This window comes from Bacillus chungangensis (assembly GCF_030812995.1).
Classification (GTDB): domain Bacteria; phylum Bacillota; class Bacilli; order Bacillales; family Bacillaceae_C; genus Bacillus_CF; species Bacillus_CF chungangensis.
The window spans coordinates 1-52782 of sequence record NZ_JAUSTT010000030.1; the positions used below are offsets into that span (position 1 = coordinate 1).

General features: G+C 37.5%; 50 protein-coding genes and 3 pseudogenes. 20 read left to right on the top strand and 33 right to left on the bottom strand.

Annotated elements, in window-relative coordinates; all coding sequences use genetic code 11:
- Positions 1–492: 492 nt before the first annotated feature.
- From J2S08_RS18935 to J2S08_RS18955, 5 genes are all read left to right on the top strand, one after another.
- Positions 493–1749, top strand: coding sequence for a M20/M25/M40 family metallo-hydrolase (locus tag J2S08_RS18935; protein ID WP_307232345.1), 1257 nt, complete (start codon positions 493–495; stop codon positions 1747–1749).
- A 27-nt stretch (positions 1750–1776) separates the two neighbouring features.
- On the top strand, positions 1777–2568 hold the full coding sequence (locus J2S08_RS18940) for a DUF3100 domain-containing protein (protein WP_307232347.1): 792 nt from the start codon (positions 1777–1779) through the stop codon (positions 2566–2568).
- Positions 2565–3050 carry a hypothetical protein gene (locus J2S08_RS18945; RefSeq protein WP_307232349.1) on the top strand — a complete coding sequence of 162 codons (486 nt, stop codon included), beginning with the start codon at positions 2565–2567 and terminating at the stop codon, positions 3048–3050. The genes J2S08_RS18940 and J2S08_RS18945 overlap by 4 nt, the downstream gene beginning before the upstream one ends.
- A 258-nt stretch (positions 3051–3308) precedes the next feature.
- The gene (locus tag J2S08_RS18950) at positions 3309–4154 is read left to right on the top strand and encodes a MerR family transcriptional regulator (protein ID WP_307232351.1); all 846 of its coding nucleotides are present in this window, start codon (positions 3309–3311) and stop codon (positions 4152–4154) included.
- 94 nt (positions 4155–4248) lie between these two features.
- The gene (locus tag J2S08_RS18955; RefSeq protein WP_307232353.1) at positions 4249–5283 is read left to right on the top strand and encodes an NAD(P)H-dependent amine dehydrogenase family protein; all 1035 of its coding nucleotides are present in this window, start codon (positions 4249–4251) and stop codon (positions 5281–5283) included.
- 310 nt (positions 5284–5593) lie between these two features.
- Here the strand turns inward: J2S08_RS18955 and tnpB are convergent, their stop codons facing one another.
- Entirely contained in the window at positions 5594–6697 is a 1104-nt protein-coding gene (tnpB, locus tag J2S08_RS18960) for an IS200/IS605 family element RNA-guided endonuclease TnpB (RefSeq protein ID WP_307232355.1), read from the bottom strand.
- A gap of 6 nt (positions 6698–6703) precedes the next feature.
- Positions 6704–7104 (bottom strand): annotated as a pseudogene (gene tnpA / locus J2S08_RS18965) (IS200/IS605 family transposase).
- A 288-nt stretch (positions 7105–7392) separates the two neighbouring features.
- Between tnpA and J2S08_RS18970 the strand changes: the two are divergent.
- Positions 7393–7476, top strand: a complete 84-nt coding sequence (locus J2S08_RS18970) for a putative holin-like toxin (RefSeq protein ID WP_307232439.1) — start codon at positions 7393–7395, stop codon at positions 7474–7476.
- A gap of 746 nt (positions 7477–8222) precedes the next feature.
- Here the strand turns inward: J2S08_RS18970 and J2S08_RS18975 are convergent.
- From J2S08_RS18975 to J2S08_RS19025, 11 genes are all read right to left on the bottom strand, one after another.
- Positions 8223–8864, bottom strand: a complete 642-nt coding sequence (locus J2S08_RS18975) for a Bax inhibitor-1/YccA family protein (protein WP_307232357.1) — start codon at positions 8862–8864, stop codon at positions 8223–8225.
- A gap of 215 nt (positions 8865–9079) precedes the next feature.
- A complete protein-coding gene (locus J2S08_RS18980) occupies positions 9080–10081 on the bottom strand; it encodes a DUF4003 family protein (protein ID WP_307232359.1) in 1002 nt (333 codons plus the stop codon).
- A 100-nt stretch (positions 10082–10181) separates the two neighbouring features.
- Positions 10182–11348 carry a GNAT family N-acetyltransferase gene (locus J2S08_RS18985; RefSeq protein WP_307232361.1) on the bottom strand — a complete coding sequence of 389 codons (1167 nt, stop codon included), beginning with the start codon at positions 11346–11348 and terminating at the stop codon, positions 10182–10184.
- Positions 11349–11525: 177 nt separating this feature from the next.
- Positions 11526–12158: a YczE/YyaS/YitT family protein gene (locus tag J2S08_RS18990; protein WP_307232363.1), complete on the bottom strand. Its 633-nt coding sequence runs from the start codon at positions 12156–12158 to the stop codon at positions 11526–11528.
- Between the two features lie 170 nt (positions 12159–12328).
- Entirely contained in the window at positions 12329–12967 is a 639-nt protein-coding gene (locus tag J2S08_RS18995) for a copper homeostasis protein CutC (RefSeq protein ID WP_307232365.1), read from the bottom strand.
- 71 nt (positions 12968–13038) lie between these two features.
- The gene (locus tag J2S08_RS19000) at positions 13039–13743 is read right to left on the bottom strand and encodes an SIS domain-containing protein (RefSeq protein WP_307232367.1); all 705 of its coding nucleotides are present in this window, start codon (positions 13741–13743) and stop codon (positions 13039–13041) included.
- A 22-nt stretch (positions 13744–13765) separates the two neighbouring features.
- Positions 13766–14581, bottom strand: coding sequence for a PTS system mannose/fructose/sorbose family transporter subunit IID (locus J2S08_RS19005; RefSeq protein ID WP_307232369.1), 816 nt, complete (start codon positions 14579–14581; stop codon positions 13766–13768).
- On the bottom strand, positions 14556–15359 hold the full coding sequence (locus tag J2S08_RS19010) for a PTS mannose/fructose/sorbose/N-acetylgalactosamine transporter subunit IIC (protein ID WP_307232371.1): 804 nt from the start codon (positions 15357–15359) through the stop codon (positions 14556–14558). Before J2S08_RS19010 ends, J2S08_RS19005 begins: the two co-directional genes overlap by 26 nt.
- 21 nt (positions 15360–15380) lie before the next feature.
- Complete coding sequence (locus J2S08_RS19015; RefSeq protein WP_307232373.1) at positions 15381–15869, bottom strand: PTS system mannose/fructose/N-acetylgalactosamine-transporter subunit IIB; 489 nt, start codon at positions 15867–15869, stop codon at positions 15381–15383.
- Complete coding sequence (locus J2S08_RS19020; RefSeq protein ID WP_307232375.1) at positions 15866–16273, bottom strand: PTS sugar transporter subunit IIA; 408 nt, start codon at positions 16271–16273, stop codon at positions 15866–15868. The genes J2S08_RS19015 and J2S08_RS19020 overlap by 4 nt, the downstream gene beginning before the upstream one ends.
- 80 nt (positions 16274–16353) lie before the next feature.
- Positions 16354–17097 (bottom strand): GntR family transcriptional regulator, encoded by a 744-nt coding sequence (locus tag J2S08_RS19025; RefSeq protein ID WP_307232376.1) that lies wholly within the window; start codon positions 17095–17097, stop codon positions 16354–16356.
- A 136-nt stretch (positions 17098–17233) separates the two neighbouring features.
- Here J2S08_RS19025 and J2S08_RS19030 point away from each other — a divergent pair, with 136 nt between their 5' ends.
- A complete protein-coding gene (locus J2S08_RS19030) occupies positions 17234–18394 on the top strand; it encodes a MalY/PatB family protein (protein ID WP_307232378.1) in 1161 nt (386 codons plus the stop codon).
- 225 nt (positions 18395–18619) lie between these two features.
- Here J2S08_RS19030 and J2S08_RS19035 read toward each other — a convergent pair whose 3' ends face one another.
- A complete protein-coding gene (locus J2S08_RS19035) occupies positions 18620–19345 on the bottom strand; it encodes an MOSC domain-containing protein (protein WP_307232380.1) in 726 nt (241 codons plus the stop codon).
- A 214-nt stretch (positions 19346–19559) separates the two neighbouring features.
- Between J2S08_RS19035 and J2S08_RS19040 the strand changes: the two genes are divergently transcribed.
- The 5 genes and pseudogenes from J2S08_RS19040 to J2S08_RS19060 all read left to right on the top strand — a co-directional run.
- Positions 19560–20453, top strand: a complete 894-nt coding sequence (locus tag J2S08_RS19040) for an Rpn family recombination-promoting nuclease/putative transposase (RefSeq protein WP_307232382.1) — start codon at positions 19560–19562, stop codon at positions 20451–20453.
- A 227-nt stretch (positions 20454–20680) separates the two neighbouring features.
- Complete coding sequence (locus J2S08_RS19045; protein ID WP_307232384.1) at positions 20681–21433, top strand: ABC transporter ATP-binding protein; 753 nt, start codon at positions 20681–20683, stop codon at positions 21431–21433.
- Positions 21430–23400, top strand: coding sequence for an ABC transporter permease (locus tag J2S08_RS19050; protein WP_307232386.1), 1971 nt, complete (start codon positions 21430–21432; stop codon positions 23398–23400). The genes J2S08_RS19045 and J2S08_RS19050 overlap by 4 nt, the downstream gene beginning before the upstream one ends.
- Before the next feature lie 151 nt (positions 23401–23551).
- Positions 23552–24016 (top strand): aminoacyl-tRNA deacylase, encoded by a 465-nt coding sequence (locus J2S08_RS19055; protein WP_307232388.1) that lies wholly within the window; start codon positions 23552–23554, stop codon positions 24014–24016.
- Positions 24017–24395: 379 nt separating this feature from the next.
- Positions 24396–24518 (top strand): annotated as a pseudogene (locus tag J2S08_RS19060) (sigma 54-interacting transcriptional regulator); the annotation flags it as partial.
- A gap of 20 nt (positions 24519–24538) precedes the next feature.
- Here J2S08_RS19060 and J2S08_RS19065 read toward each other — a convergent pair.
- The 5 genes from J2S08_RS19065 to J2S08_RS19085 all read right to left on the bottom strand — a co-directional run bounded on the left by J2S08_RS19065 (position 24539) and on the right by J2S08_RS19085 (position 27458).
- Positions 24539–25060 carry an undecaprenyl-diphosphatase gene (locus J2S08_RS19065; protein WP_307232390.1) on the bottom strand — a complete coding sequence of 174 codons (522 nt, stop codon included), beginning with the start codon at positions 25058–25060 and terminating at the stop codon, positions 24539–24541.
- Between the two features lie 145 nt (positions 25061–25205).
- The gene (locus J2S08_RS19070) at positions 25206–25568 is read right to left on the bottom strand and encodes a DMT family transporter (protein WP_307232392.1); all 363 of its coding nucleotides are present in this window, start codon (positions 25566–25568) and stop codon (positions 25206–25208) included.
- An 18-nt stretch (positions 25569–25586) separates the two neighbouring features.
- Positions 25587–25904 carry a DMT family transporter gene (locus J2S08_RS19075; RefSeq protein ID WP_307232394.1) on the bottom strand — a complete coding sequence of 106 codons (318 nt, stop codon included), beginning with the start codon at positions 25902–25904 and terminating at the stop codon, positions 25587–25589.
- A 217-nt stretch (positions 25905–26121) separates the two neighbouring features.
- Positions 26122–26871: a CPBP family intramembrane glutamic endopeptidase gene (locus tag J2S08_RS19080; RefSeq protein ID WP_307232396.1), complete on the bottom strand. Its 750-nt coding sequence runs from the start codon at positions 26869–26871 to the stop codon at positions 26122–26124.
- An 11-nt stretch (positions 26872–26882) separates the two neighbouring features.
- A complete protein-coding gene (locus J2S08_RS19085) occupies positions 26883–27458 on the bottom strand; it encodes a TetR/AcrR family transcriptional regulator (RefSeq protein WP_307232398.1) in 576 nt (191 codons plus the stop codon).
- Positions 27459–27733: 275 nt separating this feature from the next.
- On the opposite strand from J2S08_RS19085, the gene J2S08_RS19090 reads away from it, so the two are divergent.
- Positions 27734–28285: a GrpB family protein gene (locus J2S08_RS19090; protein WP_307232400.1), complete on the top strand. Its 552-nt coding sequence runs from the start codon at positions 27734–27736 to the stop codon at positions 28283–28285.
- A 374-nt stretch (positions 28286–28659) separates the two neighbouring features.
- Positions 28660–29523 carry an AraC family transcriptional regulator gene (locus J2S08_RS19095; RefSeq protein ID WP_307232402.1) on the top strand — a complete coding sequence of 288 codons (864 nt, stop codon included), beginning with the start codon at positions 28660–28662 and terminating at the stop codon, positions 29521–29523.
- 241 nt (positions 29524–29764) lie between these two features.
- Here J2S08_RS19095 and J2S08_RS19100 read toward each other — a convergent pair whose 3' ends face one another.
- The 6 genes from J2S08_RS19100 to rbsK all read right to left on the bottom strand — a co-directional run bounded on the left by J2S08_RS19100 (position 29765) and on the right by rbsK (position 35520).
- On the bottom strand, positions 29765–30781 hold the full coding sequence (locus J2S08_RS19100) for a LacI family DNA-binding transcriptional regulator (protein ID WP_307232404.1): 1017 nt from the start codon (positions 30779–30781) through the stop codon (positions 29765–29767).
- 95 nt (positions 30782–30876) lie between these two features.
- Complete coding sequence (rbsB, locus tag J2S08_RS19105) at positions 30877–31794, bottom strand: ribose ABC transporter substrate-binding protein RbsB (RefSeq protein ID WP_307232406.1); 918 nt, start codon at positions 31792–31794, stop codon at positions 30877–30879.
- A 15-nt stretch (positions 31795–31809) separates the two neighbouring features.
- On the bottom strand, positions 31810–32751 hold the full coding sequence (gene rbsC, locus J2S08_RS19110) for a ribose ABC transporter permease (RefSeq protein ID WP_307232408.1): 942 nt from the start codon (positions 32749–32751) through the stop codon (positions 31810–31812).
- Entirely contained in the window at positions 32738–34234 is a 1497-nt protein-coding gene (locus J2S08_RS19115) for a sugar ABC transporter ATP-binding protein (protein ID WP_307232410.1), read from the bottom strand. The genes rbsC and J2S08_RS19115 overlap by 14 nt, the downstream gene beginning before the upstream one ends.
- A gap of 15 nt (positions 34235–34249) precedes the next feature.
- Positions 34250–34639 (bottom strand): D-ribose pyranase, encoded by a 390-nt coding sequence (gene rbsD, locus J2S08_RS19120; protein WP_307232412.1) that lies wholly within the window; start codon positions 34637–34639, stop codon positions 34250–34252.
- Positions 34639–35520 carry a ribokinase gene (rbsK, locus tag J2S08_RS19125; protein ID WP_307232414.1) on the bottom strand — a complete coding sequence of 294 codons (882 nt, stop codon included), beginning with the start codon at positions 35518–35520 and terminating at the stop codon, positions 34639–34641. Before rbsK ends, rbsD begins: the two co-directional genes overlap by 1 nt.
- 1269 nt (positions 35521–36789) lie before the next feature.
- Here rbsK and J2S08_RS19130 point away from each other — a divergent pair.
- Both J2S08_RS19130 and J2S08_RS19135 read left to right on the top strand, forming a co-directional pair.
- Positions 36790–37185, top strand: coding sequence for a RidA family protein (locus J2S08_RS19130; RefSeq protein ID WP_307232416.1), 396 nt, complete (start codon positions 36790–36792; stop codon positions 37183–37185).
- Positions 37186–37679: 494 nt separating this feature from the next.
- Positions 37680–39092, top strand: a complete 1413-nt coding sequence (locus J2S08_RS19135) for an alanine/glycine:cation symporter family protein (RefSeq protein ID WP_307232418.1) — start codon at positions 37680–37682, stop codon at positions 39090–39092.
- A 128-nt stretch (positions 39093–39220) separates the two neighbouring features.
- Here J2S08_RS19135 and J2S08_RS19140 read toward each other — a convergent pair whose 3' ends face one another.
- Both J2S08_RS19140 and rnhA read right to left on the bottom strand, forming a co-directional pair.
- Positions 39221–39949, bottom strand: a complete 729-nt coding sequence (locus tag J2S08_RS19140) for a DsbA family oxidoreductase (protein ID WP_307232420.1) — start codon at positions 39947–39949, stop codon at positions 39221–39223.
- Between the two features lie 105 nt (positions 39950–40054).
- A complete protein-coding gene (gene rnhA / locus J2S08_RS19145; protein ID WP_307232422.1) occupies positions 40055–40702 on the bottom strand; it encodes a ribonuclease H in 648 nt (215 codons plus the stop codon).
- Between the two features lie 407 nt (positions 40703–41109).
- On the opposite strand from rnhA, the gene J2S08_RS19150 reads away from it, so the two are divergent.
- The 4 genes from J2S08_RS19150 to J2S08_RS19165 all read left to right on the top strand — a co-directional run bounded on the left by J2S08_RS19150 (position 41110) and on the right by J2S08_RS19165 (position 46241).
- Positions 41110–41961 carry a PRD domain-containing protein gene (locus tag J2S08_RS19150; protein ID WP_307232424.1) on the top strand — a complete coding sequence of 284 codons (852 nt, stop codon included), beginning with the start codon at positions 41110–41112 and terminating at the stop codon, positions 41959–41961.
- 118 nt (positions 41962–42079) lie between these two features.
- Positions 42080–43957 (top strand): beta-glucoside-specific PTS transporter subunit IIABC, encoded by a 1878-nt coding sequence (locus tag J2S08_RS19155; protein WP_307232426.1) that lies wholly within the window; start codon positions 42080–42082, stop codon positions 43955–43957.
- Positions 43958–44039: 82 nt separating this feature from the next.
- Positions 44040–44747, top strand: a complete 708-nt coding sequence (locus tag J2S08_RS19160; protein WP_307232428.1) for a glucosamine-6-phosphate deaminase — start codon at positions 44040–44042, stop codon at positions 44745–44747.
- Between the two features lie 228 nt (positions 44748–44975).
- Entirely contained in the window at positions 44976–46241 is a 1266-nt protein-coding gene (locus J2S08_RS19165; RefSeq protein WP_307232440.1) for a peptidase, read from the top strand.
- Positions 46242–46280: 39 nt separating this feature from the next.
- On the opposite strand, the pseudogene J2S08_RS19170 reads toward J2S08_RS19165, so the two are convergent.
- The 6 genes and pseudogenes from J2S08_RS19170 to J2S08_RS19195 form a co-directional block, all read right to left on the bottom strand.
- Positions 46281–46505: pseudogene (locus J2S08_RS19170) on the bottom strand (GNAT family N-acetyltransferase); the annotation flags it as partial.
- Between the two features lie 529 nt (positions 46506–47034).
- Entirely contained in the window at positions 47035–47343 is a 309-nt protein-coding gene (locus tag J2S08_RS19175; protein ID WP_307232430.1) for a hypothetical protein, read from the bottom strand.
- Between the two features lie 361 nt (positions 47344–47704).
- Positions 47705–48031: an antibiotic biosynthesis monooxygenase family protein gene (locus J2S08_RS19180; protein ID WP_307232432.1), complete on the bottom strand. Its 327-nt coding sequence runs from the start codon at positions 48029–48031 to the stop codon at positions 47705–47707.
- A gap of 466 nt (positions 48032–48497) precedes the next feature.
- On the bottom strand, positions 48498–49130 hold the full coding sequence (locus J2S08_RS19185; protein WP_307232434.1) for a type 1 glutamine amidotransferase family protein: 633 nt from the start codon (positions 49128–49130) through the stop codon (positions 48498–48500).
- A gap of 302 nt (positions 49131–49432) precedes the next feature.
- Positions 49433–51187, bottom strand: a complete 1755-nt coding sequence (locus J2S08_RS19190) for a DUF2207 domain-containing protein (RefSeq protein ID WP_307232435.1) — start codon at positions 51185–51187, stop codon at positions 49433–49435.
- A gap of 81 nt (positions 51188–51268) precedes the next feature.
- The gene (locus tag J2S08_RS19195; protein ID WP_307232437.1) at positions 51269–52240 is read right to left on the bottom strand and encodes a bile acid:sodium symporter family protein; all 972 of its coding nucleotides are present in this window, start codon (positions 52238–52240) and stop codon (positions 51269–51271) included.
- Positions 52241–52782: the final 542 nt, after the last annotated feature.

Consider the following 52782-nt stretch of genomic DNA (forward strand, 5'->3'; position numbering starts at 1 on the left):
CCATGTAGTTGGTATTTTCTCTAGGGGTAGGGACTACCCTTATAGCTTGGTAAATATAGATAGCTAACAAAAGTATCTAGTTCCCAAGAAGCTCCTACTTCAATCAGACGGCAAGGTCGATAAGTGGTGAGTAGTTCACACTGCCTCTTAACTATATTGTAAAAGAGTGTCGTTCAAACTGCCATCGTTTTACCTTTCATTTAGCTTACAGTATTGTAATAAAAGAGTATTTGTAATTATTTTTCATTAGCATACTTCATCATCTGTTTGGTATATTAAGCTAAAGAATTTAGCATTTTTATTAAAAATATTCGAATATTCATTGACTACTTAAAATCATTAAGATAATATAGCGAAAAAATGACTTTTTTAGTGTATACTAAGAAAGTCATTTTAGATATATACTTTTAAAGCTTCGAATTATCAGAGTAATCGATGTTTTTTTCCAGAAATACATATGTCCATTTTAAACATCAAGAAGGAGAGAAAAACATGTTATTTAAGCAACAATACGAGGAGATCAAAGCCCTCGGAAAAACGATTTTTGACAATCCAGAATTAGGCTATAAAGAATTTAAGACGAAACAAACGGTTGTCAATATGTTGAAAAAAGTAAATCCAGATATTAAGTTAGAGGAATTTAGCAGGACGGGTTTAAAAACTTCTCTAGGGGAAGGAAAAGCCTATACGGTTGCATTTATTGCCGAACTAGATGCAGTTTATGCTCCTACACACTGGTGCGCTGATAAAGATACAGGTGCTGCTCACAATTGCGGCCATTATACACAAGTCGCTATTGCATTAGCATTGTATAAGTACTTATTTGAATCAAAGGCGTATCAATCCTTCGACTATAATCTTACTTTTATTTTTATACCAGCTGAAGAATATTTAGATTTGGCATTTCGTGACGAATTAATCGCAAATAAAGAAATCTCTTACTATGGCGGCAAGCCAGAAGCGATGAAGTTAGGCATTTTTGATGATATTGATATCGGTATTTGCGTTCATGCTATCGGGGGAGAATTTGCCGAAAGAACGATCGAAGTCAATTGCGACCTTGCTGGATTCTTGTATAAAAAGTATACTTTCAAAGGCAAAGCGACACACGCTGGCTTTGACCCATTTTCTTCAAAAAATGCCTATAATATGTCTACACTGTTTAATGTTGCATTAGGCTTAAGTCGACAACAATTAAAAGACGTAGAAAAAGTGAGAATCAATCCGATCGTCATGAATTCTGATATGTCTACTAATGTCATCCCCAACCATATCACTGTTGGTTCAGATTTACGAACATTGACAGTTGATTATATGAAAGAAGTAGCGAAGAAAATGGACGATGCTGCGAAAGGAAGTGCCTACGCCCTACAAGGCGACGTGTCGATTCATACGCAAATGGGCTACTTGCCATTTGTACAAGATCGCTACTTATCCGAATTTGTCGTTCAAGCGTTTAACAAAAACGAAGAAATCCCTGTTATTTCAAATGGCAATGTCATTAGTGCAGCTGGTGACATCGGTGATCTAGCTTATATTTTACCGTGTATTCAGATTGGCTATAGTGGATTTACAGGTACGATCCACGGAGATGACTTTGTCGATATTGATCCTGCATTTATTTATGAAATTTTTCCAAGGTTTTTAGCACAAGTCTTTGAGGAAATGAATGGAAACATCGACAAAGCAAAATTATATAGAAGATCATACGAAGAATATGAAAAGCTAGTTTTATCCATCACAGAATAACATCTAGATTAGATAGGAGAAAATCGAATGAAGTTTCAATTCTTATATTTACTTGTCTTTTCACTAATTGTGATTACGATATCTGAATTAATTGGCTTCCAGAGCATTGCTTTAGGGGCCGTAAAGATTAGTATACTGCCATTAGTGTTTGCTATTATGATTACCATGATTTTAGGACTAACTATTTTTCGAAAAGGAATTCTAAAGAAAGTATACAGCAAAAGTAATATCCAGTTTTCAAACAAATATTTGCTTTTTATCATGCTGCCTTTAATGGCGAGATATGGCGCTGACGTTGCACCACATATTCGCGAAATATTAAGCATTGGCTGGGTCTTTTTAATCCAAGAAATTGGAAACTTAGGAACTGTATTAATAGGATTGCCAGCTGCGATTCTAATCGGATTAAGACGAGAAGCAATTGGAGCTACTTTAGGAATTGGGCGTGAAGGAGAATTAGCATATATATCGGAAAAATATACCCTTGATTCAGATGAAGGGCGTGGAGTGCTTTCATTATATATTATCGGAACATTATTCGGTGCTATTTTCTTTAGTATATTCGCTCCTTTATTACTAGATGTCGGCTTTCGCGTCGAGGCGTTGGCAATGGCTTCAGGCGTTGGGTCAGCAAGTATGATGACAGCTGCATCGTCGACTTTAGTGGCTAGAGTGCCGGAGCTTGAGAGCACCATTTTAGCTTACGCTTCTGCAAGCCAATTATTAACGAGCTTTTTAGGAACATTTACGATGGTATTTTTAGCAGTACCTTTACAGCGATTCATGTACAATCTATTGGTCAGAGGTGATAAACAATGAATCAAGGCTTAAATAAATATGTTAAATATAGCTTAGTTTTATTGCTAAGTATTAGCTTGATTTTATTTACACAAGAGATAAAGCTTATAAAAAACCCGGATTCAACACCTATCACTTTGACGACCATTTATGGATTGCTCATCTTGTGGCTCTTTTCGTTCATCGGCATTTTAATTTCAGATATCATGAAAAAAGTACCGATTAAAATCATTCAAAGCTTTCCAATCCTAGGCTGGGTTTCCGTAACCTCGCTTATATTCTGTCTTATTTCTGATACGTTTGTCCAAGCAATTCAAGCAGTAGATTTTCTATCAATCACGACTCCTATACTTACGTTTGCAGGAATTTCGGTTGCAGACCAACTTGTAGACCTAAGAAAAACTTCTTGGAAAATCGCGATTGTTGCCGTGTTCGTTTTTATGGGCACGTATTTAGGAAGTGCGATTCTTTCACAGATTGGGTTGTCTATCACTGGAAACTAAAGCAGCTCCCCTTTCTGTGGTCTAAAAATAACTTATTTAGCCTGAGTCGATATGATATGGACTCAGGCTTTTTTGTTGAATGGTTGCGTATAAAGATTACTCCTATTATATGTCTACTCAGATTATCTGTTTAATTCCACTTTTATTGGAAAGGTTTGCTGATTGAAAATACAAAGAAATCAATGTACAAAAAGTAAGAGACAATATTAAAATAAATGTACTGAGACTCGTAAACGAAATCAAAAGGAGAGGAATGGCTTGGAAAGAATTCCAGTTGGAAAAATGGCTGAATTAAATCAGATTTCTGTTCAGACACTGCGTTTCTATGAGAAAATCGGGCTCATTACTCCTGACTATATTGATCCTGATTCAAAATATCGCTACTATACGATCAAACAATGCGCCCGCCTTGATTTAATTAAATATTTGAAGTTTATGGGCTTTTCTTTAGATGAAATTAAAGCGTTTTTTTATCAGGAAGATATTCATGCAATTCCAAGTGTACTTCAGGAGCAAATTGACTTAATAGAGGAAAAAGTGAAAGAGCTCTCCCACATGAAAAGGACGCTTCAGGTTGCAAAATATAATTATGAAACATGTTTAAATATTCCTCAGCTTGGTAAAATTCAACTCGAACATATGAAAGAAAGGAAAATTTTTTGCTATGATGGCGAACGTGATATTTATGAAGATGATTTAGTAACATATGAATATATACTACGTAAGCTTCGCAAGCAAATGTTTGCCAATCAGTTCCCTCATTTCCATTATTGTAATGTTGGAACCATTACACGCCTTGAAACGATTCTTCAACAAGAGTTTACATCAACAGAGCTTTTTATTCTTATAGATCCTGGTTACGAAGGGACTGAAGGGATAGAAATACTTCCAGAGGAACAATATTTAACGATTTATTGTGACCAATTTTCTAACGAAAAAGCATATGCTTTTAAACTTTTAGAATATGCTGAACGCAATAACCTCACTATTATCGGCGATTATATTTGTGAAGTGCTTGTCGACCTCCCCCTTTTCAACGATCAAGAACGGAGAATGATGATGAGGCTGCAAATTCCAGTGAAAAAAAGTGAAAAGCACCCTTGACTCTATTGTTACTATAGACTTTATACTTTGTGTATAGAGCTCTATATGTTGGGGAAATACTATGTGAAATACTGAACAATGTGGAGGGATAAAGATGCTTGAAAAAATTCGTGTAATCCAATACGGTTGTGGAAAAATGGGAGAAGTCAGTCTACGCTACCTTTATGAAAAAGGCGCTGAAATTGTTGGGGCTATTGACTCTAACCCAGAAGTTGTCGGAAAAGACATTGGAGAAGTCGCTGGCTTAGGCGTTAAATTAAATATACCTGTTCGCTCAGACGCTGAAAAAGTGTTTCAAGAAACAGATGCACATGTTTGTCTTTTAATGACAAGAAGTCTAATGTCTGAAACAATGGAAGCTTTTGAACTTGCAGCCCGTTATGGAGTAAACGTACTTAGCACCTGTGAAGAAGCTTTTTACCCTTGGAATACATCCCCTGCGATTACAAATCGTCTTGACAAACTGGCTAAAGAAAATAACTGTACATTAGCCGGTACTGGATACCAAGACGTTTACTGGGGCAATTTAATTACAACGATTGCTGGTTCTACTCATAATATCGAACGTATCGAAGGAAAATCAAGCTATAATGTTGAACATTATGGAATCGCACTAGCAGAAGTACACGGTGCAGGTTTATCATTAGAGGAATTTGAAGAAAAAATTGCGAAAAACGATGACTTGCCATCCTTCATGACAAATGCAAATGAGTGGATGTGTTCACAATTTGGCTGGACAATTAAATCTCAAGGCCAAAAACTGATTCCGATGACACATGATAAAGACTTGTACTCAGAAACATTAGGAAAAACAATCCCTGCTGGCCATGCAACTGGAATGACAGCTGTTGTCACAACTGTTACGCAACAAGGACCAGTTATCGTTAGTGAATGTATCGGAAAAGTGTATGCTGAGGGCGAAGTGGACCGCAATGACTGGATCATCCGCGGTGAACCTGAAACAGTCGTAAACATTGCAAATCCTGCTACTGTTGAACTAACATGTGCTACTACAGTAAATCGTATCCCTGATGTCATAAACGCACCAGCAGGATACTATACAACTGAAAAAATGCCAACATCACGCTATCGAACATACCCACTTCATTTTTATGTAGATAAAAAATAAAGATAGATGGAGCCGCTGCCTTTGCAAAAGCAGTGCTCTTATAGCAGTAGAGTTTCTATTCTACTGATTATAACCTCCTTGAATACCTTTAAGACAAGCCCGAGCCATTCGGGCTTTTTTTTATGAATGAAGATTTTTCTTACACATAATTATTATCAAATCACGATGTTCGATTATGAGATAGTGGTATGTTTATCTGAACGTAGTGGGATTTGAACCTCTCACGACTAAAGTCATGAGATTCCTACGCTGAACGCTCTATCGAGCGAAGATAAGTAGGCTATCCCCGTAGTTCCTACGGTTAGTGCAATTATGCAGATAGTAGTCTTTTGCCTTCGGCAAGAATATTCCGACTTGCGTTTACATCTCTATCGTGATGTGTTCCACATTCTTGACAATCCCATTCTCGTAATTTGAGAAGCTTGACTTCCTTATTTTTGTATCCACAACTTGAGCAAAGTTGAGAAGAAGCGAATGTTTTTCCAACGACAATGACAGTACGACCATACCATTTAGCTTTATATTCAAGCATCGTCCTGAATTGATACCATGAAACTTCACTGATCGCTTTGGAAAGTTTATGATTTTGCATCATGTTGGATACCTGCAAGTCTTCAACTGCAATTATGTCGTGGTTTTTAACAATATGCGTTGAAATCTTTTGCAAATAGTCCGTTCGTGCATTTGTTATTTGTTCATGGATTCGAGCAACCTTAATACGTTGCTTTTCCCAATTGGAAGATCCTTTTATCTTTCTTGACAATGTTTGTTGTTCTCTTATCAGTTTACTCTCTAGTGAGCGCAAAAACTTTGGATTTTCAAACACTTCACCATTGGAGAGAACGGCAAAATCTTTGAGTCCAAGATCAATGCCTACTGATTCGTCTGTCTTCGGAAGTAGTTGTATCTCTACTTCTGCTAGTACAGAAACAAAGTATTTTCCAGAAGAATTACGTCTTACTGTGGCATTGATAATACGACCTTCTATTTCACGGCTTTTAGCAAAACGAACGAGTCCAAGCTTGGGAAGTTTGATTTCATTGTCTACAATGGCAATATTTCCATTTGTATGCTTTGTTGTATAAGATTGAACTTTGTTCTTCTTGCTTTTGAATCGTGGTGCATCATTTTGTTTTTTGAAGAATCGTGAGTACGCATCGGCAAGATTCTTTACTGACGACTGAATAGCGATACTATCTACTTCTTTTAACCATATATTTTCTTCTTTTAAAGATGGCAGTTTAGATGAGCATTCTTTATATGACAACCCTTTGCCTGTTTCTCCATATGTATCGTTCCACTTCGCCAAGAAGTGGTTAAATACGAATCGACTACAACCAATTGTTTTATTGATAAGTATTGCCTGTTCTCTAGTTGGATAGATACGGAACTTATAGGCTTTATTAGCTAGCATTGATTTTCACCTCACTTTTTGATTTTGAATGTATTGTCGTATCTGTGCTTCTGTTTGTTCGCTAACAGTTTCTACAAAGAAAGAAGGATCCAAAGATGCCCTCCCCATAGTTTCTTTTTTAACTGGGGAAACTCATTGAAAAGTAATCTGGCTGAAACACCTTTTAATGCTTTGATGATGCTTGAGATTGAATGCTGTGGCGTGCAATCAATTAAGAGAGGGAGAGGGTCACAATCACTTTCGATTTCCGAAATTGTAATACCGTTATCCATAGCAATTTGATGTAGCAATTCTCTTAATCGTGTATCTATGTTACCAATTAGCACTTTATGACGATACTTCACACACCATACAATATGATATTGAATGGAGTACACATATCCTCTACCATGTTTAACTTCTGACATGTCATCCACCTTAAATGTAGGATAACATATGTTGTAACGCTTCAAATGTCTCATACTTATGTAGATAATACTTTTCACACTTCAATGTTCCCTATATGGCGACAGCCTGCTTGAAAAAAAGGGGGAAACGTAAGGAAAAGTACAGTGTCTCTATTGTATGATTAAAACTAATATTCTGATTCGTTACAGTGTCCATAAAAATGCTATAATTGAACAACAATAGCATAATGGTTAGCTCAAGGGTGACGGCATCATCCCCATTTCTGATAGAGAGGGGGTGGTGCTATGATGACGGTGTACGAAAGCTTATCGCTTATGATTGCTTTTGGAGTGTTTGTTATAGCGCTGCTGTCATTTAATCAAAAAAAATAATCCACCCTTGAGTTAGCGGCTCAGGTGGATTATTTTCATCGAAGATGCCAGATCCCTTGAAGGGAACCAAGCTATTGTGATGACCATAGGTGTAGGATACCTATGGTCTTTTTTATATTTAGTATTTCTTATTTATATTATACTCTTTTTGCAGTGAAAAGAAAACATTCTTCATTTTTGGTATGCGTCAAGTTTTTCCCGTCATGGTGATAAAGCCAATACTTTCAGTATTCTATTTGGCGCAAAATCCATTACCGTGCTATCGCTTGGTGACCTCCGTTTTTTAGTATGGCTCTAAAGAGCCTAAAAAACGGAGGAAGATCGGGGGCTCTTAACCAATAGACCCATGGTAGTCGAATAGGCTTGATACAAGGAGATTGCACCTTGTGTTACAAAGAATATTGTCCAGATAAATAATCTTGTACAGCAGCTTACTTGAGTTCTTTAGAATATGGTTTCCGTGGCTGCTTCTTCAAGACCAGCTTCTCCATCTGCTTCGTATTTATATTTCCAACCTTTCATAGTTTCATGATGAATCTGAAACATAGAGGCCATTCATACATGGAATAATGCCCATCATGATAAAGCGTAAGAATCGCTAATTTTTCTTCTGCTGAATATTTACTTTGAGCCATAAAAATACTCCCCTTAGATAAAACAGATTTTTATCTGTCTACCTAATGGGGAGCATATCAGATATACCTCTCAATGGTTTTTATCATTTTAATAGCTATCCCTCACTTATCTTAATCTCTGCTTAGAATACCAATCATGCGCAGTAAGTTGATAAAGAGGTTTAGAAAATCAAGGTAAAGTGATAATGCTAGCATCGGAATCATATTTTCTGTAATTCCACGGTGTTTCATTTGGTTAAAATCATAAACAATGTACAAAGAAAAGACAATCGTCCCGATGACTGAAAAAGCAAGTAACCCGCTAGAATTTAGTGGGCTAAATAAGCTAAAGAGACTAACAAAGATTAAAGCCAATAGTGAAACAAATAGGATCGTACTTAAAAAGGATAGGTCTTTTTTTGTTTTAGACCCAACAAACCCCAGTACGACAAAGATTCCTAATGTAGAAGCAAAAGCCATGAGCACTACTTGTGCCCCAAACTGAGAAGCATAATTATTAACGATTGGATATGTTGTAATACCTGTGATAAAAGTAAAAGCATATACAAATGAATAGCCAACTGCTTTCTTCCTTCTTAACCAGAAAGCAGCAATAAGCATTCCTAATTCAAGGACAATGAGTGGGAGCATCATGACGGGGGGAATATATTGGCCGACATACAATCCTACTGTCGCTATGAATAATGATAGGATGAAAACTTGCAATACTTTCTGGAATAAAGTACGTTGATCGGTATGCATAACAACTTCCATAAAAAATACCTCCTTTGGTTAAATTAACAATATATCATAATTTACTGTTTTCTTCAAAATATATGCAATTTTTTTGATGGACATAACCATTTATCCTAAACTAGGGTTTAATCATCATAATATCGCTTCCAAAAATTGCAAAACTATGATCAGCCGCTGCCTCCATTTATTAGAAAAAGGAGGCAGTAGCGGAGGTAACATTTCTTTCCTTTCGACTATGAACTACTACTGCTAGAAGTATTAGCAGCTGCAACAGCTGATCCAGTGGCAACAATCATTGCTGTACGCTGTGCTTGTAGGATTACTTCAATCGCTGTCGTCAATCCAGTAGCTGCAATGGCAGGATCATGCAGTTTCTCTTGGACAATGAGCGGGATTGCAACAACCAAGTTCATTTCTTTATACCACTTAAATTGTTTGGAAGCATTTAATGCATCATACATGGCAGTAACATCAGAAATGAGATGATCCGGTGATTCGATCAAAGCCAAGATGCCAAGCGCTGCATAATGCAAGCCTCTTATTTTGATATCTTGAGAACGAAGTGCATCATGCCATTGCATCGTCCGATTGACAAGCAATTCCCTATTGTTTATTCCGCCACACGTTAAAATATGAGATAAAAGCTGCAAGTTATTCCCTTTTCGGAATACATGACTGCTAAGTTTTTTATAATAATATGCTATCTCATCCATGATTGCATCTACATCTCGATCAGATTGTGCCAGCATAACAGCAAGTGGATAATCATCATATGATGTGACGAAGAAGTGTTTTCTTCTCATTTCGTCGTAAATGGTTTTAGCACGCCTTGCTTGTTTCTTTACATCTGTGCCGTTCGTCCAGTTGGATAGCACGGAAGCTGCAGCAAAATACGTAAAAATACTACGGCTAAACCCAGCTTCCAATAAATCTTGATAGCTCGCTATTAGCTTGTCAAACATTTTTAGCGGATCCTCGTCATGATTTGTAAGCAAAGACAAAGCGATTGTATACCTTAATGAAGATCGCAAGTTAGAAAAAAAGCCAGAACGGCGCTTGATTTCTTCCGCAAGCTCCACCAATTGATGTACATCTAATTGCCGATCCGCAGTTGTTAATTGGGAGGCCATCAGCATCAACGTCCGCTTATCTACCTTCCATTTCAATTGTTGTTGAAGTGCTTCATAATAACGCAAGAACAGTTCTTTCTTTTTCTCATATTCGGTAGAAAGCATGGTGAAAAACTCCCTTCTATTGATTGAGAAATAATGTACTTCTTTTTACGGATCAGCATGTAAAAAAGTTTCATTCTTACATAATAGTGACGGCAATCTATTAGAAAAAATCTATTAAATAGGTTCCTTTTTGCAAGGAATCTGGCAGCAACTGCTGCAACAACTCAAGGTGAGCTTCATTTCCTTCTATTTTTCCTACTTCGTAAAGAAAAGCAGGCGTCTGATAGCCAATGAGCAGCGCCGTAAGCGTCTGAATCGACAAGCTCAGACCTTCTCCTTCACCAAGAGATGCTCCCTCTTTGAAAGTCGTTTTTCCATTTGCAATCGTCAATACTCCTTGATTCCATGAAGCTGTCTCATCACATATGTGTATATGTAATGCTTGTTCCTTAGCAGCAAATGGATAGTCGGCTGCGAACAGAGCAACATCGACAATTCTTCCCATGCCAAATACATTTTCCTCTTGTTTCATTTCAGGGTAGTGAGAAAGAAACGGAAGTTGATCAGATTGCTGTTGATGATAAATGATCACTTTTTTTATCATCGAATCATGCTGACAAATGAAATTCCATAGCCCTTTTCTCGCTTCGTAGTCAAGAACAATCCACTCATCTACACACATTTCCTTCTTTTCTACTTTATAAATCATGTAACCCCTTGGAGATCCTTGTTCATTATAGTAAAGCGCAGCCTGATATCCTTTCCCAACCGTCTTCTCCCAGCGATCCTTTGACCGTTTCAACATGCCATTCGACGCTGTTCCAAATTGCTCATAAATCTCTTGAATATCTTCTATAAACGTTTCCTTTTGCAGCCTCTTGACATGTCCATTCGTCTCTTTCAAAAAAGTCAATTGATGATGTTCGATTTCATATTTTTTTAGCGTATTCATTACTTCCCAGCCAAACTTGCGATAAAAAGATACTTTAAAAGGATGCAAAAAACTAATTGATTCACCATTTGAACGCATTTCTTCCAATGCTTTTGTAAGCAGACTTTTTACACTGCCGCCTCTTCTTTCCTCTGGCCATGTGGCAACGCCAGCAATGCCTCCCATTTTCCACTGCCTGCCAGCTATCCATACGTTAAAATGCAGGATATTCAGCTTTGAAAGCAGGCGTTCTCCAGCAAATATTCCCCATACATCTGCGTTATCAAAATTTTTTTTAGCATTTTTCAACTCTTCCTCTGATAACGTATACTGAAACGCATATTGCGATAATTCCACACTTTTCAGAAAATCGTCTGTCGTTAATTTTCGCAGCATAATAGTCTCCTTTTCAACGTTTTTTATATCATCTATTCTATTAGATATTCTCCTACACGTATAGACAAAAGAAAAAAGCTTTAAGAAAAGCTATGAATCTACATGTTGTAAATCCACTACTTTTCTTTAAACTTCTTTGAAAATTACATTGTGTTGTGTGATCATTCTTACATGATACTATACGTTTAAAAAATAATTTTTTAAAAGCGGCTCGACAACTAGGTTGCGGGAAAAGTGTACTAGAGGTCCCGTGCATAGAGCCATTGCAAGTGTCCCAATTCCAATCGTCCCTCCAAAAATAAAAGCAACTAAAAGGCAACATAAATCGGTTGCAATTCTTGCTAATTTAAATGAAATCTTATGATTCGTTTGTTCCTCGATGATAAAACTAATGACATCATAAGGAGCCATACCTAGATCAGCTTCTAAATATAATGAAATGGCTAGACCGATTAGAACAATCGCTGCACTTAATAATATGAATCGTACACTACCATTGAGTTGTATGAGATTCATTCGATCAAACACTTCTATAAAAAAATCAGATAAGAATCCGACACACGTCATATTTACTACAGTTCCTATCCCAATGGCTGATCGCATATATGTAAAAACAAAAGGAAACATCATCACGTTAACAATTAAAAGGAATAACCCAAAAGAAATACCTAATGTTTCGCTTAAAGCTAAATTCATGCATGTAAAAGGATCTGTACCTAATAAGGATAATCTTAACAAACTGACACTAAATCCTAATATTCCAATCCCAACGATCATTACAACTAGTCTCTTTATAAATTGTGGTTTCATATCATTCTCTATGTTCTTTCATTAAAATTTTCTTCCATTACTTCTTTATACTAAATCGACATAAACGAGATCCAAGGATATAAAAGAAGAAATAAACTTTTCGGAGAGGCGTTTATTTCTTCTTTAGTCTTTATTCATCTGTAACCAAATTCAGTAACCTTTATTGCATCTTACCAATCAATGACTCTTGTACCATGCACTTCTTTGGCACCTGTTTGCTTTACAATGTAGTCAAGATTATTTGCCGTAATTCCTCCACCCGGCAATATGATAATTTTATTAGCTGCATACTCAATATATTCTCTCCACTGCCAAAGAACCTCTTCAACAGTTTGTCTACCATGACCACCATGTGTTAAAATACGTGTTACTCCTTTTTTTGCCAACCAATCTATTGCATCGAAACGCTCCGAAACTAATAGTTCATCAAATGCCATATGAAAAGTTACTTCCAACCCTTCTGCTACATCTAATAATCTACTAATCGTGACTTTATCCAGTTTTCTCTCTTTTGTTATGCATCCAAAGACGACACCATCAACACCTAACTTACGGAACATATAGATATCATCCAACATGATCGTTACTTCCTCGTCGTTGTAGCAAAAGTCTCCCTTCCGAGGTCGCACCATTGCCATCACTTTCATTTGCGTCCCTTTACAAAGCGCCATCACATGTTTTGCCACTCCGTAACTTACTGTTGTACCGCCTTCGGCAAGATTATCACATAATTCGATCCTCTTGACACCATGCTTGATTAACTTAGACACATCTGATGCATTCTCCACACAAACCTCTTTTAAAACCATTTACTTAAGTTCCTCCTTTAAACAAGAAGCTCCCAAATACCTTACGATTCAAGAGAGATGACGCGAATAACCTACATATGGAAAATACGATCTGCGAATTTATTTTCAATTTCTACATTGTACTCCATACCGCCGTCAATATTTGCACTACGATACACAGGAGGTGTATACCCTTTCTCAACCATAATAGAAACAGCTTCAAATATTGTCTGTTGCAGCAAACATACAGCCGCTAAAGATGAAGTGCCGCATACTTTTGTTTCAAGGTTAGGAACAGACAAGGCAGCATCACCAAATACCGAATGATTATCGAGCACTACATCCGCATATTCATACAATAATTTCCCTGATGAGTGCCTAGAAGAAGAAGCTTTTGAAGCATCTAAAGCTGTCACCACAATCAATTTATTCCCATGAGCTTTTACCCATTCTGCAAGTTCAATTCCCATCGGATTTCGACCTGAATTAGAGATAATAAAGAAAACATCATTTTCCTTAATTTGTAATTTATGAGTCAAAATTGTTCCTACACCTTCAAGTGATTCATATATACCGCCTGCTGGATCTAAGATAACCTTTGAAGGAATTAATCCTCCCGCACGGCCACTAATTTCAATCGCAGCCGCATAGGAATGCCCACTACCGAATGCCTGTGTTATTCCACCATTCATGATGCCTTCAGCAACTATTTCGGCTGCCTTTCTAATATTAGTTGCTTCTTCTTTCTCAATAATGTCGATTAATTCCTTTGCTTTATCAATAAATGCTAATCCCATCTTAAAACGCCTCCTCGTATTTTTAACCTAATATTTTGAGATTGTAGAAAACAATTCCTAATACCATTACAAATAAAATTGCCTTTGTTGAAGTCATTTTTTTATGCCCAAGTAGTCCATAAACTAAAGCTACTAATAATACAGGAATTAACGATGGCATAATTTGATCTATCATTTCTTGCATTTTCAATGTGACTTCCCCTGATTTATAGACATATGCCACTTTTGCATTAACCACCGTTGGTATTAGTGCTCCTACAACGGTTATCCCAAGCAAGACAGCAGCATCGGTTAACGCGTTAAGTCTGTCGGCAAATTCTGTTACTAATTTAGCTCCCTGCTTATATCCAAGTGGCAACAAAGTGAAACGCAAGCCAATAATTAAAAGGTTAACCAACATCCACATCATTACGCCCGTAGGATTTCCTTTTAATGCCATGTATGAAGCGATCGAACCAAAAACAGTCGGAACAATAACCCCAAAAATAGTATCCCCTACTCCAGCAAAAGGCCCCATTAATCCTGTTTTTAAGCCTGTTATTACTTCTTTTGCTTCCTTTTTTTCTCTTTCTTCAATAGCCATATCCATGCCTAGGATTAAGCCACCCACCATTGGATTGGTATTGAAAAACTGATTATGCACACCCATCATTTCTTTTAGGTCATTGCCTTTATACAACTTCTGTAGCGTTGGTAAAATACTATACAAATAACCTGTCGACATCATCCGTTCATAATTCCAACAAATCTGACTGCATAACAACCAGCGAATATTCGCAGCCATTAAATCACGCTTATTAATCATATTAGCTTCAGTCTTCATATTCGCCATCTTCATTCTCTCCTCCATCCATCGTTATATTGCTTCCCGCCATTACAGGTACAGCTTTTATACTCTGTTTAAAATAGATAATAGCAAGTGCCACACCTATTAAAGCAACACCTAGCATTGGAACATTTAGATAAGCTGCTGCTACAAATCCAATAATTAAATATGCAACAAATTTGTTAGTAGGAAGGTAGCGAAGTAGAATAGCAATCCCGACTACTGGCAAAATGCCACCAGCAACTTTAAGACCGCCCATTAACCAATCAGGCATTTCATTTACAATAAAATTAACCACACTTTTCCCAAAAATCAACATAATAAAGACTGGAATAGCACGAGATAGCCCCCAAGGCAAAGCACCTAGTAAAATGTTGCGTTTTACACCGCGAATATTTCCCATTTCAATATTTTTATCTACTCGATGTAAGAAGAATGTATTTGTAAATCTTGCAAGAACATCGAGCTGTACCATCAATAAGCCCACCGGAACAGCAATTCCAATCGCAAACTCTGCATTTTGATTTGATATTGCCGCAAATGCAGTTCCTACAATCGCCCCTGTGGTAAAATCTGGTATGGAAGCCCCTCCATAAGTACCTACTCCTAATACCATTAGTTGTAATGTAGCTCCAATCGCTAAACCGAGTGTAACATCTCCCATAATGGCTCCAGTTACTGTCCCAATAATGACTGGATATTGACAACCAATATTCAATGATAGCGAGTCAATAATCGAATAGAAAGCTAATAAAACCAACAATACAATTTGCCAGACAGCTAAATCCATCGTGCTCCCTCCTTATTATTCTTATATTTCAATCAATTTCGAAAAATCAACAATATCATCGCTCGGGACCATTTGCGCATTAAGCTTCACACCGTTGTTTTTTAAGAAAAGGAAGTCCTCCACATCTTTCTCTGTTACACCAATAGATTTTCTAATTTGCTTCGAACCCTGCTTCGCGGACATATTCCCGACATTCACTGAATCGATTTCTACACCGTTCTTCACTAAGCCAACTAACGCAGAAGGAGATTTTACAATTAGAAATACTCGTTGATCTTGATATTTACCGTTTAGAATGTTTTTAGCGGCACCTTCTACTGTTAAAATACTTAATTTCATCCCTGCTGGTACAGCTGTTTTTAATGCCATCTTTTCAAGATCACTTTTAACTACAGCATTATCAACAATCATAATACGGCTTGCTTTCACTGTATTTACCCACATCGTTGCTACTTGGCCGTGAATTAACCGTTCATCTATTCTAATGTGTTTAATTCCATATGCCTTCATTCTTCTTCCTCCCCTTCTTCACTAAGTTCCACGTCACTCCATTTTGGCGCTTGAACTAGCTGAACTGCATTTTTTGATTCTAGGATGATCGAATCTATATTCTCCCCTAAACTAGCCATTATTAGCATGCTTAACGACAGCCCTGCAATAACTTGGATATCTTCCGTTTGCGCTAAGATTAACGCGGCGTTGCAAGGTGTCCCTCCAACAATATCAACCATAATGATTATGTTCTCTTCTTCACAATCTTCTATAGCTGATTTGTATGCAGAGACAACATCTTCAATCCCCATTTCTTCTGTAAAAGCAATCGCAGTGATATGTTCGGTTTGTCCAGTGATCATTTGGCAACTTTTCTTAGCCTCTATAGCATAGTTTCCATGGGCAGCAATGATATATCTCATAATTGGCCTCCAATCGTCATGATAAAAATGAGAAATAATAATGGCTGTTTAGGGCATCCCCCCTTTCAAAGAGACTTTCGTTATTGTTTCTTTTTCTCAATCTCAATAAAGTAGCGATCATGGCAAATAAAACTCTCGATATATTCATAAGGCTTGTCTTCCGGTACAAAAGTGATTCTTTCAATTTTATACACTGGCTTTGATGCGTCTATTTGCAACAATTCAATGATTTCTTCGTCTTTAACTGGGAACTCGATTTTAATTCTTTCTTTCATTGCCTCATCCAATATATTGATCCCGTATAATTCTTTGATTGCATGAGATAGAGAAGCAAAAAATTCTTTGTTCGAGAAATCTACATTCATCAAATTGCTTTTTGCAATATAGTTGTTTTGGATTGCCCAAGGAATATCGTCGATCAAACGCAATCTTTTGAAATGAACAATACGATTTTTTGGCTTTAACTTCAATTTCTTCGCAATACGAGCATCTTCTATTTCCTGGATAGAAATGACTTTCGTTAATTCATTGCTAATGTCTCTTAAATTATTGAACTTTTTTTCCCGAGGAATATTGGAAAATTCATTAAAAATGACTTCTTTATTCATGATTGATTTACTGACATATGTTCCTTTTCCCTGATACCTTGTTAATACTCCTTCCCGAACCAATTCGTGCAAAGCTCTAACAACAGTTGTATTGCTGACATTATATTTTTCCTTTAGCTCCCCTTCTGAATATATTTTTTCTCCTGGCTTAAAATAGCCCGCATTTATCAATGCTTTTAAATCATCGATAATTTGCTTATATTTTGGTACTGCCATCTTTACACTCCTAATTAGGTTTATTTCAAAAAATATGATATATTATTACAAGATAACTGGTTAACGCGTTAAGTTACAATTTGATAATACCATCGTGTCATTCATATTGCAAGTGTTTTCAAAGGAGGAATTTTAAATGTTAAATTTTGACGATATTCCACATCGTAACAATACTTTTTCTGAAAAATGGGATTTACGGAAAGAAGTTTTTGGCACTGAAGAAGTAGTACCGTTGTGGGTAGCGGATATGGATTTTCGTTGCGCAGATGAAATCTTAGCTGCTATCACCGAAAGAACAAAACAAGGAGTGTTAGGTTATACTTACCCTCCAGCTGAGTTATTTCATGCTATCCAATACTGGCAAGAAACTAGAAATCAGTGGCAAATAGAAAAAGAAAACTTGATCGTAAATAATACCGTTATTTCATCACTTAATGCCCTATTAAGAGTCCTGTCTCAAAAAGAAGATTATATTATGATGTGCACACCTGTGTATTTTCCTTTTTTCCACACTGTAAATAAACTGAACCGAAAAAATCTTTTTTCAAAACTAGTATTATCCAATAACAACTATACTATGGACTGGGAAGATATTGAACAGAAAATGCAGCAGTATCAGCCAAAAGTATTTTTGTTGTGTAATCCACATAATCCTAGTGGCCGTGTTTGGAAAAAAGAGGAGTTAGCAAAACTTGCCCAACTATGTCAACAATACAATGTAGATATCATTTCTGATGATATTCATAGCGATATTCTCTTTCAAAAAGGAAGCTATACCCCAGCAGCAGTAGCCTATCCGGAATATCGCAATCATATTCATACTCTTTCAGCTCCAACAAAAGCATTTAACTTTGCAGGTTTAAAGTCTTCTTTTGCAATTATTTTCAATGAAAAAATAAGACAAGATTTTCAACTGAAGCAACAAGAGTTAGGCTATCATAAACTTAATATTTTTGCCATTGAAGCAACGATTGCAGCTTATCAGCATTGTGAATATTGGCTTGATCGTTTAAATCTTTATTTAAAAGATCATTATGCATGGGTTATGTCCGAGATGAAAGGCACCAGCTTAGAATTGATTCAATCCGATAGTACATTTTTAATATGGGTCAAATATGCAAACTCTGCATGTTCTGAACAAGATATTTTCAACAACTTCATTAAACATGGACTAGGTGTACAAATGGGATCACAATTTGGACCAGGCGGCGAAGGATTCTTTCGTGTCAATATTGGAACTGGCAGACCGTTATTAAAACAACCTATCCAAACTTTAAAGAAACTTTTCTCTTATTGACACGTAAACACATGAAAACCTGGTACTAATGTTTGATTTAGCAGCTAATATTAGTACTAGGTTTTCAAACATTTTTACCTTGTCAGTTTGAATAGATGATCTGATAACCTTTTGCAGCCCTCCCATTGAACCTTTTTTGCGTTATCAAAATGGTTTTCAACTCTTCCTCTGATAACATATACTGAAACGCATATTGCGATACTATCGTTCATTTTTTTTAATCATCTATTCTATTAAATACACCTTATCCCCTGCTCGTATCGTTCCTGTTTTAACAACGGAGGCATAGACGCCAAAATGGTTTTTTCTTTCCTGAACAACCGTTTTTAATAAGGCGGGATCACGTTTTGCATCTTCTGGATCTACTGTAATAATCATGCAGCGCTCACAGTGTCTTTTGACGTAAAGTTCTACCTCTTCGCCGATTTTCAGTCGTTTCCCAAACCATGTTTCCTCTATAAAAGGGATTTTTTCATTTAACGAAAAAAGCAAATTTGGCCGGAAGCGACGATAATCAACGTCGTTGCCCCACAATTCCTTTAACTTTTGAATAGAAGCATCTGTGACAAATTGAATATGCTCCTCCTCGATAGCACCTAATGGAACTGCTGTTGGCGTATATTGCGTACGCGATACTTTCCGTTTTGCTAGTTGTTCCATCTCACGAATCAATGCTTCATCATCCCAATTAAGCAGTTTTCCGTCTGGTGTCATTACCTCTACTTTCGGATATGCTGCTAATGATTCTATCCCGTTAAACCTTGCTTTGTAACGTACCATCTCTGGGGCCTGTGTAATCGTTAAAAACTTTCCCCGCCTTTTTTCATCTAAAAACGCATGACTGCGGTCGCCATATAGACCGTAGCTCATGACAGTTGTTTCCTGCACCTTTTCCCCTGAAAATGATTTGACAGGATGACGAGTAATTTCTTCCAAATATCCAACGAACATTGAAACTTCCTCCTTCTCATTTATTTTACTATATTTAGTCATTTAGTAGATGGATTTATTGCTCCATATTTTTGAATTTGTCAACAATTCAATCGCTAACAGGGATGCATCTAACTTGATTGAACTAAACTCCATGTTATAATAGAGTTAATGTTCTGTTATTTTAGTTAACTTTTTATGTAAATTCAATAAAATGAAAAGGAGATAGTACTCATTGACAAAACACCCTCAACGATCCCACGACTCTTTGTTTAAAGAATTGATTTCATCTTTTTTAGAAGAGTTTGTCCTCGCTTTTTTCCCAGAAGTGTATGAAGAAATTGACTTCCGCAAAACAACTTTGCTCCCGACCGAGCATATTACGGATATGATCGATGGAAATGTATATCGGGTTGACCTTCTCTTTAAGACCACTTTAAAATATGAAGACGCCTTCATCATTATCCACATTGAGCCTCAATCATCCTATAAAAAAGGATTCCAAGAAAGAATGTTCCGGTATTTTAGCCTGCTTTATGAAAAACATCGAAAACACGTGATTCCAATTGCCATTTTCAGTTATAATAAGATGAAAAAAGAAGAAACAACATTCTCCATCAAATTCCCGTTTCTATCCGTCTTACATTTTGAATTTTTAGCTTTACAATTACGCAGAGAAAATTGGCGCAGCTACCTCAAACAACCAAACCCAGTTACAGCAGCACTTCTTTCAAAAATGGGCTACAAGCATAAAGAAAAAGTCGAAGTAAAAAAAGGATTTTTGCGAATGTTGGTTAAACTACAAATAACAGAAGCACAAACAAGGCTCGTCACCCGTTTCTTTGAATCTTATTTAATTTTAAACAGTGAAGAAGAAAAAAAATTACTAAAGGAAATTCCTTTATTAGAAAAAAAGGAGGCAAAAAAAATCATGGAGTTAACTACTTCTTGGGAACGGAAAGGAATGGAAAAAGGCAAGTTGCAAGGAAAAATGGAAGGGAGACTAGAGGGCAAGTTAGAAGAGAAAAGAAACTTGGCCAAAAAACTATTAATTGATGGTTTTCCTCTTACTAAAGTTGCTGAACTGACGGAATTATCTGAAGAACAAATGACCGAAATCACAAAATAGACCCCCTACTTTCGTTGAACTTCAAACATATCATTAGCTAAAAATGATATTGACTCACATCATTTTACATTTTCCTGGTAAAAGCCGCTCTTAATATTTAATGGAGCGGCTTTTATCGTTGCCACCTTCCCCTTTCATCACTTTTTAATATTTTTCCAAAAAACTGTAGGGGGTTGTTGTTGGCCTTCGTCTATTTATGTAGAACGACATTTATAGGGAGGATACATATGACTACTGTTATGTTAGATGTAAAAGAAGTCGATAAAATATATGGTGAAAAGGTAACGTTTCATGCGTTAAAGAAAGTATCTTTTCAAGTGAATAAAGGTGAATTTGTTGGTATCATGGGGCCATCAGGAAGCGGGAAAACGACGTTGCTCAATACAATTTCAACTATTGATTCCCCGACTAGCGGCACAGTGACAATAAATGGCAGCAATCCATATCATTTAAAAAAGGACGGTTTGGCTCATTTTCGCCGCAGAGAGCTAGGGTTTGTTTTTCAAGATTTTAATTTGCTAGATACGTTGACTGTGAGGCAAAATATTTTGTTGCCGCTCACGTTGGATGGCCGCAGTAGGAAAGAGATGGAAAAGCGTCTGCAGGATATTGCCCATCATTTAGGGATTGAGGGAATTTTGCAGAAAAGAACTTTTGAGATTTCGGGTGGTCAAGCACAGCGGACAGCCATTGCTCGCGCCGTTATTCACGATCCAAGTATTGTCTTAGCAGATGAGCCGACAGGAAATTTAGATTCTAATGCGAGTGAAGATGTATTATCCATTCTACGGCAATTAAATAAACAAGGGGCAACGATGATCATGGTCACGCATGATGCGTATGCTGCAAGTTTTTGTGATCGGATTTTATTTATTAAAGATGGTAAGCTGCGGGCAGAAATCAAGAGATCAGCAACACAGGAACTATTCCAGAAAGAGATTTCCGCAACACTTTCTTCATTAAGGGGGAGTGAGGCATGAGCATGAAAGACCTTGCGCTTAGCAATGTAAAGAATCGCAAGCGTTCCTATGGCGCTCATTTTTTTAGCAGCTCGTTTGCGGTGATGATCTTTTTTATTTATGCGATTCTTATTTACCATCCGCAATTAAAAGATGGCATTCAGGCAACAAGTCCAAGTATGGCAAAGTTTGCGACGATGGGCATGCAAGTATCACAATACGTGATTGTGATCTTTTCCTTCTTTTTTATCATGTATTCTGTTAGTGCGTTTTTACAAACACGCAAAAAAGAATTTGGTCTCATGATGATGCTAGGAATGACTAATCGCCAATTAAATCGCTTGCTTTTTATCGAAAATATGATTATCGGCTGCTTGTCGATCGTGACTGGTATTGCAGCTGGTTTGCTGTTTTCCAAAGTGTTTTTATTCGGAGCGGAGAAACTGCTTATGCTTGATAAAGGATTGAAATTTTTTATTCCTTGGAAAGGCGTCGGTTTAACATTCGGTATCTTCTTTCTCGTGTTTATGATTATTTCTTTATTTACCTCGCGTTTTGTCCGTGTAAATGAAATGATAGAATTGCTGAAAGGCGATCGCAAGCCGAAAAAAGAACCGAAACCATCGATTTTCCTTTCATTTTTAGCACTGCTTTTTATCGGGGCTAGTTATATACTTGTGTATCTGTTTGCGACAGAACCCTCGTTTGCAGAATTGCATATTTTATTGGCTGTCGTGTTATTTGCCATTATCGGAACATACTTTTTGTTTAGCCAGCTTAATGTTTTCGTCATGAAAAAACTACAGAAAAATGAAGCTTTGCTCTTTAGAAGAACAAATATGCTGACGATTCCAGAATTGACTTACAGAATGCGTGATAATTCGAATATGTTCTTTATGATTGCGATTGTTTCTGCAGTCGCGTTTACAGCAGTCGGGACTATCGCTGCTGCCGGCAATCAAGTGAATCTAGTGAAAACTGGAAATCCATATGCTGTGTACTATCATTCCTACGGCAATAATGAACAAGAAAATGAGCATGTGGCCCTGATTGAAAAAGAAATGTCGAATGCTGGTTTCGCTAACAAAAAAGCCCATTTGGCTATCAAGCCACTGCTACATGTAGAAGGTCAAAATTATATGGAAGTCATGTCGGCCTCTACTTTTAATAAAGCCTCGCAGCTTTTTAATGGCCAACAAATATCGCTATCAGAAAATGAAGCTGTCCTCATTCCAGGAACCATCATGAATGATGTAGATTTTAAAACTACAGCAGATGGAATGGATACACTTCTTATCGGAGAGCTGAACGAAGAACTCCAAGTATCTGATATGATCAATGAACTTATCGTTCCACAATACCAGTTTTCAAACATCATTGCGGTTATTCCAGACGACATATATGACCGCATCCCTACTTTTACACAAGAAGAGGATGATTTTAGAAGCGAGCAACAATTAATCGGCTATGTAGTAGATGATATTTTAACAACAACAAATGTGTCACAAACCATTTTTGATAAAATTTATCAATCTGAAGATGTGATGTATAACGGGTCATTCTCTTTTCATTCGTTAGCGCAAGATTACATCATGTCTAAGCAAATGAATGGCATTTTACTCATTGTTGGTTTACTCGTAGGTATTGTGTTCTTTGTCAGTGCTAGTAGTTTCATATACTTCCGCCTTTACTCAGACGTAGACCGCGACCGTAGACAATATCGAATGATTTCGAAACTAGGATTAACACGCAAAGAATTGAGTAAAGTGTTGACAACGCAGCTCTTTATTTTATTTTTTGCCCCTATCATCGTCGCTTGCATCCATAGCGGAATGGCATTTTTCGCATTGCAGCAATTGTTGAAGGATATGTGGTCCATTGCCGGCACTACTTTGATCGTTTTAGCCTTCTTCCTTGCGCTGCAAATCGTTTATTATCTCATCATCCGTTGGCGCTATGTGAAGATGATGCAGCGGGAGCTTGTCTAAATCAGTTAATCACATTGTATGGAGTCTTCCTCTCATCATCAGCTTTGGTATGAGGAAGTACTCCTTTTTCACTTTTATCATCTTTACTTTACCTAGCAACGATAATAGAATAGAGGGAAAAAACGACTGTTTATTGGAGAGGGAGAAATGAATGGATCAATACGATTTAAAAATAAAAGAATATATGAAGAAAACGAATATGGATGCAGAACATCTTGTCTTAAATAAATCATGTCACACTGTAGCGGAAGCTGCCGAAGCAGTCAATGCATCTATTCATCAATTTGTTAAAAACATTTGTATGATAGATCAGGATGGAAATTTGATCGTTGCCATTGTAAAGGGGGAAGATCGGGCTAGTACTTCACGAGTAAGTAAAGCAATGAATATAGAAAGGCCACGGTTAGCTGACGAAAATGAGGTACTAGAAGGTACAGGCTATCCAGCAGGCGGTGTTCCCTCTTTGGGCTATGATGCAATCTTTTTAATTGATCCGAACGTAGCGGAACTGGAGGAAATATACACAGGCGGCGGCTCCACTCATTCTTTAGTAAAAATAAAGGTAGAACATCTACTAAAAATAAACAAAGGCAAAATCGTTCGTGTACGGAAGTAAAAAACACAAATCTGCATTTTACAAAATAAGTACTTAAACAGGTAGAGAAAAATTTCTCCACCTGTTTTTGGTATGTCCTCGGGCGATAAACAGCGTAATTTCCGCTTATAAACCGGTGAAATTGCCTTATAAAATAATACATTTAGTTGGTAACTAACCCACTCCCATTGGCTAATTCTTCCCGATTGTCATCGCCGCTTCTACTTTTCCAATCTCCGCTTTTGGGCTTCCTTTCATTACCGAATAAAGATAACCGCTTATGCCGCCGACAAACATTGGAATAAGCCAGGCAACTCCCTGTTCGTATAATGGCAGAAAACCGCTGTCGTTAATCCTGTTAATAGAATAACAATGCCATTCCTGTTGAAGCGAGAATTATGCAGCTACAAATAAAATTCTTAAGGAAATGGTCGAGAGAAAAACTTTTCGCGAGGATTTATATTATCGTTTAAATGTTCTCTCCCTCTCCATTCCGCCCCTTAGAGAGCGAAGCGAGGATGTTTTTGCCTTTTGGGAACGTAGTCATTCGCTCTTCGCTCCTTTGCATGCCTCAGCAAGTTTGGAATAGTAGTCCACAAAGATACTTGTTATGCTGCCTATAAGAGCACTCCCAATAATATCTGACGGATAATGATGTCCAACCCAGATGCGTGAAAGTCCTGTCAACATCGACAATCCCCACATGATCATGCCGAGAAATCGGTCGCGAAGAAAGATAGATGTAGAGATAGCAAACACAAGTAACGTATGTTTGCTCGGAAAGGAAGAATTCGTTTTTGCAGGAATAAGAATCCCTACGCAGCGATTGATAAACGGACGAGGCCTAAAATACATTATTTTCATTACTATGTGAATGATCATCGTCACAATTGCAGATGTTATTGCATTTGTAGTCACTTTTTGCGAGCATTTTCGGAACCACATAAAAATCAACACAATCATAAATACAAACCGAATTTTATTTGAAATCAATATCATCAGCATATCCAATGGTGTACAACGGCCTGCCAGTCCATTGATCGCCCGAAACATTTTGTCGTCCATTACTTGCAGCTCCTTTTTATTCGATATGCTTATTGTTGCCTTTGCTAAGTAAAAACATGTAGGAACTTTATTGGTAGAAACTTATCTTGTCCATATATGAAAAAACCGATTTTTTCTATAGTTAGAAAAAATCGGCTGTCTTGTTTTAATGAATCGTATCTTGTCCTTCTAAAATTTTGGCTGTCTTTTCACCTTTAGATTTGTTAATAAGGACGATCCCAAAGATTACTAAAAACAGAGCGAAAATTTTAAAAAAGCTCAAATTCTCTCCGAATAATATAACACCAATAATAGCCGTTAATGCAGTTCCAACGCCAGACCAAGTCGCATAGGCAACAGACAATGCCATACTTTTAAGTGCTAAACTCAAGAAAAAGAAAGATGCTAAGAATCCAATGATTACACCTATGCTAGGTCCTAATCGGGAAAAACCATTTGATAATTTTAGCATTGATGATCCGAATAACTCACATGTGATAGCAAACGCTAAATAAAGAACACCTTTCATCAGACTTCTCCCTTGTCTTTAATTCGTTAAATTTAATAAAGCGAGACCAACGACTAAGATAATGATCCCTGCAACACCTTGCTTGCTTATTTTTTCTTGAAAGAAAAGAACGCCTATTAGCGCGGTTAAGATAGTCCCTAAACCACTCCACGCAGCATAAACAAAACCTAAAGGAAGAGTTTCCAGTGTTATGCCAAGTAAATAAAGGGCTAATCCATATCCCGCTAGTACACCCAACACAGGAAAAAAACGTGCAAAGCCGTTTGACAACTTCAGCATCGTTGATCCGAAAACTTCTGATACAATGGAGATTCCTAAAAGCAAGTAGGCGATCATTGTTGTTCATCCTCCTCTACTCTTTTCAAAGAGGTACCGAAAATGTATTATTTTTGTTGATTAATCTTAACACGCAATAAAACCGTCTTGACTAGACGGCATAGCTGCATTATATGATAAAGTAAATAAACGATCAACAGAAAAAAATCCCATTACGTAAACATTTTTTAACACCATTTTACTTTGCACTAAAATAGATTCATCATGTACGCGCATATCAAACATCATATCGGTCAGGCTCATCTAATCTCGTGCTTCTTTCCTTTTTCATCATCAAAAAAAGGTAAATAGTATATATAATGGAGAGCGCCAAAACAATCAATAAAAGTGTAAAATATTGGGTGGCACTCTCGGATTTATTACTAATAGAATTGAAAAAGTTATTAACAAAATGCCAGATCATGCCTGGAATAATACTGTTGGTAATAAGATACAGCTGCGCAAGTAAAATACCGATTAAAATAGCAAAGACGACTTGAACGATTGTATCTATCATTGACTTTCCACCTATGATATTAACGCTATGTAATAGTCCAAATATAACTGAAGAAACAATGATTGCAAAATGAATTCCCTTCGGTTTCAATGCATTTATTAAGAAACCTCTAAATAATAGTTCTTCTATAAAAGCAATAAAAATCATCATCATCGCATACATAAATATGTCCAACAGCGACAATTCTTTATTCAAACCTTCAAACAATACGAAGCAAGGAATGATAAATATAGGGATAAAATAGAGTACCTTTTTTGCCTGCAAGCGGCTAATAGCTTGAAAACCATAATAAGAAAAGGCGTTTTTCTTTGTATATAAATATAATATGAGCACCATTGTCAACGCGAAAGAAGCTATACACTGCCCCCTACTCGGTTCGTACTCTAATATCGAAGCAATGGCTGCTCCGCCGGAAATGATGACAAGATATAGTAGGACCCACATAAGCGCCTGATAAAAGGAAGGTTTCATATACGAATCTCCTATTCCGTTATTTCTACATGAGAAAAAGCTTCAAAAGCTTGATTCAAATGTGTAATGATTTCCTCGTTTGACAATTTAATGTTGTTCGTTGCAATCATTGTGGCAATCCCATGAGTAAAGAGCCATATTTTCATAAAAATATCTTTTTGATCGCCTAATGATTTATCTTCGCTATCCCCGCTATTTGGAATCATCTCTAAAATAAAAAAATGCTCTTTGTTATTTACCAAATCGTATATACTATTCATTTGCAGATTGTTAGACAGAAACAACATATGAAAAAAATTACTTTCATTTTTTGCAAATTCAATATAAGCAACGCCAATTCGTAAAAAAGGATTTACATCAGGCATCTGATAATGAGTAAGATAGTCACCAAAATATTCATTAATGCGATGAAATAAATCACTTTTTACATCAGTCATATTTTCATAAATTCGAAAGATAGGCTGTGTAGAGCAATGTAAAGCCTCTGCAATCTTTCTCGCTGTAACAGATTCAAATCCATGCAATCTAGTCAATTCAAAAGCAGTATTTAAGATATCTTCTCGAGAGATTTTTTGTTTTGGCGGCATGGATATCGTTCCCCTTTAAATAACACTCGTTATATAACATATGTTATTTTATTAAAATTTTTACGTTTTAGCAAGGAAAATTAATTATGTGGGGCATCATACTATTTTCTAGTATGGAGATGAAAATTGCAGACATGATTAAATATTGATAATATGAAACTTCCATTAGTGAAGGGGCTTACTGAAATTTTTCTAAATACTTTCACATTTGCTTTCACTAATCCCAAGAAAAAAACGAACTTATAACCTTAATCGTGTGATTGGAGTGATCAACGTTGGTGTCCTCTAAAAAAGAAAATCCATCTGGTATCGAAATAGTTGCATATGACGAGAAATGGGAAAAAGCTTTTTCATTATTAGAGAACGTTTTAGTGAACGCCCTAGAAGATTTAATCTTATGTATAGAACATGTAGGAAGTACAGCTGTTAAAGGGCTGGGAGCTAAGCCCATTATCGACTTAGACATTGTAATTGAAAATGATCAGCTTCTGCCTAATATTATTCAGCAATTAAGTCGTTTAGGGTATATCCATGAAGGTGATTTAGGCATAAAAGGGAGAGATGCCTTCGCTCGTCAAGATCGATTCGTTCCTTGGAGTGAGACGGGTGAACAGTGGATAGCGCATCATTTATATGTTTGCAGCAAAGATAATGAAGAATTGAAGAGGCATTTAGCGTTTCGCAACTTCTTGCGTGAACACCCTAAAGTGGCAGCAGAATACGAACTTTTGAAAAGAAATTTAGCTAAAAACGCAAAAACTCGTGCAGCGTATACAGAAGGAAAGAGCGCTTTTGTGGAGAGGATATTGAGGAGCTGTGATGAATGAGAAATTTTGATCGTTTACAGCGCTGTATGTTCATTCGGTGATGTTCAACTGTTTATTACATAATCTCTTAAAAACTTGATCACATTTTTATCTACCTGTGCTGCTCCCTTGCCGATCCAAATCAAATGTCCACAAGTGTCCACAAAACAGATTTTAGAGCCCCTCCATTTTGATCGCTGTTCGTTCATCTAGTATATCATGCAGGAAACTTTCGTCATGTAATACTATATATGCCAACATACTAGTAAAACTTTTGGTATAAAGTAATCTGTGCTATAGTCACAATAATAAAAATACCTGTCATAAGTGAGCAAGGAAAGACCGGATCATTGGCCAATCTTTTCATAAGATAGAGTACGAAGGAGGAAGTCGTTTTGGAAGCATTACAGCGAATGAATGATAGCCTAGATTATATGGAACAGCATTTAGTAGATGCTTTCTCCATTGAGGAAGCTGCAGCGTTATCGTGTATGTCGAAATTTCATTTTCAACGGATGTTCCAGATGTTAACGGGTATGACAGTTGGCGAGTATATGAGAAAAAGACGATTAACCCTAGCTGCCCAAGACTTAGCAAATTCGCAAATGAAAGTGATAGAAGCTGCTTTGAAATACGGTTATGAATCGCCAGAGTCGTTTTCAAAAGCTTTTCGGAAATTGCATAGCATCTCCCCTTCGGAGGCTCGCTCGTCAGGCCAATTGCTTAAAGCCTTCCCACGACTTTCCTTTCATATTCAATTGAAGGGAGCAATCGAAATGAACTACAAATTAGTAGAGAAAGAAGCTTTCACGATTGCCGGAAAAGGTTTGCGCCTAAAAATGGGAGACAAGAAAAACAATGAGGTCATTCCTGCTTTTTGGGAAGAGTGCAACACGAACGGATTTTCAGAGCGTCTCGAACAACATGCTGGTGAACTAGGCGTTGTCGGCGCATGTATGGATTTTGATCATGAGGCCGAAATGTTTACTTATTTTATTGGAGCAGAAGATACATCAAAACATATGGATGATCATAGCGAGTTGAAAAACATTCCAGCAGCAACATGGGGAGTCTTTGAAGTGATTGGTCCTATGCCGAATGCAATTCAAGAGGCATGGCAGCGGATTTTCCATGAGTGGTTTCCATCCACTGGCTATGAGCATGCTGGAGGCATGGAGTTTGAAGCCTATTCCCCCGGCGATCCATTTGCAGATGACTATCGCACCGAAATTTGGGTGCCAGTGATAAAAAAGAAATAAAGTGAAACTTTCATGAGTGGGAGTTTTTCTCTCATTCCCCACCTAGACTGCTTCGATTCCTCTTACTTCCCGAGGTGGGGGTTTTACTCGTCAGTTAGATGTGGGATAAACACTGAACTGATTCAAAAGTCTTTTTGACATTTTGGGTCAGTTTTTGTTTTAGCATACTTGCCCATTGTGAATAGTAAAAAATAAAGTCAATCGTTTCTCAATGCCTCGCCATGAGGCGGAGTCTACCTGCTTAATGCGGGACAAATCCGAGCGTTGATTCACGCTTGACGAGTCTGACATCTAATTCTACTTGCAGTGTTTCATCCGCCTTTTTCTCAATTAAATGAATCAGTTTATTCGTTGCAGCAACACCTACTTCATAGATTGGCTGTTCTATTGTCGAGATTTCCGGTTCTACCATATTCGTAAGCTCTATACCGTCAAAGCCAACGATTGCTATTTCTCTAGGTACATCGAAATTCAATAATTTTAATGCTTTTATAGCGCCAATTGCCATTAAATCATTTGCAAGGAAAATGCCATCAATATGTGGATTTTTTAGCATTATTTCATTTGTAATCGCTTTTCCGCTTTCAAAAGTAAAATCGCCCTCATAAAGAATCAGGTCTTTTTCTGGAAATCTTTTGCTGATTGCATCAGTGAAGCCGCGAACGCGATCAATTGATGGGAGATATGATTTAGGGCCGCTAATGTGCGCAATATGTTTGCAGCCTATTTCAATTAAATGTTCTGTCGCTAAAGTCGCCCCTTTATAATTATTGATTTCGATAGAATGATAGGCATCGTTATTTGCCGCTCTATCTATTCGAACGAAAGGAACATGCAAACTTTCGATAGTCTGTAAAACTTGATGATTGAAATGAAAGGAAGCGATAATAAAGCCGTCAATGTACCTGCTTTGCAAGTTTCTCCAAAAATGATTGTTTTCTAGTTCCCTTTCCTCTGTATTGATAAGGACAATGCTATAGCCTTTTAATCTAGCTATTTCATCGATCGCAACAACAAGTTCTGGGAAGAAGGGGTTTTTGATGTCTGGAATGATTAAAGCAATCGTATTTGTTTTCTTTCTTGCGAGGCCTCTTGCAATCTCATTTGGTTGATAGTCTAGCTGTTTCATTACTTCTTTAATTTTATTTTCAGCACTTTCGCTAATATAACCATTTTTATTCAAGTAGCGAGAAACGGTAGCCACAGATACACCTGCTTCTTTCGCAACTTCTCTGATCGTTACTTTTTTTCTATTCACGGATCGTACTCCTCTGTTCATGTCCTTTTCTATCATATGAAAATGTGATCAATGAGGAAATTACCCTCATTGATCACCATACGTTTATTCTATATTTATTCTTTGATTAATTCCAATTCAACTGGAATAGAAGCTTCAACTTTTTCGCCTTTTAGCGATTGCACAGCAGCTTCAACTGCTTTTTTACCGATTAATTCCGGTTTTTGGGCAATGGTTCCTTTAAGCTTGCCATCTTGGACAGATTGTACAGCATCATCTGTTGCGTCAAAGCCGACAACTGCGATGTCTTTTCCTGCTGCTTCGATTGCTTCAAGGGCACCAAGCGCCATTTCATCATTATGAGCAAATACACCTTTAATGTCTGGGTTCGCTTGAAGGATGTTTTCCATTACCGTCAATCCTTCCGCACGGTTAAAGTTTGCTGTTTGTTTTACTACAACATCTAGTTGTTCTTTTGCCACATTGTTAAATCCTTCACCGCGGTCACGAGCCGCTGAAGATCCAGCGATTCCTTCAAGTTCTGCAACTTTGGCACCTTCGCCAACTATTTCAACTAAGAACTCACCTGCAATTTCGCCGCCGGCTGCGTTATCTGATGCGATGTGAGAAACAACTTCTCCCCCTTCAGCGCTGCGGTCAACTGTAATAACTGGAATACCAGCGCTATTTGCTGATTCAACAGCTGCTACAACGGCTTCAGAGTCTGTCGGGTTAATTAAAATCAAATCGACACCTTGTTGGATTAAGTCTTCAACGTCACTTGCTTGCTTTGATGCGTCATCTTGTGCATCAACAACTGTAAGGTCTGCACCAAGTTCTTTTGCCTTTTCTTTCGCCCCATCGCCTAATGTCACGAAGAACGGGTTATTCAAAGTTGAAATAGAAAATCCAATCTTATAGCTGCCATCGCTATCTTTAGATCCAGTTTCCTTCTTAGAGCCCGGTTCATCTGTCGAACAAGCGGCAAGAGCGAGGATGAGAGCCATCACTAAAACTAATTTTACTTTCTTCATTTTTTAATCATCTCCTTAAGCTGTTTTTTTGCGATCCAATAGAACTGCTACTAATATAACTGCACCCTTCACCACTTGTTGGAAGAAGGAGGATACACCAATAAGATTCAATCCATTATTTAATACACCGATAATCATGGCACCGATTAATGTTCCTACAATCCATCCTCGTCCGCCAGTTAAGCTTGTCCCGCCAAGAACAACTGCCGCAATGGCATCGAGTTCAAACATACTTCCAGCTGTCGGCTGAGCAGAATTGAGCCGAGATGTTAAAATCAACGATGAAAGCGCTGCTAGCATTCCCGTTAGCGCATACACATAGATTTTTACTCGATCCACGCTAATCCCCGATAAGCGGGAAGCTTCCTCGTTGCCACCTACAGCATATACACGTCGGCCGAATGTCGTCTTTTTCAAAAGAAAGTACAGTACACCAAAAGCGATTGCCATCGTTAAAACTGGAACTGGGATTCCTAAGAAATAACCTTTTCCTAACATTTTGAATGCTGCAGAATCTCCGAGTCCTGAAATTGGTTTCCCTTCCGTATAGACGAGTGTCAAACCACGGTAAATTGTCATTGTTGCAAGTGTCGCAATAAATGGCGCCACTTTTCCTTTTGTAATAATGATCCCATTGATCGCACCAAGTATTGCTCCGAGTATGAGCCCGATTAACATTGCGAGTATCGGGTCTGTTCCACCAGCCATGAGACCGGCTGTCACCGCACCCGATAATGCCAACGTCGATCCAACTGATAAATCAATCCCGCCAGTTAAAATGACAAACGTCATCCCAAATGCAATAAGCGCATTAATGGACACTTGTCTTAAAACATTTAACAAGTTGTTCAATGTTAAGAAACTTGGACTCATAATCGAAATAATAATGACGATTAGCAGGAGGCCAATTAATGGACCAATCTTTTTTAAAATGGACTGAGAATTAGTCTTGAACAACTTTTTCACCTCCAGTAGCATAATGCATGATACGTTCTTGTGTCATTTCTTCTTTCCGAAGATCAGCCATAAGACGCCCTTCATGCATGACAAGCACACGATCTGCCATGCCAATTATTTCGGGCAGTTCAGATGAGATCATCAAAATGGCTACTCCCCTTTCAGCAAGCTCGTTTATAATTGCATATATTTCTTTCTTTGCGCCAACGTCTACACCTCGAGTTGGTTCATCCAATATCAACACATTCGGCTCGATGCCAAGCCATTTTGCAATGACGATTTTTTGCTGGTTGCCGCCACTAAGCGATTTTGCTGCCTGGTTCGGACCAGATGTTCGAATATCTAATTTTTTAACCATCGTCTCATACAGCTGTTTCTCCCTGCTGTCTTGGACGATGCCATTGTTCGAAACTTTTTGTAAGTTCGTTAAGCTCAAATTATCTTTTATCGAGAAATCAATGATCAGTCCCTCAGATTTTCGATCTTCCGTCACGTAGCCGAAACCGAGTTTTTTCGCTTGCATCGGATTCGCAATTTTCACTTGTTTGCCATCGAGCAGAATTTCACCTTTATGGAGCTTCTTATAGCCAAACAAAGATTGAACGACTTCTGTTCTTCCTGCCCCCATCAATCCGGCAATGCCAAGCACTTCACCTGCTCGCAATTCAAAAGACACATCTTCAAAAAATCCATCTCTTGTCAGACCCTTGGCTATTAGCTTCACTTCGCCAATCTGAGCATTCCGTTCTGGAAAACGCTCTCCAAGTTCACGCCCGACCATCATTTGTACAATTTCATCAAATGATGTTTCTTTAATCGCTTTCGTACCGACGTATTGACCATCCCTTAGAATGGTGATCCGGTCACATAATGCGAATATTTCTTCCATACGGTGAGAAATATAAACGAATGACACGCCATTTGCTTGCAATGAACGAATAGTAGTAAATAATGTTTCAATTTCACGATCGGTTAATGCCGCTGTCGGCTCGTCCATAATAATGAGTTCAGCATCTGAAGAGGTTGCTTTTGCAATTTCGATCATTTGCTGTTTACCGACCGACAATTCGCGAGCGACTGTCGTCACATCAACATCAAAACCGAGTTCAGATAGTATTTTCTTCGCTTCTTTGTTCATTTCTTTCGTTTTCAAGATGCCGCTATTGCCGTATGTTTTTTCTTTCCCAAGGAATAAATTTTCCGCTACCGTCAAATCTGGCAAAATATTTAACTCTTGATGGATAACGGCTATTCCAAGTTGCTCCGCTTCTTTCGGATTTTTAAAGTCTACAAGTTTGCCGTTTACTTTTACCTCACCCTTATCACGCGTATACATTCCTGTTAAAATTTTCATTAAGGTTGATTTTCCGGCACCATTTTCCCCCATAAGAGCGTGTATTTCCCCTTTTCGTACAGAAAAATCAACGTCTTTTAGGACGGGATTACCACTGAACGATTTATCAATTCCAGTCATTTCAATCATCATTTTCACCTACTTTCAGAATATAACGCCTGATTGCAGCACAATATTGGCAAAAGGTGTCGCCTCACCTGTACGGATGATGACTTTTGATTGGGTTGTTAATGCTTTTAAATCGCTATGCGGCATTTCGGCTACAGTTGACACTGTTTTTTTAATCGCATGGTACATTTCTGCATTCGAACGCTTCATTTCGCTTGCTATAAATGCACTCTCGACTTCCAAGTCTTTCAGCACATGTTCAAAAATGTCCATAAAAGATGGTTTTCCTAATGCATAAGATAAGTCAATACATGGTACATCCTTTGGAATAGGCAACCCACAATCCGCAATCGTTATTTGATCTGTATGTCCCAGTTTTGCAAAAACAGCTGCAAGTTCCCTGTTCAATATTCCTTGCTTTTTCATCAGCTTTCCCCCCTTAATCGCTGCTCCACTTCAGCACGTGTTGGCATACCGCCTTGTGCACCAAATTTTTCAACGGAAAGAGATCCAGCTGCATTCGCAAACTTAACCGCCTCTTTCAAATCGAAGCCTTCAACGATTGCATATGCTAAAGCTCCATTAAACGTATCGCCTGCTCCCGTCGTATCAACGACATTTGTTTTGAACCCTTCGACGATGACATGCTTTTCTCCGTCAAAAAAGCGAGCGCCTTCGCTGCCGAGTGTAACGATAAGTTGATTTGGATAACGTTCCAAAGCAGCTTCCATGTTAACACCAAAAATATGTTCACATTCAGTCTCATTTGGCGTTAAAAATGTCGTGTATGCAAGAAATTCCTTTTGAAATCCACCAGCAGGAGCCGGGTTTAATAAAACAGGAATTCCAAGTTTGGCACAAAGTTTTAATGTATACATAATGGTTGGAATAGGAATTTCTTGTTGTATGATGACAAGTTGACTTTTTTGAATGATCTTTTTCATTTCTTCTATATAAGAGGGTGTCAATTCATAATTGGCTCCTGGAACAACGATAATGCGATTGTCACCACCAGATAGTAAAATATTTGCAATTCCAGATGCAACTGCATTGTTTTCTAGAACGCCATCACAATTTACCGAGTTTGCTTGCAAATTATCCCGCAACTCTTTGCCAAAACTATCTTTGCCGACACTTGCAATCATTTGTACATTCCCGCCAAGGCGGGCTGCCGCCACTGCTTGGTTAGCGCCTTTGCCGCCTGGAACGGTCGTAAACGATTGCCCGAGTATCGTTTCCCCTTGTTGGGGAAAGTCATCCGTTTGAACAACTAAATCCATGTTGATACTGCCGACAACTGTAATCATTCTTTCTCACTCCCTATCTGCCTTATCCAATGAGCTTCTACTGACAATTAGTATGCTCGACCTCATCATCACCTTTTTTTAAAACATTTCATATTTTCTCACTGCCGTCTTGCAACTTACGGCAATCATAAAATTTGATTTAAACGTCTAGTTTCACATTGTAAACCCATACCCTGGTGACAAGCTGCAATAATCTTTCATTATGTGTAACCGGTACCACATTTAGCTAAATAAAGTGAAACTTCCATCAGTGGGGATTTTCTCCCATCCCCATACAAAGGATCTAAAGCTAAAAACGCGACGTCCTCGAAAAAGGAAACCGCTTTTTCTTCGTGCGATGTATCACTACCGGAGCTTTCCTAGTCCTGTCGCAACGCTTGAGTGACCTACGTCCTGTAGGCCCGAACCAATCGGACATTTGACTTTCAGTTATCCCCCACCTAGACTTCTTTGATTCCTCTTACTCTTGAGGTAGGGGTCTTACTGCCAGTTAGATGTGGGATAAAGTAATTTCCAGCAAGTTTATTCGTTAACTTCGTTGTACCTATTACGACAATATCTGAATCTTATTGTATTTACACTTATTAGGAAATAGAATCCGCTTTCATATTATTGTGTAACCGGTAACACATTTCAATTATAATATAAACGATGAACAGAGAAAGTGTCAATGGTATTTTCATACTTTCATGATATTCTGCACAAGAAGACATCGATTATACGAATTTGCCAGCAAAAACCGTTCCCCTTTAGAGAACGGTTTTTGCTACCTTATGAAAGAACCTATTAAAGGGGTACAGCCAACATTTCGGAAATTTTGTACGCTAAGCAATATTAACTTAAAAAAGTCGAGTTCCTATACGCTAAGGGCCCAACTTTTTAAAATTGACTTGTCTAACTAAAGCCCCAGTTAGTCGAAGAACAACTTATACAAACTATCTTTTTAACTATTTGATGAAACTAACCTCCCCAATAAGCGACAGTTGATACTTAATTTTGAATTATATGGTATTGCACATAGGGTAGAAACTATGATAAGATACGTCTTATAAATTCAGTCACAACTAAATGTTTTGCTAGTATAGAAAAGGTATTATCTCACACTATAAAAAAGGGGAGTGTCAAGTCATGAAGAAAAAAATACTTACGTTTCTATCTATGGGCTATGGATACTCTACTGCCGTTTTCTTTTAGATATTCAGAAATTGGTGAAGTCTGTCTAAATTGATAAGAAAATGAGCAAAATTTTATAGTAGGTGAGGTAATAACATGAACGAAAAAATCATAAGAACAAATCCTGAATCTATGCCCAAACCCTTGGGTAACTATACTCATATCACTAGAGTGCCAAAAGATGCCGAGTTATTTGTAACATCGGGTCAAGTTGGAGTTGATATGGACGGTAATGTTCCTTCTGACTTTAACGAACAAGTAACAAACACGTTCGCAAATATTAAAAAAGTCCTTGAATCTGAGGAATTGAATCAGGATAATATTATAAAAGTAAACATCTGGGCAACAGAAGAAATAGATTGGGAACACTTAGATTCTAAGTGGAAAGAGCTTTTTGGAAGTGAATATCCAGCTATGACTATTGCTTATATATCTAAGCTAGGTTTACCAGAGTTGAAAATTGAAATTGAACTTTGGTGTGCAAAAGTTTAATAGTCTAAAAAGAGGCCGGGACATAACTAGCCAAAAATAATTAAAAAAGGTTCCAACCACCAAAACGGATGGTTGGAACCTTTTTTTATAGGTTATTTTTTTACTAAATGGCATGCTAGTTGTTTGGTAAGCGTAAAATAATCCCCACTTGTCAACCAGATGGGGATTATTTTACGCTGACAATCAAATTACAGAAGCAACGGGAATAAGTAAAACTTCAAGATTGGGAGAATTGTTTCGTTCATTTTTTGATCAATTAACGTATATTGGCAACAATATTTTTTTTATTCACTATTTTATCATTCTGTTAAAGCTGGTAAAATATTTTACAATATCCCACATTAGATAATCTGTTATGTACAATGTAGTTTTTTCCGAACAATGTGACTAATTTGTAAAATCATGAATGAAGCATATGAACGATTCGGTTTGATTATGCGGGAAGACGGTAAGCTGTAATTGATGATGAAATCAGAAAGGAGAGGGATAAGAAAATGACCATGATTGAAGAAGTGGTAAACATAGTGAATGATTTTTTTTGGAGTAAATTTTTTATTTATGTTCTTATTATCATTGGTTTATATTTTTCTTTTCGAACAAAATTTGTACAAATTCGTTTGTTTAAAGATATGGTACGTTTATTAGGGGAAGGGATAACAGATTCAGAAGTTAGAAAAAAGGGTGTTTCGTCTTTCCAAGCGTTTGCCATGAGTACAGCTTCGCGAGTTGGAACGGGAAATTTAGCTGGTGTCGCTATTGCGATCACACTCGGTGGACCAGGTGCAGTGTTTTGGATGTGGTTGATTGCTTTAATTGGTGCTGCCTCCGCTTTTATCGAGAGTACGTTAGCACAAATTTATAAAGTAAAAGATAAAAATGGATTTCGCGGCGGCCCAGCTTACTATATGGAAAAAGCTTTGAACGCGAGATGGATGGGAATTATCTTTGCTGTGTTAATCTCTATTAGTTTTGGTCTCGTCTTTAATGCGATTCAAACGAATACGTTAACTTTAGCATTTGAAGGTGCCTTTGGATTAGAGCGAAAATATGTTGGTATCGTGATCGCTGCATTAGTGGCAATTATTATATTTGGCGGTATCAAACGAATTGCTCGGGTAGCGGAAATATTAGTTCCATTTATGGCCGTTACCTATATTTTAATTGCTCTTTATATCATCGTAACCAACATCACTCTGCTACCGGGAGTTATTGCATTAATCTTTAAATCTGCATTTGGCATTGAACAAGCGTTTGGCGGCGGCCTTGGTGCAGCTATTATGCATGGGGTAAAACGAGGATTGTTTTCAAACGAAGCGGGGATCGGAAGCGCTCCAAATGCAGCTGCCATAGCTGATGTGAGCCATCCTGTGAAACAAGGGCTTGTTCAAACGCTCTCTGTGTTTACAGATACGATTTTGGTTTGTTCAGCAACAGCCTTTATTATTCTCATGTCAGATATTACACCTAAAGGGCAAGACGGCATCAAAATTACACAATTAGCACTAGAATCACAAGTCGGGAGCTGGGCGCCAGCGTTCGTAGCCATTGCGATCTTACTATTTGCTTTTAGCTCATTAATCAGCAACTACTATTATGGGGAAACGAATATTGAATTTTTGAATACACATCCATTTATTCTCCAAGGCTATCGAATTCTAGTAATAGGAATGATTTTATTTGGTTCTGTAGCAAAAATTGAATTAGTTTGGAATATGGGTGATTTCTTTATGGCGTTTATGGGCTTATTTAACCTGATTGCCATTCTACTATTAGGAAACATTGCGATTGCTGCCTTAAAAGATTATACGAAACAGCGAAAGCAAGGAAAAGATCCACAGTTTCATGAGAGTACAATTCCAGGCTTAAAAAATGTAGAATGCTGGGGAGATAAAGAATCATCAAAATGATACATTCTTTATAGAATTTTCTGATGAATGAGTAGTAGAGTCAAGAGATGGCTTAAAAAATGTTCAGTAGATCGCTTAGACGAATTGCCATAAAAAAACCGTTCCCCTTAGAGAACGGCTGTACATTATTATTGGTGTTTGTTGTTTGGGATAGCACAGTTACCATCCGTACAGCTGGCATCGTCTGAGCCTGACAGCTCTTGAAGCTTCGGTGCTGTTTGCGCTTCGTCCCAAGCCTTTTGCAAAGCACCGACAAATGTTTCAACTGGCTGTGCGCCCGAAATCGCATACTTTTCGTTTAAGACAAAAAACGGTACGCCGCGGATACCCATTTGCTGAGCCATCTGCTGATCTACTCGCACTTCATATCCATAAGCATTATCGTCCTGAAGCACAGCTAATGCTTCTTGGCGATCTAAACCGATTGATGCAGCAATATCAGCCAACGTTTCATGGCTGCCAATATGCTTTGATTCTGTAAAATGTGCAGATAGCAGCTGCTCTGTCAATGTGGCTTCTTTCCCTTTCGTTTCAGCAAATTTTGCCAAACGATGAGCAGCAAACGTATTGGTCGGGATCATCGTGTCAAAGCGAAACGTCAATCCCACAGATGCTGCCTGCTCTGCTACGCCGTCGCTCATTCTCTTTGCTTCCTCAACACTCATCCCATACTTCGATGCGAGCAACTCATTCATCGTCATGTCCATATCCTTTGGAGCATTCGGATCAAGCTCATAGCTTTTAAAAACGACCTCCACTTTATCCTTGTGTGGAAACTGGGTTAGCGCCTCTTCTAACCGGCGCTTTCCAATATAACAAAACGGACAAACAAAATCGGACCACACTTCTATTTTCATATGCTAAGCACCTCGTTTTTCATTTTCACGTATACCCATTGTAGCATATGGAACCGCAAATCTCGTTTTTAATGCTTAGCGTGTTTTTTATAAAGCTAGTCCTCGCTACTTCCTGCCATAATCGGCCTTTATTTCCCCCCAAACATCGGTTTGCCATTTTAATATTTTGTTGTCATATGTATGTTGTTCAAGCCATTTAATCGCACGATCAACTAGCGTCCAAATCTCTTCCGTCGAAGCATCCCGTTTCAATGTGGACGATACAGCTTTTTTCTTCACCCATTTAATCGCGTTCATCGAATCGCTATAAATCGTTTTATTGCTGCCGATTTTCTGTAAATAAGCCAATCCATGCACAATCGCTAAAAACTCACCCAAATTGTTCGTCCCTTTGCGAATTGGCCCATACGAAAAAAGAATTTCCCCCGTCCGCGTATCGACACCCTTATATTCCACAATCCCCGGATTGCCGCGCGTACCGACATCGACAGAAATACTATTATAATCAATTTCCTCAAGCGTGGATGCAGCAGACTTCGCAATATTGCCCGGTTTTTTAGTAGTCTTCGACTTGCCTTGCCCCCAATGCTTCTTCCAGCCCTCTTGAAAAGCCTTCTCCGCCTCCTCCCGAGAGGAAAAAGATTTAAACTTCGCCTGATCAAAATGATTCACCTGCGCTTGGCACTCCGCCCAGCTCGCATAAACCCCAGGCTTCATGCCAACCCACACAACATAATACTTCTTCTTCGCCATGTTCACACCCCTTCCTTTTCTAAAAGCGACTTGACGCTTTATCCACTTATCTGTTCTTCATCCTAGTATAAACGTATTTTTCCTAGAATGAAAACAAGCCTTTCATCCTAACTTCATTTGCACAGGGGGATTCTTGCCGCGATTCAGCTAATTGACCTGAGTGAAACAGATATATCATGATACCATTCGCTTGGAATTAGTTAGGTAAGTTACCAAAATGATAGATCAACTATCTATTAAAAAATAAATTGACAACGCATTCAAATCGTGATACCTTTTACATATGAAAAAATGAATACTGGATTGTTACTGATTCGATCAGGCATTACCTATGTTGAAAGTGTATGAATTATTTCATGTATTTTTAAGATAGGATTTTTTCATTTCTTGATGTGGAGGAAGCACCTATGAAGTTTGTAAAAGCTTTTAACAACAATGTTGCCTTAGTTGAAGATTCCTCGGGTTTAGAATGGGTCGTTATGGGAACAGGCGTCGGTTTCCAGAATAAAAAAGGGGACAAGATTGATCAATCTGTTATTCGTCGTAAGTTTGTTGCAGAATCATCGAGAACCCGTAGACCACTCGAACACATTCTAGACAACATCAAACCAGAAATACTGAACACTTCTGTTGAATTAATCAAGCAAGCTGAAGCAGAAATTGGCGTAACATTTAGCGCGAACATTTACTTAACCATTGCTGATCATTTGAATTTTGCTATCGAGAGAAGCAATGATGGTCTTGAATACACACAGGCAAGTCGGTGGGAAGTAAAAAGACTTTATCCAAAGGAGTATCAGGCAGCGGTTCATGCGATTCGTTTCGTATATGATCGCCTCGATGTCCTTCTCCCTAAAAGTGAAGAAACTTTTCTAACGTACCACTTTGTAAATGCACAAAATGAGCAGACGAATATAAAAGAAACGATGAAAATGACGGAGGTTATTAATCGGATTATTGAAATCGTCCAGTATCACTTTCAGCTAAAGCTGGATGAAGAATCGATGAACTACTCACGTTTTGTTACTCATTTACGTTATTTCGTCTTACGCCAGCTTGATCATGAACAAAATGCTAGTTTGCAAACAGATCTTGCTATCCTTAATTTAGTAAAAACAAAGTACGCGAAGGCCTATCAAGCAGTCGCAAAAATTTCAAACCTGCTTCATAAAAAGTACGGCTGGTCATTATCATCAGACGAAAGCCTTTATTTAACACTTCATATTTGGCGGGTTACCAACAGTACTCATATAAAATAACGTCTATCTTTTTGAGGATTGTTACTGATTCGATCAGGCATTACCCAAACAGACACGCATGTAGAAAAACATGCTTGGCTCTGTTTGGGTTTTTTTATGAAAAAAAGGAGGAAGCGCAATGGCTTCACACAAGGAGACAGCCAAGCAAGTAGTTGAGTTAATCGGTGGAAAAGCGAATGTGGTTAATGCGTGGCATTGCTTTACTCGCCTGCGATTTAATCTTCATGATAATGAGAAAGTAAAGTTAAATGAGATCAAGCAAATCAAAGGCGTAATGGGTGCACAAATCTCAGGGGATCAACTCCAAGTTATTATTGGGAATACTGTTGCCAAAGTTTATTCAGAAGTTGAAAAGCTTGTTGGCAGTGGTAGTGGTTCAGCTGCTAAAGCTGGAGGCAGTGAAAAGAAAGAAAAAGTTATTTCTAAGTTAATGGATGTCATTTCTAGTGTTTTTACACCTATTATTCCTGCGATTGCTGGAGCTGGAGTTTTAAAGGGAATTGTCACATTGTTCGTTTCATTAAAATGGATTACTAAAGGGTCTGATACAGAATTAGTCTTACAACTAATATCAGATAGTATATTTTATTTCTTGCCGTTCTTATTAGCTTCAACTACTGCTAAGAAATTTAATGTCAGTCAGTACCTTGCAATTCCTTTGGCTGGTGCATACATGTATCCAACGATTTTAGATGCTGCTAAAGCTGGAGCAGATGGATTAATCTTTTTAGGACTCCCTCTTCCACTAGTAAACTATAGTGCATCTGTTATTCCGATTATTTTATCAGTATGGCTATTAAGCTACTTGGTTCCAATTATAGATCGTTTTATGCCAAATGTATTAAAGATTGTTTTCACACCTGCACTGAGTTTTTTAATTATGATTCCGATTCAATTAATCGCAATTGGACCATTAGGACATTATTTAGGGCTTGGTCTTGGGAATTTAGTTCTATGGTTATTTTCATTCTCTCCACTTATCGGTGGTATATTTGTGGGAGCAACAAGACCAATTGTTATTTTAACAGGAATGCATTACGGGTTATTCCCAATATTATTCCAAAACTTCTCACAATTCGGTTATGATTATTTAGCGCCAATTAACTTTATGAGTACGACTGCTGTGGGGGCTACTGCTATAGGGGTTTATTTAAAATCTCGTAATAAAAATCTGAAGTCCGTTGCTTTATCAGCAGGAGTCTCTGGGATTATAGGAGTTACAGAGCCAGCTTTATATGGTGTTCTTGTTAGATTAAAGAAACCACTATTTACTGCAATGATTGCTGGTGGAATTGCTGGTGGATTTGTATCTGTCATGGGAGGAAAAGCATATGCATTTGCGATGCCAAGTATCATATCATTGCCAGTCTACTTCGGACCAGAATTTATCTATGTGATAACAGGATTCTTCGGTTCTATTATTCTCGCCATTATCTTAACATATGTCATTGGTTTTGATGATGAGCCAAACGATACTCTCAAAAAAAGTGAGCGTTCGATGAAGCAACAATCTGCAGCTAAAGAAAAGAATGTCTCTATTAGCAGCATCATTAAAAGTCCAATGGCTGGAGCGATCGTTTCCTTATCCGAAGTTCCAGATGATACATTTTCCCAAGAAATTATGGGCGCTGGTATTGCTATTCAACCTAAAGATAACTCGATAAAAAGCCCTGTCAATGGAGAGATTATTTCAATATTTCCTACAAAACATGCAATTTGCTTAAAATCAACAGATGGTATAGAAATCCTTATTCATTTAGGTTTAGATACTGTCGAATTAAATGGAAAAGGTTTTAACATTTTAGTAGAAGAAGGACAAAAGGTAGAAGAAGGCGATCTCATTGGCACGATGGATATAGATTATGTCCAAAAAGCAGGATATTCAATTTTAACGCCTATTATTGTCACTAATTCTACAAGTTATAAGAGTATCCTTTTACGGAAAAGTCGAGGAGAAATCTATTTCCAAGAAGCCTTGCTTACCATATCAAAATAAGATGTATAACCATTGTTAGAAATGAGTGAACCAAGCTGTTATGAAGCTTTTTAGTAAAAAATAATAGAGAGGTGGAATTATAATGAAAATGATTATCACAGAAACTTATGAAGAAATGAGTACAGTAGCTGCACAACATATTTTAGGAACGATGTATGAGAATAGACGTACAAATATTGCGATAACAGCAGGGACTTCTCCTATTCGTATGTATGAAATGCTTATCCCACAAGTGAAAGGGAAAGACTATTTTAGTGATACACACTTTTATAATTTTGATGAAATCCCTTATAAACATGCTTCCTGTCCAGGAATAACGATATCTGCGTTAAATGATTTATTTCTAAAACCAGCTAATATACCAACAGAAAATATACATGCACTAGATGAGAATAATTATCAAGCATTTGATAGCATGATAAAACAAGATGGTGGACTCGATCTATTCGTAATGGGAATTGGAGCAGATGGTCATTACTGCGGTAATCTTCCTGGTACAACGAGATTTCAAGATCTTACATCAAAAGTACCATGTGATGAAAGGCTAAAAAATAGAATTGGCCGTCTCTTTACTGATAAAAATGAAATTCCAGATTTTTATGTCACAATGGGACCTAAAAGTGTGATGCAAGCACGAAAGCTTGTGCTCATTGCGAGCGGCAAAGAAAAAGCAGCCATCATCAAAGAGGCATTTTTCGGACCTGTTACACCGGAAATCCCAGCATCAATTTTACAATTACACCCTCATTTAACGATCATTATTGATAAAGACGCAGCAAGCGAACTTTAAGATGAATAGTCGAAGCTTTATTATGATACTTCGTATCATAATAAAGCTTCATCATACATAATTATTAATGGATTTAATTGGAACGAAACAACACTGGCTAATTATTAAAATGAAAGCGTTCGTCATAGATGGCGTTGAAGCGAATATAATGGGAATTAGCTCTGTTCCAGCCACTATGTGTGTATCGTTCAAAAATTTCTAACAATGAGGTGAAAGGGCTTGAAAGAAATGAGAGAACAAATTCAAAAATGGCTAGAAGAACATCGTGAAGAAGGCACTGTTTTATTGCAGCGTCTCGTCCAATCCCCTAGTATTGCTAAAAATGAAGCAAAGGCGCAAGCGATTATCATTGAAGCATTGTCAAAGATGAATGTACAAGTAGATGTATGGGAGCCAGATGGAAAAACGCTGCAAGAAAACCCCTATTTCTATTCGCCGCGAGATCAATTTACAGGAAGTCCAAACGTTGTCGGAGTGTTGCGTGGAATTGGTGGAGGACGTTCTATTATTTTAAACGGCCATATTGATGTTGTCCCTGAAGGCGATCATGATCAATGGTCCGATGACCCTTACAGCGGTGCGATTCGAGATGGCAAGATGTATGGGCGCGGAGTAACCGATATGAAAGGTGGTCTCGTCTCCTATCTTCTTGCAATAAAAGCGATCCAACAATTAGGCATTAAACTCAAAGGGGATGTGATCTTCCAAAGTGTCATCGAAGAAGAAAGTGGCGGTGCAGGAACATTGTCCGCACTGTTAAAAGGATATCGAGCAGATGCCGCATTGATTACAGAACCTACTAACATGCGCATTTTCCCTAAACAGCAAGGCTCCATGTGGTTTCGTATTTTTGTAAAAGGACGTTCCGCTCATGGAGGAACACGATATGAAGGAGTAAGCGCCGTTGAAAAAGCGATGACAGTCATAAACGACATTCGTAACCTTGAAACAAAGAGAAATCAACGCATTGACGATCCGCTTTATAAGAATACACCCATTCCGATTCCGATTAATATCGGTGTCGTGTCAGGTGGAACTTGGCCTTCTTCTGTACCTGATTTAGTCAAAATCGAAGGCAGAATGGGTGTCGCTCCAAATGAAAAGATCGCAGATGCACAAAATGAGATGCGCCAATGTTTACAGCAATTGACTGAGGTCGATTCATGGTTTAAAGAACACCCTCCTATTTTGGAATGGTTTGGTGGACAATGGCTTCCTGGTTCCATTGACCTTGAACATGAATGGATGAATACACTCGTTTATCAATATCGTGAGGCAATTGGAGAAGAACCGGTAATTGAAGCATCTCCTTGGGGGACAGACGGAGGACTAATAACGGAAGTTGGCAAGATTCCAACGATTGTCTTTGGACCCGGCGTCACAGAAGTAGCTCACTATCCTGACGAATATATTAAACTGGACAAAATGTTTCAGGCGGCTGAAATCATTGCATGCACACTTATCCAATGGTGTGGAGTGAATGATAGAAAATAAAGGGAAACTTCCATCAGTGGGGGTTACTCTAATCCCCAGTTAGTTTAACAACTTCTTTAAATCAATTCTAGTATATGTTTTATTATAGGTTGTACCATCTTCATTATGAAAAATAGCTGTTTTTGTATATGGCTTTGAAATAGCCTGGTAGCCATGTTTTGTAATCAAATGAATCATTTTGGGATTTTCTATGGGGTCAACACTAACGAACATCTCAGAATAAGCTAAATCTCGTGCAATTTTTTCCCGATACTTTATCAAGTCTGAACCAACACCATTACCCCGATAATTTTTGTTAACATAAAGGTCACTTAGTTTTGGGTGTAAACTGCCTTTTAATTTTAGAACTCCAAAAACCTAAGATGATTTCATTAAATTCAGCAATGACCAAATATGCTTCCTTTTTAGCCTGTTGTTTTAAATATTTAAGGAATAACTGCTTGTTATGTCTAATAACACATAAACCATCTAAATCTCTTTCATTTGCCAGTCTAATTTCGTATTCTATTTTTTACTCCTCCTAAGATAGATTTTCTTTGGCTTATTCAGGCCTGTTCGTTAGTTTAGCAAGACTTATCGTGTAATCATAACTCTATCTTAGTATAATGATCGAATTTTTTTGAAATAAAAAACGTAGAAACTGAAGTTCCGTTTCCAAATTTGGGGGTTGACGCTATAGGAGATCGATAACAAATAAAGTGATTGTCTTTTCATTTTTTGATATAAATAAGCATAGGTTGTATTTATTGGTAATAAGTATTATTAGTGTTTATTCTCATTCCCAGAGATTGAATCATTTGCAATAGTCTTTTTTTGAAATTTCTTCATAATCTATTACACCAGCTCGACCCGGATTTGATTCAAGCAGATAATCGTACTCTATCTTATAATTTTTACCTATTATTAAATCATCTTTAACAGAAATAGTATCCGATCTTAACAGTACTTCTATTGATTCATTATATAAATAAGTCTGACCCTCTTCTTCTTTAATACACCCTTTAATATGACCTCCTGCAAGCTGTATATCATCACTATTTAATTCATTTGAATTACAACCAGTAATAATGAATAACAATATAAAAATACATAATTTTCCCATTAAAATAATCATCTCCTATAAATTCATTGATGTTAGTTATTTATTCTTATGCAGTAGCTGAAGAAAATAACCAACATTAGAAGAATTCAATGTTGAAGATGGAGAATTTGTTGATACTGTGTATTTTAAAGAAAATATGGATCAAAAAACTCCATTTAAGATCATTGGTTCAGATGGCAGAAAAAAGTTGCAGATACATTTGTAATACCTTTACAGAACTATACTTTACTCTTTTATAATTTGAAGATTACAATACGTCTTGCACAAAAACAATTGTAAATGATTGCAAGAAATTATAAAGTTTAATCATTTGCGATGTCTTGTTAAATTAACGTAGATAGTTAAAGAGGGTCAAAATATATTACATTTCGAAAAAGTTATCTCTTTCTACTTTGCAAACTCTAAGTGCAAAGTTTTTGTACCATTCATTTTTACCTCTATCCTGTGCAACTTGATGTGCTGAATGTTCCTTCCAATTCTTTATTGCATCTAAAGATTCCCAGTATGAAACGGTAATTCCCAGTCCCTCATCACGGGCACTTTCTACACCTAAGAAACCTTTCTGTTGAGACGCTAACTCTACCATTTTTTCAGCCATTTTCCCATAACCTCTGTCACCCTCAGTTCTTTGTGAAGCAAATATCACCGCATAGTATGGTGGTTGAGGAGTTTTAGCAATTCCACTCAATTTTAGTTCCCCCAATATGTTTAATTTTAAGGCATTCCTAATTTAGAAATTTTAACATAATTTCAAGTTTCCTTCTTCAACTAATTCAAAATTAGCACAATAAGTAAAACCGAAATACGATAGTAATGTTTTTTAAATCTAAAATTTATCGTAGGCTATACCACTAATTTCAATAATTCATCCTTTAGACGTTTATTTTCTTCTTCAAGTTTTTTTAATTCGGTTATTTTTAGCTACAATAAGTAAATCTTTACTGGCATCCGTCATATTACGTTTTATAGTTTGCGGAGAATTTAACCCTTCTTGTTGCTTTCTTAATCCTTCAATTCGGTTTCGTATTTCTTGATTAAATATAGAGAAATGCCATAAACATTTTTAAGTTATATACAAAAAACATGCTTTGACATCGTCTAAAGCATGATAATTATTTAAACTAATATAAAACTGCTAAGTTGATTTTTTTAGCTCATCTATTTATTGAATTCATTAACTGGAAGAAGTATTCAGGTTTATGAGTCTTATTTAGGTTATACCATGAATGTAATGTATCTGGTGCAAATACATCTAATTTTTTCAGTACTTCCATCGCAAATTCCAGAGGAGCTACTCCTGATGCAGTAACCAAATTCTCACCAGATACCGCAGGTCCTATCTCATAAAAATTTTCTCCTTTATAATTAGGACAGACCATTTTAATATACTCTAAGTTATTGCTTGTATGCTTTCTAGAATCTAGGTATCCAAAATTCGCGAGGCCCTCAGTTGCACCACAAATTGCAGCAACAATAGTGCCAAGTTTTAAAGCTTCGCCAATTTTTTTCAAGATAGGTTGATGAATATCTTCTCTCCAAGTAGTCCCTCCAGGTAAAACTAAAAGATCTTTACTCTCAAGAGTACATTCATCAAGGGAAATATTTGGCTTTATGCTCAGTCCTCCCATCGTAGTAATAATTTCTTTATTAGCTCCTACTGTAACTACTTTTAAAGGTGCTAGATCTTTTTTAAAATATCTTCCTGAGTTTAGTTCAGCAATTAAATATCCATATTCCCAGTCTGACATTGTATTAAATACATAAAGATAAACTTTTTTTGTTTGCATCCAATAACACTCCAATCACATTTGATATAGCCTATTATAATATAACTTCCCTGACAGCTGACGTCAGGGAAGTTATCATACTTGATGAAATTATATTAATTCCGACAGAACTTCAATAAGTCTTTCCATTATCGGAATGTTTTGCATAGACATTTCCTTTAATTTCCTTCCTTTTCCTCAATCAATCTCTAAAAATCAAATCGTCGCCGATCCCCCGAGGTTACGACACTATCGGGGGTCGACGACATTTTTTCTATATACCTATTATTTTGAGACTAACGGATTTGCTTTTGAGGGTTTTCTTAGAACGCGCCTCGTCCACCGCCGCCGCCTCCACCGCCACCGCCGCCGCTTGAGAAGCTGCCGCCTTGACCTGTCGAGGCAGTAGTTTCTTTTTCAACGGTTGTAGAAGCAATGCTATTCGTTCTTCTAAATCCTCTAGAAATAGTATGATACAACCTATCATGATAAGTGCAGTAGTAGAACAATGGATAGTTGCGATGATAATAGAGCATGCTTTGCTGATAATGTACGGATGTTTTCATTGCTTCAATCACATCATCGGCTACACCTAAAGCAATGCCGTACACGACATATTTCTCATAATCCTCGGGATACAATGATTGCTTGTTGCCCCATTTGCCAAACCCTTGCTTATCATACGAGAATGTTGCTTCCAAATAGCGTTTAAGCGCCATCCATTTCGCATATAGGGTGCTGCTTTCTGGCGTTCGTCTTGACATACTCAAGCTGTAAATCGCCAATATGATTGGAAAGAGTACAGAGAACTTTCCCCATCCTGGAACGAATGTAAAAATCACAATCATTTGGACAAGACTAAACAGTAAAATAGGCCCCCCTATTTTGAAAGATCGTTCAAAATATCCTCGTTCTTCTCCAATTTTTTTCACTGTTTTATTCCAGTGTTGAAAAAAAGTAAGGTACTTTTTAGCTGAACAAGGATTCTCGGCAGCGCGTATTACATCAGACAACCGCACTCCGTCTTCACTACCTGGTTGGAAAAATAACCAATCTAAGAGCATTTGCTCATGAAGAAGCAGTTCTCTGCTGTTTTTGTTGTTAAGATAAAACACATAATCCGTTCGTTTCGGTATCGGTTCAATGTGAACATATTTTCTGCGGACTAAATCAAACAACGTTGCGATCATATCACTTATCCCAACTTGTCTATTTACTAAATAACCGACAACAGCTGGCGGTGCATCTTCCGGTATCTCTTTACTATACTGATCACGAAATTGGGGCTTATGCTCTTTATCGAATCGGGAATATAGTAAAAGTCCTAAGAGGACATTAATGACAATTACAGCAAATGTATACTGCCATGCCCGTTTTGCTTGGACCTTCTGCATCTCTTCATTTGCTTTTTTCTCCTGCGCCCACTTCAACTCTTCCGCTAGTATTCGTTCTTTTCCCTGTTCATTCACAGTTTTAAGACTATTGGGCACTAACTGCTGCGGAAATAAAATGCGGGCTTCCAGTAATTCTTTTTCTCTTAGTGGTGAAATAGTATAAATTACCGTCCCATCCGATGCGATCGACACATTTCCCCTTGAAGGGCCATGGCCAAATACATTCAGTTGCTCACGGTCAATAGTCTCCGGCATTTTGATTCGAATCGTTACCTTATTAATCGTTGTATCGTTAGCAGTATCGAAAAACTTCCAATATAATTCTGCTGTATCGTGATAAACAGAAACAACATTTTTTAAAGTATAGTATATTTTAAAAGTCTTTCTTTCGTCTTCAGAATGCGAGTACACTCGATACTCCCAATAAGGATCACTTTCAGCAGAAATCCTTTCAGTCTCCAACGGAACTTCTTCACCCTGCTTTGTTAATTCAACAGCACGAAAATCTTGAATACCATCTGAATTTTCTGTACCTAGCTGAATAATAATTCCGTTGAACTCGCCGTCAAATTCATACGTATCCATTTCGACAATATGCATATTACCTGCATCATCCAGAACAGCATCAATCTCGACATGATCAATATCAAACGACTTTGCATAGATCGCTTGCACGGGAATCATGAGGAAGAAACATATAATAAATAAGCTAAAAACCCTATGGTGTAAGCGCAAAAAATATCTCTCTTTTCTATTCATAAAATATTATGCTTGCTTTTTATTATATCCTTTTTTGTCGACTTTCTCATGTTCTATTTTTTGTCTTCCCCACCATGTAGCCAAGAGTGGACCAGATATATTGTGCCAGACGCTAAAGATTGCACTTGGAACAGCAGCTAGTGGTGAAAAATGAGCAGCAGCTAGTGTCGCCCCTAACGCTGAGTTTTGCATGCCAACCTCAATGGAAATTGCTTTTCGATCAGGAAGATCCATTTTCAGCATCTTTGCGAGCATATAACCTAATAGTAGGCCTAGCGAATTATGTAGGATAACAACAAGTAAAATCAATAATCCAGTTTCAACAATTTTCTGTTGATTTCCACTCACTACAGCGGTAACGATCGCTACAATGCAAATAACGGAAACAAAAGGTAAAATTTTCACACTTTTCTCTACCTGTCTACGAAATAACACTTTCGTAATAAGTCCCAATATAATGGGTACAAGTACCATCTTCAACACTGACAAAAACATATCCCCTGCTGAAACAGGAAGCCATTTACTTGCAAATAAAAGCGTAAGTGTTGGCGTGACTAAAGGAGCCAGCAACGTTGATAGGGAGGTAATAGCAACAGACAGCGCTGTATTTCCTTTAGCAAGATAGGTGATGACATTAGACGCTGTACCACCTGGGCAGCTTCCTACTAAAATGACACCGATCGCAACCTCAGGAGGCAATTGTAAACCGACTGCTAAACAAAAAGCTAAAACAGGCATAATGACAAATTGTGCAACCACACCAATCGCAACTTTTTTTGGCTGCTTAAACACTTCCTTAAAATCATCCAATGACAGCGTCATACCCATACCATACATGATGATCCCTAGTAGAATGGAATTGTAATCCCCAATCCAAGAAAATCCTTTCGGAAAGAAAAATGCAAGTGCTGCAAAAAATAACACCCAAACTACAAATGTATTACTAACAAATTGACTAATTCTTTCAAACATCTTCAAAAATCATCACCTCGAGAAAAGATTCTAGTTGATCATCCTATTTAATCAAAAAAATTTAAATTTTCAAACGATCAAAAAAGATAAAGTGAAACTTCCATGAGTGGGGGTTTTCTTTCATCCCCCACTTATAAGAAGTAGAACAAAGGCTAAGATCGCAACGTCCTGTTGCAACACCTTTGTGACCGACATCCTGTCGGCCCGAACCAATCGGACATTTGACTTTCAGTTATCCCCCACCTAGCGCTTCTGATCCCTCTTACTCTTGAGGTGGGGGGTCTTACTGCCAGTTAGATGTGGGATAAATGCTTGTTGGAAATGTGGTAAATGATGCACATGTAAATTCCATTTTACGATAAAAAGAGAAATGAGTAAAACGTACTATTATATTTTACTAGAACAAAAAGATGTATATTTCGGAACGTAATACTTTAAATCAGACTCTGAAATTAGAAATGCTAACTTAAAAATGTACAACTAAGCTCACTTAAATATGTACACTTCTGCTCAACTTCATCATACTAATCATGAGGTGATTAGTATGT

Excerpts from the sequence above, each read along its gene's own strand:
- J2S08_RS19050 (WP_307232386.1), top strand. The coding sequence starts at position 21,430 with ATGAGCATGAAAGACCTTGCGCTTAGCAATGTAAAGAATCGCAAGCGT.
- J2S08_RS19045 (WP_307232384.1), top strand. The coding sequence starts at position 20,681 with ATGACTACTGTTATGTTAGATGTAAAAGAAGTCGATAAAATATATGGT.
- J2S08_RS19020 (WP_307232375.1), bottom strand. The coding sequence starts at position 16,273 with ATGAGATATATCATTGCTGCCCATGGAAACTATGCTATAGAGGCTAAG.
- J2S08_RS18940 (WP_307232347.1), top strand. The coding sequence starts at position 1,777 with ATGAAGTTTCAATTCTTATATTTACTTGTCTTTTCACTAATTGTGATT.
- J2S08_RS19150 (WP_307232424.1), top strand. The coding sequence starts at position 41,110 with ATGAAGTTTGTAAAAGCTTTTAACAACAATGTTGCCTTAGTTGAAGAT.
- J2S08_RS19035 (WP_307232380.1), bottom strand. The coding sequence starts at position 19,345 with ATGTTCGTTGGATATTTGGAAGAAATTACTCGTCATCCTGTCAAATCA.
- J2S08_RS19030 (WP_307232378.1), top strand. The coding sequence starts at position 17,234 with ATGTTAAATTTTGACGATATTCCACATCGTAACAATACTTTTTCTGAA.
- rnhA (WP_307232422.1), bottom strand. The coding sequence starts at position 40,702 with ATGGCGAAGAAGAAGTATTATGTTGTGTGGGTTGGCATGAAGCCTGGG.
- J2S08_RS19075 (WP_307232394.1), bottom strand. The coding sequence starts at position 25,904 with ATGATCGCCTACTTGCTTTTAGGAATCTCCATTGTATCAGAAGTTTTC.
- J2S08_RS19140 (WP_307232420.1), bottom strand. The coding sequence starts at position 39,949 with ATGAAAATAGAAGTGTGGTCCGATTTTGTTTGTCCGTTTTGTTATATT.
- J2S08_RS19005 (WP_307232369.1), bottom strand. The coding sequence starts at position 14,581 with ATGAAGATGGCGAATATGAAGACTGAAGCTAATATGATTAATAAGCGT.
- J2S08_RS19070 (WP_307232392.1), bottom strand. The coding sequence starts at position 25,568 with ATGAAAGGTGTTCTTTATTTAGCGTTTGCTATCACATGTGAGTTATTC.
- J2S08_RS19010 (WP_307232371.1), bottom strand. The coding sequence starts at position 15,359 with ATGGATTTAGCTGTCTGGCAAATTGTATTGTTGGTTTTATTAGCTTTC.
- J2S08_RS18975 (WP_307232357.1), bottom strand. The coding sequence starts at position 8,864 with ATGGAAGTTGTTATGCATACCGATCAACGTACTTTATTCCAGAAAGTA.
- J2S08_RS18990 (WP_307232363.1), bottom strand. The coding sequence starts at position 12,158 with ATGAAACCACAATTTATAAAGAGACTAGTTGTAATGATCGTTGGGATT.
- tnpB (WP_307232355.1), bottom strand. The coding sequence starts at position 6,697 with ATGCTAGCTAATAAAGCCTATAAGTTCCGTATCTATCCAACTAGAGAA.
- J2S08_RS19015 (WP_307232373.1), bottom strand. The coding sequence starts at position 15,869 with ATGAAGGCATATGGAATTAAACACATTAGAATAGATGAACGGTTAATT.
- J2S08_RS18985 (WP_307232361.1), bottom strand. The coding sequence starts at position 11,348 with ATGCTGCGAAAATTAACGACAGACGATTTTCTGAAAAGTGTGGAATTA.
- J2S08_RS19055 (WP_307232388.1), top strand. The coding sequence starts at position 23,552 with ATGGATCAATACGATTTAAAAATAAAAGAATATATGAAGAAAACGAAT.
- J2S08_RS19165 (WP_307232440.1), top strand. The coding sequence starts at position 44,976 with ATGAGAGAACAAATTCAAAAATGGCTAGAAGAACATCGTGAAGAAGGC.
- rbsB (WP_307232406.1), bottom strand. The coding sequence starts at position 31,794 with ATGAAGAAAGTAAAATTAGTTTTAGTGATGGCTCTCATCCTCGCTCTT.
- J2S08_RS19115 (WP_307232410.1), bottom strand. The coding sequence starts at position 34,234 with ATGATTGAAATGACTGGAATTGATAAATCGTTCAGTGGTAATCCCGTC.
- rbsD (WP_307232412.1), bottom strand. The coding sequence starts at position 34,639 with ATGAAAAAGCAAGGAATATTGAACAGGGAACTTGCAGCTGTTTTTGCA.
- J2S08_RS19085 (WP_307232398.1), bottom strand. The coding sequence starts at position 27,458 with ATGCCGCCAAAACAAAAAATCTCTCGAGAAGATATCTTAAATACTGCT.
- J2S08_RS18945 (WP_307232349.1), top strand. The coding sequence starts at position 2,565 with ATGAATCAAGGCTTAAATAAATATGTTAAATATAGCTTAGTTTTATTG.
- J2S08_RS19025 (WP_307232376.1), bottom strand. The coding sequence starts at position 17,097 with ATGGCAGTACCAAAATATAAGCAAATTATCGATGATTTAAAAGCATTG.
- J2S08_RS19130 (WP_307232416.1), top strand. The coding sequence starts at position 36,790 with ATGAACGAAAAAATCATAAGAACAAATCCTGAATCTATGCCCAAACCC.
- J2S08_RS18980 (WP_307232359.1), bottom strand. The coding sequence starts at position 10,081 with ATGCTTTCTACCGAATATGAGAAAAAGAAAGAACTGTTCTTGCGTTAT.
- J2S08_RS18995 (WP_307232365.1), bottom strand. The coding sequence starts at position 12,967 with ATGGTTTTAAAAGAGGTTTGTGTGGAGAATGCATCAGATGTGTCTAAG.
- J2S08_RS19185 (WP_307232434.1), bottom strand. The coding sequence starts at position 49,130 with ATGCAAACAAAAAAAGTTTATCTTTATGTATTTAATACAATGTCAGAC.
- J2S08_RS19190 (WP_307232435.1), bottom strand. The coding sequence starts at position 51,187 with ATGATTCCCGTGCAAGCGATCTATGCAAAGTCGTTTGATATTGATCAT.
- J2S08_RS19155 (WP_307232426.1), top strand. The coding sequence starts at position 42,080 with ATGGCTTCACACAAGGAGACAGCCAAGCAAGTAGTTGAGTTAATCGGT.
- J2S08_RS19135 (WP_307232418.1), top strand. The coding sequence starts at position 37,680 with ATGACCATGATTGAAGAAGTGGTAAACATAGTGAATGATTTTTTTTGG.
- J2S08_RS19175 (WP_307232430.1), bottom strand. The coding sequence starts at position 47,343 with ATGGGAAAATTATGTATTTTTATATTGTTATTCATTATTACTGGTTGT.
- J2S08_RS19160 (WP_307232428.1), top strand. The coding sequence starts at position 44,040 with ATGAAAATGATTATCACAGAAACTTATGAAGAAATGAGTACAGTAGCT.
- J2S08_RS18970 (WP_307232439.1), top strand. The coding sequence starts at position 7,393 with ATGACGGTGTACGAAAGCTTATCGCTTATGATTGCTTTTGGAGTGTTT.
- J2S08_RS18955 (WP_307232353.1), top strand. The coding sequence starts at position 4,249 with ATGCTTGAAAAAATTCGTGTAATCCAATACGGTTGTGGAAAAATGGGA.
- J2S08_RS18935 (WP_307232345.1), top strand. The coding sequence starts at position 493 with ATGTTATTTAAGCAACAATACGAGGAGATCAAAGCCCTCGGAAAAACG.
- J2S08_RS19080 (WP_307232396.1), bottom strand. The coding sequence starts at position 26,871 with ATGAAACCTTCCTTTTATCAGGCGCTTATGTGGGTCCTACTATATCTT.
- J2S08_RS19065 (WP_307232390.1), bottom strand. The coding sequence starts at position 25,060 with ATGGACGACAAAATGTTTCGGGCGATCAATGGACTGGCAGGCCGTTGT.
- J2S08_RS19000 (WP_307232367.1), bottom strand. The coding sequence starts at position 13,743 with ATGGGATTAGCATTTATTGATAAAGCAAAGGAATTAATCGACATTATT.
- rbsK (WP_307232414.1), bottom strand. The coding sequence starts at position 35,520 with ATGATTACAGTTGTCGGCAGTATCAACATGGATTTAGTTGTTCAAACG.